This is a genomic window from Streptomyces sp. A3M-1-3, assembly GCF_024213665.1.
Classification (GTDB): Bacteria; Actinomycetota; Actinomycetes; order Streptomycetales; family Streptomycetaceae; genus Streptomyces.
The window spans coordinates 1-57,671 of the sequence record NZ_JANAVP010000019.1; the positions used below are offsets into that span (position 1 = coordinate 1).

Consider the following 57,671-nt stretch of genomic DNA (forward strand, 5'->3'; position numbering starts at 1 on the left):
TCACGGCCTCCTCCGCCTTGCGATCCACGGCACCAGGCCCCGCTCCCTGATCCGGCCTGATCGACCGGACAGGACCTGGGCCGCAGTGCACAGTGAAAGAGTGGAACACGTGGAACTGGTGGAACAACGAACGACCGACCGGCTGCTCAGGGCGCGCGCCCAGGCCATCGGGAGCGGCGTCCGGGAGCCGACGGTCGCCGCCGTCCTCGACCGGGTTCTCGCCGTACAGGCACAGGACCTCACCGCGTCGGCGCTGGGGCTTCGCGTACGCGCCGACGGCCTGACCGCCGACGCTGTGCGCCGGGCCACCGACGTCGAACGGACCGCCGTCCGCGGCTGGTTCATGCGCGGCACCCTCCAGCTCGTGCCGGCGGCCGACGCGCGCTGGCTCCTCGCCGTATTCGGGCCGGTCTTTCTCGCGCTCGCCGCCCGCCGGCTGCGCGAACTCGGCCTGGACGAAGCCCTGTGCGAGCGCGCCGAACGGCTCATCGCCCATGCCATCGACGGTGAGGGGCCGCTGACCCGCGCCGAGATCACCGACCGGCTCACCACCCTCGGGGTGGAGCCCAAGGGCCAGTCCGCCTTCCATCTGATCCGCCGCACCGCGCTGGCGGGCCGGATCTGCCACGGACCGCAGCGCGACGGCGAGGCCACCTTCGTCCTGCTCGACGAATGGCTGCCCGCGGGCGGCCCGCTTCCCTCTACGGGAGCGGCCGCCGAAGTCGAACTCGCGCGCCGCTACCGCACGGCCCACGGGCCTGCCACCGTGCACGACTTCGCCCACTGGTCCGGGCTGAAGCTCGGGGCCTGCAAAAGCGCCTGGGCCGCCACGCGGGAAATCGCACACCCTGCCGTGTCCGCCGGCGAGGAACCCGACGTACGACTGCTGCCGGCCTATGACAACTATCTGGTCGGCTATCGCAGCCGTGAACTGTCGGTGCCCGCGGAGCACGAGCGCCGGGTATGGCCCGGCGGTGGGCTGATCCGGCCCACCGTGATGGTCGACGGCTGGGCGGTCGGCACCTGGTCGGGCGGCCGGCGCGGGGGAGCCGTGACGGTCGAACCGTTCCCCGGCAACGCGCCCCTCGCCCCGGCGGTATCCGCCGCGGTCGCCCGCGAGCGAGCGGACATCGCACGCTTCTACGCCGGTTCTCCTACGGTGTCTACCACCGGCCTATAATCCCGCGGATTCATAACCGGGCGATAACCCGCGCCGCATAGTTTCAGTGCCGTCCGACAATTCCGTCCCCTACCAGAAAAGGGCGTCGACATGGCACTCGGTCGGCATTCCGATTTCAATCGCCTTTGGTTCGGGCAGACCGTCAGCAACTTCGGCGACAAGATCTCCCTGCTCGCGCTGCCCACACTCGCGGTCGTGGTTCTCGACGGGGGAGCATTCGAGGTCGGCGTGCTCGGCGCGCTGCGCTTCCTCCCCTTCCTGCTGCTGGCCCCGATCGCCGGGCTGGTGGCGGACCGGGTCTCGCGCCGCACGGTCATGATCGTGGCGGACCTGGGCCGCTTCCTCGCGCTGGGCACGATCCCGCTGGCGTTCGCCCTCGACTCCGTCAGCATGACGCACGTCTACATCGTGGCCGGCGTCACCGGCTGCCTCACCACCTTCTTCGAGGTCTCCTACCAGTCCTGGCTGCCGCAGCTCATCGGCACCGAGAACCTCATCGAGGGCAACACCAAACTCCAGATCAGCCGCAGCGTCGCCGAAGCCGTCGGCGCCGGTGCCGGTGGTGCGCTGATCCAGGTGCTCGGTGCCGCGCGCGCCATCACGATGGACGCCTTCACCTTCCTGGTCTCGCTGGTCGCCCTGCTGGTCATCCGGCACCGTGACATCCGGGAGCGCACCGAGGAGAAGAAGGCCTCGGCCAAGGCCGAGCTGAAGGAGGGCCTGCGGACCCTCTTCGGAACCCCGGTCCTGCGTGGCCTGTTCACCGCCAACGTCGTGGTCAACCTCGGTGCCGCGATGGGCGACGCGCTCCTGATCGTGTACGCGTACAAGACACTGCACCTGAGCCCCGGCCAGGTCGGCGCGGCCTTCGCCGTCATGTCGGTCTTCGTGATCGTCGGCGCGGTGCTGTCCGAGCAGGTCACCAAGGTGCTCACGCTCGGCCGCACGCTGGTCCTGACCGCCGTCGTGCTCGGCGCCGGCTACATCCTGGTGCCGACGGGCGGCGCGGTCGCCGGATTCGTCGGGCTGATCGTGGTCCAGGCCGTCATCGGTTTCGTCTCCCCGATGTTCGACATCCACGTCCTGAGCCTGGTGCAGGGTGTCACTCCGAACGAGCAGATGGGCCGCGTCAGCGGCAGCGCGCTCTCCGCCGTGTACGGCGCCCTGTCCCTCGGCTACTTCGCCGGCGGCGCGCTGGGCGAGGCGGCCGGTCTCACGGCGGGCCTCGCGGTGGCCGGTGGGGTCACCATCATCGGCGGCCTGACGCTGCTGGCGAGCCCGGTCGCCGGAATCAAGGAGATGCCGGGCGGCGCCCCGCCCGAGGAGGGTGCCGCCGCGGCGGAAGACGCCGCGGACGACCGCCCGGACGACGCCAAGGCCATCGCCTAGGGCGGTTCCAGGTGTGGGGGAGTGGGTGCCGGCCGACCGGCGCCCACTTTGCCCCGTACCCCGTCCGCCCCGTACTCCCCTCCCCGTACCCCTCGCCGTATCCCTCTCCCGAAGACGCACGGAGGCTCAAGGTGAGCGAGTCCCTCGCCGAACGCATAGCCGCACTGCCGAAGTCCCGCCGGGCACTGTTCCAGGCCCTCGCGGGCCGCAACGGCGGGCGTGCCGCCGTACGGGAGGACCCGGATCCGGCCCCCCGGGACCCCGGCGAGCCGCCGGTGCTCTCCTTCGCCCAGCGGCGGCTGTGGTTCATCGACCAGCTCCAGCCCGGCAGTCCCGCCTACAACGTGCCGGTCGCCACCCGCATCCGAGGCTCCCTGGACATCCCCGCTCTGCACGCGGCGCTCCAGGAGGTCGTGGACCGGCACGAGGTGCTGCGCACGGTGTACACCGACCAGGAGGGCGCCGCCGAGGCCGTGCCGCGGGTGCTGGACGGCTTCCGGCTGCCGCTGCCCGTCACCGAACTGCCCGACGAGGCCGCCATCAGGCCGTTCTACGACGCAGACGCCGCCGCCCCCTTCGATCTGGCGGGCGCCGTGCCGCTGCGGGCATCCCTGGGGCGGCTCGGGACGCAAGACCATGTCCTGGTCCTCAACCTCCACCACATCGTGACCGACGGCTGGTCGATGCGGCTGCTGTACACCGAACTCGAGCGCGCCTACGCCGCCCGGGTCGGGGCATCCGCCGAAACGCTTCCGCAACTGACCCTCCAGTACGAGGACTTCGCCACCTGGCAGCGAGGGCGCATCAGCGGCGAACGGCTGGAGAAGCTCACCTCCTTCTGGCGGGAGGAACTGGGCGGCACCGGTCCGGTCGACCTGCCCACCGACCGTCCCCGGCCGCCCGTCTTCGGCCACGCCGGAGCGTCCCGCTACATCGAGCTGCCGCCGGAACTCATTGCGAAACTGAGGGAGTTCGGCAAGTCGGAGGGCGCCACCCTCTATATGACGATGCTGGCCGGCTTCGCCGCCACCCTGCGCCGCTGGACCGGGCAGGAGGACATCGTCGTCGGCACGTCCGTCTCCGGACGGGACCACCCGGCGTTCAGCGAACTCATCGGCTTCTTCGTCAACACTCTGCCGCTGCGCATCAGGACCGCCGGCGACCCCGGCTTCGCCGAGCTGGTCCGCGCCACCCGCCGGACCACACTCCAGGCGTACGCCCACCAGGAACTGCCCTTCGACCTGATCGTCGACGCGCTCGGGCTGCCCCGCGACCCGAGCCGACCGCCGCTGACCTCGGTGATGTTCCTGCTCGACGAGACCCCGGACACAGCGCCGGGCCTCGCCGGACTCGGCACGGAGCCCATCGACTTCTCCTCCCGGGCCACCAAGTACGACCTGATGATCAGCGTGCACGACACAGGCACCACCGTCCGCGCCCTGGTGGAGTACCCCACCGACCTCTTCGACGCCTCGACCGTAGACCGGCTGCTCGGTCACTTCCTCACCACCCTCGAAGGCGCCGTCGCCCGGCCGGACGCGCCGCTGTCCGCCCTGCCGCTGCTCACCGACGGCGAGCGCCGGGCCGCGCTGCACGACTGGAACGCCACCCGCGCCCCGTTCCCCGAGGACGCCTGCCTCCACCACCTCTTCGAGCAGCACGCCGACCGGCGCCCCGACGCCCCGGCCGTCGTCTGCGGCGGACTGGGCGGCTGGGCCGTCACCTACCGGGAGCTGGAGGAGCGCGCCAACCGGCTCGCCCACCGCCTCATCGAGGCGGGCGCCGGCCCCGACCGCACTGTCGCGCTGTGCCTGCGCCGGGGCCCGGGCCTGGTCACCGCGATCCTCGCGGTGCTGAAGGCCGGCGGGGCGTACGTCCCGCTCGACCCGGACTACCCGGCCGAGCGCCTCGCCCTGCTGCTGCGCGACGCCGCGCCGCCGATCGTCGTCTCCGACTCGGAGCTGATCGACCGGCTGCCCGTCGCCTCCGGCACCAGCCGTGTGCTGCTGGACACCGACCGCCCGGCTCTCGGTGAACTGCCCGCGACCCGGCCCGCCGTCCCGGTCACCTCGCGCGATCTGGCGTACGTCATCTTCACCTCGGGCTCCACCGGCACCCCCAAGGGCATCGCCCTGGAACACCGGGGAGTGGTCAACAACCTGCTGGACCTCAACCGTTCGTACGGCATCCGGCCCGGCGACGCGGTGCTGGCGCTGTCCTCGCCGAGCTTCGACATGAGCGTGTACGAGACGCTGGGCATGCTCGCGGCGGGCGGCACCCTGGTGCTCCCCGACCCGGCCGCCGCCAAGGATCCGGCGCACTGGGCCGATCTGATCCAGCGGCACGGCGTCACCGTGTGGAACTCCGCGCCCGCCCTGCTCGACCTCCTCGTGGACCAGCTCGAGTACGCGGGCGGGCCCGAACTCCCGTGCCTGCGCACCGCGTTCCTCGGCGGCGACTGGATCCCGGTCGCCCAGCCGGACCGAATCCGGGCCTTCGCGCCGGAGCTGGCGTTCGTGGCGCTCGGCGGGGCGACCGAGGCGTCCATCCACTCGGTGGAGTACCAGGTGGGCCGGGTGGACCCCGGCTGGACCAAGCTGCCGTACGGGCGGCCGATGGCCAACCAGCTCACCTACATCCTCGACCCGAATGACCGGCTCGTCCCCGTCGGCGTCCCCGGCGAACTGCACCTCGGCGGTGTGGGCCTGGCCCGTGGCTACCTGGGCCGGCCCGAGCTGACCGAGGAGAAGTTCGTCCACGTCGAACTGGAGCCCGGCCGCACCGAACGGCTGTACCGCACCGGCGACTTGGCCCGCTACCGGCCGGACGGAACCATCGAGCTCCTCGGCCGGACCGACTTCCGCATCAAGCTGAACGGGCTGCGCATCGAACCGGGCGAGGTGGAGAGCGCGCTGCGCGACCGGCCCGGGGTGCGGGAAGCAGTGGTCGTCGCCCGGCAGTCGGCCGGTTCGGCGCGGCTCATCGGGTACGTCGTCCCGGAGGACGGCGCGGTGCTGAACCTGGCGGCCCTGCGGACCGCGCTCGGCGCCGTACTGCCGCCGCACTGTGTGCCGACCGAACTGGTCGTGCTGGAGCGGCTCCCACTCAGCCCCAACGGCAAGGTGGACCGCAGGGCCCTGCCCGAGTCCCGGGCCGCCGCGTCCGCCGGGCTCGCGGCGTCGGCCGGGTCGGCGGCGTTCGCCGGGCTCGCCGGGTCCCCGGCATCCGCCGGCTCTGCCGGGCTCGCCGGGTCCCCGGCATCCGCCGGCTCTGCCGGGCTCGCCGCGTCCCCGGCGTCCGCCGGGCTCGCCGGGTCTCCGGGACCCGCGGGGTCCTCGGGCTCCGCCGGGTTCGGAGGGTCCCCGGCATCAGCCGCATCCGCCGGGTCCACCGGGCCTGCCGCGGCCGGCGGGTTTGTGGGGTCCGCCGGGCTCGCTGGGTCCCCGGCATACGCGGGATCTGCGGGGTCCCCGGCAGCCGCTGGGTCCGCCGGGGCTGCGGGGTCCGTGGGGCCCCACGGAGCCGCGGGGTCGCCGGGATCAGCCGGGTCCCCGGCGTTCGCCGGGCTCGGAGCGCCGCGCGACTCCACCGCCCACCGTATCGCCGCCGTCTGGGCCGAGGTGCTCGGCGTTCCGGCCGTCGGGCCCGACGACGATTTCTTCGCGCTCGGCGGGGACTCCTTCGCCGCCGTCCGTGCCGTACGGGCCGTCGCCGCCGCGCTCGGCGCGGCCGAGCTGCGGGTCGTCGACCTGTTCAGCAACCCGACCCCCGCCGGGCTCGCGGCCCGTACCACCGAACTCGCCGGCCCCGTGCCGGCCCCGTATCGGCTGCTGCACCGGCTCACCCCCGAACGGCCCGCCGGCACCACCACCCTCACCCTGGTGTGCTTCCCGCACGGCGGCGGCGACGCCATCGCCTACCAGCCGCTGGCCGCCCAACTCCCCCCGCACATCGAGCTGCTGGCCGTCTCGCCGCCCGGGCACGATCCGCTGCGGCCCGGCCCGATGCTGCCGGTCGCCGAGTTCGCGGGGCTGGCGGCCGAGGAGATCGCCCGGACCGTACGCGGACCGTACGCGGTGTACGGGCACTGCGCCGGCGTCGTCACCGCGCTGGAGACCACGCACGTCCTGGAACGGCGCGGACAGCGGCCCGTCGCCCTCCATCTCGCGGCGGCCCTCCCCGAGGAGGACCCCGAGTACGCCCTGGAGATGGAACGCGTCTCCAGCGACGACGACCTCGTCGCCTACCTCACCACCATGGACGGCTTCGACGGCGTCCTGGACGACAGCGACCTCACCGCCGTCCTCCGGATGGTCCGGCACGACATGACCGAGGCCGCCCGCTTCTTCGCCCGCACCCCCGACGGCTACGACCAGCCGCTGGTCACCCCGCTCACCTGCGTCATCGGCGACGCCGACGACGCGACCGAAGGCTACGAGCAGGGGCACCGCGCCTGGGGCCGGTACGCCGCCGATCTGCGGCTCGCCGTGATCCCCGGCGGCCGGCACTACTTCGCCAAACATCTGCCCGACCGGCTCGCCGCGCTGCTGGCCGACCTGCACCGCAACGGAGGAACCCATGTCTGATCTCGCCGAACGGCTCGGCCGGCTGCCCCAGGGGCAGCGCTCCCGGCTGCTGGGCCGGATGCGCAACCAGATGACCGCCGGCGTCGGCCGCCGCATCGAGCTGGGGCGCACCGACCACGGCCCGCGTTCCCGCTCCTCGTTCCAGCAGGAGCAGATGTGGTTCGTGGACCGGCTGGGCGCGGGCAAGGCACGCAACAACATAGCCCTGGCGATACGGCTGGGCGGCCCGCTCGACCGGGCCGCGCTGCACGAGGCGCTCAACGCCGTCGTCTCCCGCCACCAGGTGCTGCACAGCAAGCTCGTCGAGGTCGACGGCGTGCCCTGGCAGGAGCCCGTCCCCTCCTTCGTCCTCGGCATCCAGTCCACCGACCTGTCCGGCAGCGACGACGCCGACCGCGAGCTGAACGAACTCACCGCCTCCTTCGCCGCCGCCCCCTTCGACCTGGCCGCCGCCCCGCCCGTACGCGCCCATCTGGTACGCCTGGGGCCCGACCGGCACGTCCTGCTGTGGGTGGTCCACCACGTCGTCTGGGACCCGGGCTCCACCCGGATCTTCACCGAGGAGCTGACCTCGTGCTACGCCGAGGCGGCCGCCGGCCGTCGCCCCGAGTGCCCCGAACTCGCGGTCGAGTACGCCGACTTCGCCGCCTGGCAGCGCGCCAAGCTGGAGAACGAGGAGCACGGCCGGGCACTCGCCGACAAGTGGCGGCAGATCCTGGCCGGCGCCCAGGCCACCGAGGTCATGCCCGACCACCCGCGAAGCCCCGAGACCCGCGGCGACGGCCGCGGTCTCACCCTCAAACTGGACCAGGAGCTGCTGGACCGGCTGAACGAGGTCGCCGAGAGCAACAGCACTACTGTCTTCACCACCCTGCTGGCCGCCTTCAACGCAACTCTGCGGCACTGGACGCGCACCGAGGACATCGTCGTCGGCACGGCCAGCGCCTCCCGCCCGCACCCCGATCTGGAACGGGTCATCGGCTGCTTCGTCCAGATGATCACCCTGCGCACCGAGGTCACGGACGGCCTCACCTTCCGTGAGCTGGTCGCCCGTACCGCCGGCACGGTCATGGACGCCTTCACCAACAGCGAGCTGCCCTTCGAGCAGGTCGTGGAGGCTGTCCGCCCGGTCCGCGACCCGCTGCGGCACCCGCTCTTCCAGATCGAGTTCACCTCGCTCGGCCGCTGGGGCACCCACCGCGCGGAGGCAGCCGGAGTCGAGTTCGCCATGGACCAGCTCCACGACGGAGCCGCCAAGTTCGACATGAGCTTCCTGGTCGGCGAGAACGACGGCCTGGAACTGTCCCTGGAGTACAACACCTCCCTCTACCGGTACGGCACGGCCGCCGCCCTCCTCGCCGCCTTCCAGCGGGTCCTGGAGCAGGTCGCCGAGAACCCGGACCTCCCGGTCGGCGAGCTGAGCCTCGTCGAGGAGCCCGCCGCCTCCCGGCACGCCCGTGAACTGTCCCGCGGCGGCCCGGTCGACGAGACCGCCTGGACCACCACCCTGGACCGCGCGTTCCGCGAGCGCGCCACCATCTACCCGGACGCCGTCGCCGTCCGGCACGGCAGCACCCGGCTCGACTACGCCGCCCTCGACCGCTGGTCCGAGGCCATCGCCCACCGGCTGCGCGACCGTGGGGTACGGCACGGCGACCCGGTGGCGGTCTGCCTCGGGCGCGGCCCGGCGGCCGTCGCCGGCCTCCTCGGCATCCTGAAGGCGGGGGCGCACTACGTTCCGGTCGACCCGGCCGCGCCCGCCGAGCGTACGAAGACCGTACTGGCCGACGCGAAAGTCCGGCACGCCCTCGTCGACGACGCCACGGAACTCCCCGTACCGCTGGAGCTGGTGCAGGCCGGCTCGACCGCGCCGGTCCGCGAAGTGCCGTCCCTCGCGCCTACGTCGACCCCCGGCGACCTGGCGTATGTGCTGTACACCTCAGGCAGCAGCGGCACCCCGAAGGGGGTGATGATCGAGCACCGGTCGGTCACCCACTTCTCCCGGACCATCGCCAAGGCATACGAGATCGGCGCCGCCGACCGCGTGCTGCAGTTCGCCCCGCTCACCTTCGACGTCTCCGTCTTCGAGGTGTTCACCACCCTGCTGGCCGGCGGCGAACTCGTCATCGCCACCGACGACGAGCGGCGCGACCCGGCCCTGCTCCAGACCCGGCTGCGCGAGGACACGGTGACGGTCGCGGAACTCCCGCCCGCGCTGCTGCCACTGCTGAACCAGGCCCAACTGCCGGCGCTGAGGCTCGTATCGGTCGGCGGTGAGGCCTTCCCCGGAAAGCTGGTCGCCGAATGGACCGCGGGGGAGCGGCGGTTCGTCAACGGCTACGGCCCGACCGAGGCCACCGTCGCCGTCACCCTGATGGACTGCACCGGCAGCTACGACCGCAACCCGCCGATCGGCCGCCCCATGCCGGGCCACCAGGCGTTCGTCCTCGACGAGCGGCTGCGCCCGGTACCGCCCGGTGTGCCCGGTGAACTCTGTGTCGCCGGGCCCGGTGTGGCGCGCGGCTATCTCGGCCGGCCCGAACTCACCGCCGAACGCTTCACCGACAACCCCTACGCCGACGGCCCGGAGACCGAACGCCTCTACCGCACCGGCGACCTGGTCCGCTGGCTGCCCGGCGGCAACCTGGACTTCCTCGGCCGCACCGACCGCCAGCTGAAGCTGCGCGGCCACCGTATCGAGCCGGGCGAGGTCGAGGCCGTCCTCATCGGCCACCCCTCCGTGCAGCAGGCCGTCGCCGTCGCCCAGCCCGCAGCGGGCGGCGACAAGATGCTCGCCGCATACGTCACGGTCGAGCAGGTCGGTGCGTACGCCTCCGAGGTCGCCGACGCCGAAGGGCTGCGCGCCTACGCGGCGGCCCGGCTCCCCGGCTACATGGTGCCGGTGGTCGTCGTCCTGCCCGAACTGCCCCTCACCCCGCACGGCAAGGTCGATGTCGCGGCGCTGCCGCTGCCGGTCGACCAGGCTGCCGAAGCGGGCACCGCGCCGCGCGACGCGATCGAGGAGCAGATCTGCCGGGACATCCTCACCCCCCTGCTGGAGTGGTCCACCCCGGACGTCGAGGGCGACTTCTTCGCCCTGGGCGGCAGCTCGCTCCAGGCCACGATCGTGGTGTCCCGGGTCCGCGCCCTGTTCGGCATCGACATCGCCCTCGCCGACTTCTTCAGCAGGCCGACGGTCTCGGGTCTCGCCGAACTGGTCCGCAACGCGAAGGCGGAGGCCGCGGGCGAGCAGGACCGGCTGCTGGCGGTCTTCGAGCAGATCGAGAACATGACCGACGAGGAGGCCGCCGAACTCCTCGGCTCCATGCAGACCCCGGACGGCCCCTGATGACGGCCCGGACGACGCCGGCGGTACCGTCCCGGGCGGTGGGACCGGTGGGACCGGTGGCGCCGATCGCAGGGCCGGCGCGCGCCGCGTCGCCCATGGCGCCCGCACCGATCCCCTCGGCGACGCCTGCCCCGTCGGCCGAACGGCCGGAACCGACCGCATCGTCCGGACCGGCGGCACCGGCTGCACTGGCGGCACCGGCTGGACCGGCGGCACCGGCTGGACCGGCGGCACCGGCTGCACCGGCTGCACCGGCCGGGCCGGTGGTAGAGGCGGCGCCCGCTTCTTCGGCCGGCCAGGCCGCATCGGCCGCGCCGGTGGTACCGGCCGGGCCGGGGGTAGGAGCGGCATCGGCGGTAGAGGTGGAGCCGGCCGCCCCGGCGGGACAGGCGGCAGCGGCCGCGTCGGCGGCACAGCTCGGCACCGCGCCGATTGAGGGCGCGCTCGCCGCTCTGCCCGCGGCGAAGCGCGAGCTGGCCCGGCTGTTGCTTGCCGCACGGCAAAGCGTGCCCGGCCGGCCGGGCACGCGCTCCGGCGGCGGGCCGGTCCTGGCCACCGCCCTGCAGACCCGGTTGTGGCGACGCGAGTACGCCCACACCGGCATGGGCACCGGCTCCCACGCGGTACGGCTGAAGGGCCCCCTCGACCCGGCCCGGCTGCGGGACGCGCTCACCGGCGTACTGCGCCGGCACGAGGCGCTGCGCACCCGGCTGGTGCCCGGCACCGGGACAGTGGAGGGCCCCCAGCTGGTCGTGGACGACGAGCCCTGCCTGCGGCTGACGCAGACCGACCTCTCCGGGTACGAGCCGCAGACCCGGGCCGACCGGGTCGCGCGGCAGATCACCGAGAGCGCCGGCACCGTGCTCAACCTGGAGTCCGGCCGCACCAGCTGGTTCCGGCTGCTGCTGCTCGCCCCCGACGAGCACGTCCTGATCCTCACCTCGCACCTGGCGGTCTTCGACGGCTGGTCCTCCGGGGTGTTCCTCACCGACCTCGCGGCCGGCTACCGGGACGGCGGGGACAGCCTCGCCCCGCCCGAGCTGCAGTTCCCCGACTACGCGGACTGGCAGCGCCGCTGGCTGGCCGGACCGGACGGCGTCGCCGAACTGACCCGCCGCCGGGCCGTGTTCGCCGCTGACCCGCCGGCCCCGCGGGCGCCCGGCGGGTTCGAGCGGGGCCATCTGCCGGTCCGGCTGGCCCGCGGGCCCGTCGACGCCGGACTGGCGCTCGGCGCCGCCGAGGGCGCGACACCGTTCATGACCCTGCTCACCGCGCTGGCCGTGGTGCTGGCGCGCCGGGAAGGGCGTACCGACGCCGTGATCGGCACTCCGGCCGCCGGCCGGTTCTCCGGTCAACTGGAAGGAGCCGTCGGGCAGTTCACCACCGTCGTACCGATCCGGATCGACCTCGCGGGCGAGCCGTCCTTCCGGGAGCTGCTGCACCGCACCCGCACCGCGGTGGCCGACGCGCTCAGCCATCAACGGCTGCCGGTGGACGCGCTGTTCGGCGATGGCGACCCGCCTCCGTACAACGTCCTGTTCGCCCTGCACAACTACCCGGCCGTCCCCTTCGACCTGCCCGGAATCGAGGTGAGCCAGCTGCCCGGCCCGCCCGCGCGCCATCTGGAGCTCTACAGTCCCGACCCCGCCGCCACGCTCGCCTGCGTCGGCCTGGTCGAACGCGACGGCGAGATCGGCGGCACCGCCGAGTACAACCGCCGGGCGGCCACGCCCGAGGACGTGCGCGGACTGCTCACCGGAATCGAAGAAGTGCTGGACCGGGCCGTCGCCGCGCCCGCATCCCCGACCATCACCCAGCACTGAGAGGGGTATCCGTGCTCACTACCGAGTTCTACCGCGCACCCGCGGACTGCGGGCTCGTCCGGACCGGCGCCGACGTCGCCCGTACGCCCATGCGCGCGCTGCGCGAGGAGGTTCACGACGTCCTCGTGTCCGCGCCGGTCGCCGAGGCGCGGCGCACCCGCGACCCCAGGCCGATCCACCGTTCGCTGGGCCAGGCGGGCCTGCTCGCGCCGCAGTGGCCCGAGGAGTACGGAGGACGGGGCATCAGCCAGGTCGCGGCCGCCGTGCTGGTCGAGGAACTGGCCATGCACGACGTGCCCGATCTGCTGCACACCCTCACGGTGCAGATCGTCGGCTCGACCCTGCTCAATGTCGCGAGCCCCGAGATGAAGGCCCGGCACCTGCCGGGCTTCGCGGCCGGGACGGCGTTCGGCTGTGTGCTCTTCAGCGAGCCGCAGGCCGGGTCCGACCTGAACATCCTCTCCACCCGCGCGGTCTCCGACGGCAACGGCGGCTACAAGCTGTACGGCACCAAGGTCCATTCCCTCTTCGCCCGGCTCGCCGACTACGGACTGTGCCTGGCCCGCGGCGAGAACGACGCGTTCAGCCTCTTCCTGGTTCCGCTCGCCCAGAAGGGCGTCACCATCCGGCCCATCCCCGGCATCGGCGACGACGCCTTCCACGAAGTCACCCTGGACGGCGTGGCCGTGACGGCGGACGACGTGGTCGGCGAACTCGGCCAGGGCTGGGCCATCGTGGTCAAGACCCTCGCCTTCGAACGCACCGGACTCGACTACTACGTCAAGGCCCTGCGCTGGTACCGGGCCGCCGTGGAGCGGCTCGAGGGCCACACCGACCGGCTGGAGGCCGGCCAGCACGACCAGATCGGACTGGCCAAGCTCAACGCCCGGCTGCTCGCCGCCGGCACGCTGGTCCGCCGCGTCCTCACCCGGCTGGACCGGGGCGAACTCAACGAGGACGAGGCCGCAGCCGCCAAGTGGTACACCACCGAACTCGCCGCCGAGGTGGCCTGGTGGGCCGCCGAACTCGACGGCGACCGGAGCATGACCCTCGACGACCCCGAGGTCGACGGGGTGGCACACCCACTCGATTCGGCGATGCGCGAAGCCCCCGGGATGCGGATATCCGGCGGCACCGCCGAAATGATGCTGGAGACGCTGGCCCGGCTGCGTCTCGACTCAGGGGCGGAGGTACGGCCGTGACACAGGACGCTGGGACACCGGCACAGGCGGGCGGCAGGACGGCCGAGCGGTGGCGGGAGCGGGAGGACGAGGACTCCCTCTTCCGGCAGCTGCGGCTCACCGTACGACAGGGCCTGGAGGTCGACGGGGACACGCCGGCCGGTTCCTGGGAGGCGCTGACGCAGGTCGGCGCCTGGGAGTTCGCGCTGCCCATCGACAAGGACGGGCTCGACCTCGGCCAGGCGGTCCTCGCCATGGTGTGCGAAGAGGCGGGCAACGCGATGCAGCCCGTACCGCTGCCCGACACCCTGCTCGCCCTCGACCTGCTCTCCGGTCTCGGCCCCGCCGCGCCGGGGGCGGTCGACGAGCTGCTCGACCGGGTACGGGCCGGCGAGCATCCGATTGCGGTGCCGGGCCGGCTGCCGGACCCCAGGGGCGTCGTACCGCCGGGCGTCACCTGGAAACCGGACCCGGCCACCGGAGACATCCTGCTGACCGGCACCGGCGGCCCGTTCGCCGCCGGCGTCGGCCCGGGCACGCTGCTGGTACTGGCGAGCGGGCCCGACGGCCCGTGCGTCGCGCTGGTCGCACTGCCCGCCGCGGGCGTCGAGGTGCGGCCGCTGCGCGACTACGGCGGGGGAGCGGTGGCCGGCGCCGTGTTCGACGAGGCGCGGGTGCCGGCCGAGGCCGTCGTACTGCGCGGGATCGCCGCCGAACAGGCCCTCGCCCGGGCGGGTCTGCGGGCCGCGGTCCACCAGGCCTCGCTGCTGGCCGGGATGACGGCGGCCGCGCTGACAGCGGTGGTGTCCCGGATCCGCGGCCGGCAGCAGTTCGGTCAGGCGCTGGTCAAGCACCAGGGGCCACGGCTGCGCGTGGCCGGCCTGCTGGCCCGGCTGGACGCGGTGCGCTGGGCGGTGGGCGACGCCGCCCGGGACCTCGACGAGGGCCGCCTCACGCCGGGCGAGGCAGCGGGGCTGATCGCCCTGACGGCGGAAACCACCCTCGATGTCACGCGCGACGCCGTCCATCTGCACGGCGCATCGGGCCTGGTACGGGACGGCCTGGTCGCCGCCTGCTACCGCCGCGCGGCCTGGGAGGCCCTGCGCTGCGGCCGCCCCGCCCACCTGTGGGACACGGCGGCCCACACGCCGTGACATACGGGAAGGGGCTCCCGCGTGGCGGAAGCCCCTTCCCCGGCTGAACCGCGCCGCGGTCAGGCCAAGTCGCGCCGCATCACCCAGCGGTGGCGTTTGTCGCTCTTCGCCTCCGTCTTCTTCACCCGGCGGAAGCCGGCCCGTTCGAACATCTCCATCGTCCCGACATACGCGAGCGTCGCGTTCACCCGGCCGCCCTCCGGATCGACGGGATACCCCTCGACCGCCGGCGCGCCGTGCGCGCGGGCGTGCTCGACGGCACCCTCCAGCAGGCCCGACGCGACGCCCTGGCCGCGGAAGTCCTTGCGTACGACAAAACAGGTCACCGACCACACCGGGAGTTCGTCCACCGGCGTGATCGTCTTCGAGGCGGCGAGCCGGTCGAGCTGCTTGCGCGGCGCCACATTGCACCAGCCGGCCACCTCCCCGTCCACATAGCCCAGCACTCCGGGCGGCGGATCCGCCGACTCGACGAGGGAGCGCATGTGCTTGCCGCGCTCGTCGGCGGTCATCCGCCCGTAGTCACCGGTGGACAGCCGCCAGGCCATGCACCAGCACGTGTGGGCACTCTTCTTCGGCTGAAGAACGGCCTGGAGATCGTCCCAGCGCTCCGCCGTGGCGGGTCGCACTTCTAAACTCATGCTGCCTCTTCGCTCTCTTCCGCTTTCTCCATGTGCCCCGTGCGTGCGGTGTGCTGTGTCCCGGGGCCGGCTTCACTCATAGCCGCCAGCAGGACCTCCACGGCACGTTGACACGTATTTCGTCCTACATCCAGATGGGTGACCAGCCGGACCACTCCCGGACCTGGCGCGGTCACCAGCACCTCCTGCCGGGCCGCCCTGGCCACGACGTCCTCGGCGCGGGGCGTCTCGACGAGCACGATGTTGGTCTCGGCCGGACGTACCGAGTACCCCGCGTCCCGCAGCCCCGCCGCCAGCAGGGCGGCGTTGTCGTGATCCTCGGTGATCCGTTCCCTGTGGTGGTCCAGGGCGTACAGGCCGGCGGCCGCCAGGATCCCGGACTGCCGCATACCGCCGCCCAGTCCGTGCCTCAACTTCCTGGCGTACGGCAGGCGTTCGGCGGCCAGCAGCAGCACCGAGCCGACCGGCGCCCCCAGGCCCTTCGAGAGGCATACGGAGAGCGAGTCGGCGACCGGCGCTCCGTACTGCTCCGCCGGCGTCCCGGTCGCGGCCAGCGCGTTCCAGATCCTGGCGCCGTCCATATGGACCGTGACACCCATCTCCGCGGTCAGCCTGCGCACCGCGCGCAGCGTTTCCAGCGGGTGGACCGTACCGCCGGCACGGGTGTGGGTCTGCTCGACCTCCACCGCACGGGTGCCGACGGTGTAGGCGTTCCCGGGCCGCAGAACCTCGGCGAGCGCCTCCGCGGTGACCAGGCCGCGCCCGGCCGACACGGTACGCGTCTGAATCCCCCCGTACCGCGCGGGCGACGCCTCCTCGTGCGCCAGGATGTGTGCCTCGGCGTCGCAGACCAACTCCTCGCCCGGCCCGGCCAGCAGCCGCAGGCCGATCTGGTTGGCCATCACCCCGGACGGTACGAACAGCGCGCCGGAGAAGCCGAACATACCGGCCAGCCGCTCCTCCAGCGCCCGCACCGTCGGGTCCTCGCCGAACAGGTCGTCGCCGACCTCCGCCGACGCCATCGCCGCGCGCATTCCCGGAGTCGGCCGGGTCACCGTGTCGCTGCGCAGATCGACGGTTTCGAGGCTCATGACGGTTCGTCAACTCCCTGATTACGAGGCTCGCGTGGCTCCGGAGTGAGCTTTCGGGCGGCCACCCAGTCCAGCAGTGGCAGGACCAGCCGCCAGGTCTCCCGGACCAGCTCGCCCGCGCGGGCCGTATGGACGTCGGGTCCCGGCCCGTAGCGCCGTCCGGCGTCAATCTTGCGGTGTCGCAGCAGGTCCAGCCGCGGATGGTCCGCCGGGACGCCACGTGGCCGGGACTTGAGCCGGTCTCCGCCGATCGTGAAGCCCTGGCCCGCCAACCGCTCGGTGATCGCAACCAGTTCCGCGCCGCCGTCCTCGTCCTCGACGGCGGCGCGGTAGCGGGCGACCTGGTCGCCGGCGTACGGGTAGTAGCGCCCGGAGATGTACAGCCCCTGCTGGTCCAGATGCAGCCAGAAGCCAAGACAGGGCTGCAGATCCAGATAGGCGCCCTGGTAGGTCTTGTACGGGGATTTGTCGTGGGACATCCGGGTGTCCCGGACGGGGCCGAGCACCCGCACCCCGTCCGGACCGGCGAACTCGCGGAAGACGTCGCTCAGTTCGGCGGCCAGCTCGTCCATCGGCCCGCGTACGTCGCGCTCGTACACCTCGCGGTGGCGCAGCCGCCATGCCTCCTTGGTGTTGTCGGCCGCGAGGTCCGCGTACAGGAGCAGCGCCGAGGGCGGGAAGCCGCTGAAGGTCATGACAGATAGCCTGGCAGGGGATGGCGGGCGCACAACTGCGAAACCCGGGTGCGGACCCGGTCCCGTACCGCGTCGGGCAGCGCACCGCCGGCGGCGCGCAGCGCGTCGAGGACGTCCCCGACCAGGTCGGCGCACTCGGCGGTGGCGGCCCGGTCCATGCCGCGAGCGGCCAGCGTGTTGCTGCCCAGCCGCAGCCCGCCCGTCACTCGGACGGGCGTGGTGTCGCCGGGTACGCGGTTGCGGTTGACCACGATCCCGCAGGATTCCAGGGCCTGTTCGGCGATGTCCCCGGTCAGTCCGGTCCCGCGCAGGTCGAGCAGCACCATGTGGGTGTCGGTGCCACCGGTGACCAGGCGCATCCCCCGTTCGGACATGCGCTCGGCGATGGTCTGCGCGCCGTCCGCCAGTCGCTTGGCGAGCTCGGCGAAGTCGGGGCTGGCCACGAAGGCCAGCGCCCGAGCCTTGGCCGCGACCGACGCCAGGTCGGGGGTGCCCTGGGTGAAGGGGAACACGGCGCGGCGCAGGGTCGCGGCCAGGGTGCCTCGCTCGGGGCCGGCCTTACGGGCGTCGCGGCCCAGCAGGATCAGTCCGCCGCGCGGACCGTACAGCTGCTTGTACGTGCTGGTGGTGGTGACATGGGCGTGGTCGATCGGACTGGGGTGCAGCCCGGCCGCGACGAGCCCGGCGATGTGCGAGATGTCCGCGAGCAGATAGGCGTTGGCCTCGTCCGCGATCTCCCGGAAGCGGGCGAAATCGATGCTCCGCGGATAGGCGCTCGCGCCGCACACGATCAGCTTGGGCCGGTGGGCGAGGGCCATCGTACGGATCTGGTCGTAGTCGAGGAGCCCTTCCGGCGTGACCCGGTAGCCCTTGGCCCGGTAGTAGCGGCCGGTCACCGAGGCGGGCGAGCCGTGGGTGAGATGGCCGCCGCAGTCGAGGTCCAGACCGAGCAGGGTGTCGCCCGGGCTGAGCAGCGCGGTGATGACGGCGAGGTTCGCCGAGGACCCGGAGTGCGGCTGCACGATCGCGTCCTGGGCGCCGAAGGCCGCACGGGCCCGGTCGATCGCGAGCTGCTCGATCTCGTCGGCCACCCCGCAGCCGGCGTGGTAGCGGCCGCCGGGGTAGCCCTCGGCGGTGAGGTTTCCGAGCGCGCTGCCCCCGCAGGCGAGTACGGAGGGGTCGGCGACGCTGGAGGCCGCGACCATCATCAGGGTGTCGTTCTGGCGCGCGGACTCCCGCGTCAGCAGGGCGTACAGCGACGCGTCGGCGTCCCGGAGCCGGGCCGCGGCGTGACCGGCGAACGTGACCAGATCGGGTCCGGCCGCCGCAGGCCCTGCGACGAGCAGATCGCCGTCGTCGGACGGATCGCTGACGGGCGCGGGCAGGGTGAGACTCATGACTGTCCCCTCTCGGACGTGTCCGTGGTGTCCGTGGCGTGCGTGAGGTGCTCGCCGCCGTCGTCCGTCTCCATCTCGCTGAGCGCCTCGGCCGCCGCGACGGCGCCGTCGCCGTGCTGCTCGTCCGCGGCGATCTTCCCGGCCAGTTCGCCGACCAGGGGGTTCTGGAACACGGTCTTGACAGGTACGGGCACACCCAGCAGCTCCTGCAGGAGACCGGCCAGCCGGGTGCCGCTGAGCGAATCGCCGCCCAGCTTGAAGAAGTTGTCGCCGGGAGCCACCCGGTCCAGGCCCAGGACGTCGGCCACAGCAGCGCACAGCACGAGCTCCAGGGCACTGCCCGGCTCCTCGCCGCCGTCCCGGGGAGCGGCGTCCTCGGCGGAGTGCTGACGCCCGGCGGTGGCGGCCAGCAGCAACCGGTCGACCTTGCCGTTACGGGTGAGCGGCAGCTCCGCCAGCACGGTGACTGCGGACGGGACCATGGAGGAGGGGAGCTGCTCGGCGAGGCGGGCCAGGATCGGATCGGCCGCCCCTTCCTCCCCGGTCACCACGAAGGCGTGCAGCCGGCGGACGCCGTGCGCGCTGGCCGGGGCCACCACCACGGCCGCCGCCACTCGCTCGTCCTGGCGCAGGGCCGCCTCGATCTCGCCCAGCTCGATGCGGTGGCCCTGGACCTTCACCTGGAAGTCGTCCCGGCCCAGGATCTCGATGCTGCCGTCCGGCAGATAGCGGCCCAGGTCGCCGGTCAGGTAGGCCCGTTCACCGGTCTCGGGGAGGTTGACGAACCGGCTACGGGTGCGCTCCTCGTCGTTCCAGTAGCCGAGCGCCAGCCCCACATCGCTGGCCACGGCCATCTCGCCCACGACGCCGAGCGGGCGCTCGTACGCCCTACCGTCGACGATGTAGTAGTGCTGGTTGGTGATCGGCTTGCCGTACGGGATGCTCATCCAGGACGGGTCCACCTCCCCGATCGGCTGGAACAGCGACCAGCAGATCGTCTCCGTCGGCCCGCCCGAGCCCACCACCTGGATGCGGGGGCTCTGCGCGCGCAGCCGGTCGGGCAGCGTCAGCGGAATCCAGTCACCGGAGAGGACGGACAGCCGCAGCGACTGAAGCGGCCGGCCACCGCCGCGCCGCTCCCGTACCTCGGCCTCGCCGACCAGCAGTTCCATCAGCACCGGTACGGAGTTCCACAGGGTGACCTGCTCGGCGGCCACCAGATCCGCCCAGACGTCCGGCTCCGCATGCTCGAACGGCGGCGGGACCACCACGGTGCCGCCCTGCGTCAGCACGCCGAAGACGTCGTAGACCGAGGCGTCGAAGTGCAGCCCGGAGATGGCCAGCAGCCGGTCCGCCCCGTCGACCCCGAACCGCTCGGCGACATCGCGGACCAGGTTGACCACACCGATGTGGTCGACCATCACCCCCTTCGGCTCGCCGGTCGAGCCGGAGGTGAAGATGGTGTAGGCGAGGTCCGCGGGGGTCTGGGCGGTGTCGGGTCGGGTGGCGTTGCCGACCTCGAAGTCCCGGTCCACCCGGTAGCGGCGGGCGGCCGGCGGCCAGCTGATCCGGGCGTCCAGTCCCGACTGGGTGAGGATCTTGTCGACACCGGCCTCGGCGAGCAGCCGGCGCAGCCGCTCGGGCGGTACGGACGGGTCCAGCGGCAGATAGGCGGCGCCGGAGGCGAGGATGCCGTACACCGCGGCGTACTGCTCCCAGCCCTTCTCCATGACGACGGCGACAAGCTCGCCGGGGGCCGCGCCGTGCGCGCGCAGGATACGACCGATCCGCCAGGAGTACGCGGCCAGTTCGGCGTACGTCAGCCGGCGCTTCGTGTCGACCACGGCCTCGGCGTCGGGGGTCCGCGCGGCCTGCTCGGCGAGGAGTTCGTGCAGGGTGGTGTACGGGATCTGGCCGGCCGTGTCGTTGACCTGGCGGCGCAGCGCGCGCTCGGCCGGCGGGATCAGGTCGAAGCGCTTGGTGCGCAGGCTGTCCGGGTCGTCGGTGAGCCGCTGCAGGAGGCTCACGTACACCCCGAAGGCGGCGTCGATGAAACCGGGCGCGAACGCGCCGTCGACAAAGTCCCAGATGACCCGCAACTCGCCGTCCAGCTCGCGGAGCTGGACGTCGAGGGAGACCTGCGGCGTCTGCGAGATCGAGTAGACCTCCCGGCCGAGGTCGGTCACCGGGCGGCGGGCCGGATAGTCGAGCAGGCTGGTGACGACCACGGGCATGCCGGCCTGAGCGCCCACGCCGTTCAGCCGGGTCAGCTCGCGCAGCACCCGTACGCCGTTGAACGCGCCGTGCTCCATGTCACGGCCGAGCTGGTCTCGCAGAGCGTGTGCCCGGTCCAGGAAGGTCTCGCCGGAGCTGTCGGCGACGAGCAGGACGGCATTGGTGAAGTCTCCGAGCACCCCGCCGATGCCTTCGTGCACCGAAGGGCGCTGGAACACCGGGTAGTTGAGGGTGAAGTCGGTCTCCTCGGCCCAGCACCGGATGACCTCGGCGAATGCGGCGGTGAGCAGCACCGAGGGCCTCAGGCCCGCCTCGTGCGCCCGCAAGGCGAACCGCTGCCAGTCGGCGGCGGACAGCCGGTGCTCACGCCGGTCGAAGCGGACCTCACCGTCGCGCGGTCCGCCGGCCGTCGGCAGGGACGGGGCGGGCGGCAGGGTGGGCACGCGCTCCAGCCAGTAGTCGCGGGCGGCACGGAAGGCCTCGGTGTACGGCAGGGCGTCGGCGCGCCAGTGCGCGTACTCCGCGAAGGTGATGCCGGGCTCCGGGAGTTCGGCGTCCGGGTTCTCGTACAGATCGAGCAGATCGGGGAAGAGCACCTGGAAGGCGCTGGAGGCGTCCAGCACCTGGAGGTCGATACCGAGATGGACCCGGACGGGGTTCCCCTCGCCGGGCAGCCGGATGATCCGCAGGTCGAACAGCGGCCAGCTGCCCACCGGGAAGACCACATGGCTCATCTCGGCGCGCAGCTCGGTGAGTTGCTTCTCCGCGTCCTCCTCGGGTAGACCGCGCAGGTCCAGGACCGGTATGTCGTACGGGGGCGGATCGGCCGGCACATGCTGGGTGCCGTCCGGGCTGCCGACCGCGCGGAGCATGTCGTGGCGGTCGACCACCCGGCGCCAGGCCGCCTTGAACCGCTCCGGATCGAGGTCGGCGCGCTCCCACTCGAAGTAGCCGTAGCAGCCGATACTGCCCAGCTCGACGGCTTCGCCACGCCCGATCATCAGTGCCTGCTGCGTCTCGGTCATCGGGAAGGACGCGGCTTGGCTTGCGCGGGTGTGCAAGAGGTCGGTCATGGATCCAACTCCACTCGCGGTCAAGGAAACAGGGCCGGACTACGGGCCGGGACTACGGGCCGGGACATCGCGCTGCCGGGCAGGGCGAGGCTAGGGGCGGCTGGTTAGCCGGCGGTTACGTTCCGGGGGGCCGGCGTCCGCGCCGGGGCTCTCGTGCCCTGCGGGCAGGGAGCCGGGCAGGGAGCCGGGCAGGGAGAGGGCGAACAGCCGCACCAGCGGATGGAACAGGTAGCAGGGCCGGCCCCACTCGTCGGCGCCGCTGACCTCCAGCAGTGCCGCGTCGGCGAGCGCTTCCAGCAGCCGCTCGGCGTCCGCCTCGGCGACGCTCAGCAGTACGGCCGCCTTCACCGCCGGGAACGGTGCGGGCCCGAGCCCCGCCAGCGCGGGAAACGCCTCCCGCGTCTGGTGTTCCAGGGCTCGCCAGGACGGCAGCAGTGCGGAGTGCACATCGAGGTCGCCCGAGTGCAGCTCGCTCAGCCGGGTGGCAGGATCCGCCAGCCGCCGGGCGAGCCGGTCCGGCGCGTAGTGCGGCCGGGCGGCGATCCGGGTGCCGACGATCCGCAGGGCCAGTGGCAGCCCGGCGCAGTGCTCCACGATCGCGGACGCCGCGCCGGGGGCCGCCGTCACCCGGTCGGGTCCGGCGGCCGCGGCGAGCAGTTCCAGCGAGGCCCGGGAGCCGAGCGGTTCCAGGGCGACCGTGTGCGCGCCGGCCACCGTGGGCAGTGCGGTACGACCGGTGATCAGGACCGCCGGTTCAGGGGTGTTGGGCAGCAGCGGGCCGAGCTGAGCGGCGCCGGCCGCGTTGTCCAGCAGGATCAACAGCCGCCTGCCGCCGGTCCGTTCGCGGTAGAGGCGGACCAACTCGTCCAGGTCCTCGGCGGTGGTCCCACGGGCGGGCCGGCCGAGTGCGCGCAGCAGATGACGCAGCACCCGGCGGGGGTGCTGCGGCGCGCCGTCGGGGTCCCGCAGATCGGCGTACAGCTGCCCGTCGGGGAAGTGCCGCTGGCAGCGGTGCGCCGCGTGTACGGCCAGGGCGGTCTTGCCGAGCCCCGCCATACCGGTGACCAGGACACGGCGGGGCCGGTCGGAGGCACCGGCGACCGGGGTGAGAGCCCGGCACAGCAGGTCCAGCTCGCGCTCCCGGCCGGTGAAGTCGACGGTGTCCGGGGGCAGCATCGCGGGCACGGCCGCGTGCCGGCCGGACTCCGCTGCCGGCCGTCCGGCGGGCCGTACGACGGTCCTGGTCTCCGGCTGCCGGTTGAGGCTGCCGTCGAGCAGCGCCTGATAGGTGGCCTGCAGTTCCTCGCCGGGATCCACGCCCAGTTCGTCGGCGAGCACCTCGCGGCCGTAATGGTAGAGATGAATGGCGTCGGCCTGCCGCCCGGAGCGGCACAGGGCGGTCATCAGCTGGCACCTGATGCGCTCGCGCAGCGGAAACTCGGCGACCAGGCCGGTGAGCTCGACGGTGATCTGCTCATGCCGGCCGAGCGCGAGATCCGCGGCGATCCGGTGCTCCAGGGTCACCGCCCGGGCCTCGTTGAGGCGGGGCGCCTCGGCATCGGTGAGGTACTCCGTCGTGTTGGCGAACGGGAACCCGTTCCACCGCCCCAGGGCGTCGCGCAGAAGATCTCCCGCCCTTTCGAAGTCGCCTTCGAGCAGGGCTTCGTGGCCGTCGCGGTCGAGCTGCTCGAATTCGATCAGGTCCAGCGTGGAATCGCCTATGGCCATGGCATATCCGGGTGGCCTGCGGTCGATGAGGACTTCTTCGCCGAGGAATTTCCGTAGCCTGGAAACATAGGTGTAGAGCTGGGCGCTGACGGTGGCCGGCGGTGTCCAGCCCCACAGCAGGCGGCTGAGCCGTTCGTCGGAGACGACCTCTTCGCGGGCCAGCAGGAGGGCCGCGAGCACGGTGTGCAGCTTCGCCCCGGAGAGCGGGGCCCTGCGCCCGTCCTGGCGTACCTCGACTGGACCGAGCACTCGGAATTCCATGTGCAGCCCCGTTCGTGATTCATAGGAAGAATCTCCGAACGACGCTAGAGGAGGCCGTTGTTCTCTCGATATCGTGACGATTTCACGGGGCTCCCGGCGCATGAAATCGGAGGGACAAGGAATCAAAAGGAGGCATCCCTACTGTTCCGTTCGTACCGCACCAGCGGCAATGACGGTCCACCGAAGAGGGGATTCCAGATGCGCAGCACTCGTACGGCGAAGAGAGCGACTGCCTGCCTGTTCGTGCTGGCAGGTCTGTTCGTGGGAGCGGCCGGCGGACTGGGAACCTCCGGATACTCGACGACGGTCACGAGCGCGGACGACATGCCGTGGGGCATCGTCAAGCCGGCGGGCCCGCCGTCGGGCGGCCAGCAGGGAGACATGCCGTGGGGCTGACCCGGCACCACCCGTACGACAAGAAGTCAGCTGGGCTGGTCCGCCAGCAGTAGTGTCAGCTCCTCCGCGGTGAAGGAACGTTGCGGCATCTCGCCCGCGTCACTCCCGCACTCGCTGCCGTCGCCCCGCACCGCGGCGAGCAGCCGCGCCGCCCGCGTCCGCCAGGGCTGAGCCCCCACCTCGCCGAACGCGGCATGGGCACGCCCGAATCGCTCCGCCGCCGCCGCGCTGCGGCCGCCGATCGCCTCCACGCAACCGAGGTCGGTCTCCACGCGGGCCTTCAGGAAGCGGTCGGCCAGTTCCTCCGTGATCTCCAGGGCCTGCTGCAGCGTGCCCCCCGCCGCTGACAGCAGGCCCTGGCTCCACTGTGTCTGGCCCAGCCCGCGCAGCGCGTGGGCCTCGCCGACCCGGTCGCCCTCCTTGCGGGTGAGCTGGAGCACCTCCCGGAACGATTCCGCCGCCTCATCCAGCTCGCCGGCCCGCAGCCGGGCCTCGGCCAGCCGGTAGATGCCCTGTGCCTCGGCGCGTACGGATCCGGTACGGCGGCTCAGTGCCACCGCCTCGACGGCGAGGGGCAGAGCCCTTTCCACCTGGCCCCGGTCCAGCTCGATCTGGGCGAGGAAACCGAGCAGATGGGCCTCGTTCCCGGTGTCACCGCACTCGTGGAAGCCGTCCAGTGCGGCCCGGCAGCACTCCAGCGCCCGGTGCCAGTCCCCCTGAAACCGGGCGCACATGGCCAGATTGCGCTGCGCCAGCGCCGCGCCGGGTACGTCCCCCGTCTCCCGGAACAGCCGCAGCGCGGCGATGTTCCAGCCCTCGGCCTGCTCGTACCGCCTCTGGTAGATGGCGAGCGACCCCAGCAGCCGCAGCATGATCGCCTCGCCCGGCCGGTCGCCGGTGCGCCGCGCCGACGACAGGGCCGCTTCGGCGCAGCGCTGCCAGTCCTCCAGATAGTTCTTGGTCTCGAAGTGCGGTACGGCGCTCTCGGTCAGCGCCCACGCGTACCGGGCCCTGCCCGTCTCCGCCGCATGCGCGACGACATCCGTGATGGTCGCGCGCTCGGACTCGAACCAGTCCAGCGGCGCGGTCAGCAGTTCGTCGGCCTGGTCCGGCAGGAAGTGCGGAGCGGGCGCGGGTGCGCGGCCGACGGGAAAGTCGCGCCCGTCCATCCGCCGGTGCGCCTCCTCGGCGAGCCACAGCCAGGCGGCGAAGGTGCGCTCGAGCGCCGCGTCGCACTCCTCCTCGGGTTCGTCGGCCTCCGCACGCTCCCGCGCGAACAGCCGCAGCAGATCCTGGAAGCGATAGCGGGCCGCCCGGCCCGGCTCGGTGTCGGCGACCTCGAGCAGCTGCGCGTCGACGAGCTGATCGATCAGCTCCTCCGCGTGCCACACGTCGGTGTCGAGGACCGCCGCCCCGGCCCAGGCCGCGAAGTCGGCGGTGCGCAGCAGCCCGAGCCGGCGGTACATCCGGGCCGTCTCCGGGGGAAGGTCACGGTACGTGAGCCGGAAGCCCGCGCGTACTCCGCCTTCGCTCGGACTCAGTTCGTCCAGCCGCCGTCGCTGGTCCCGCAGGCGCTCCACCAGACTCCGTACGCTCAGATTGGGCTTGGCGGCCAGCCGGGCGCCGGCGATCCGAAGGGCGAGCGGAAGGCAGTCGCAGAGCGCGCTCAGCTGTTCCACGGCCACCGGATCGCTGCCGAACCGGTCGGCTCCGGCGATCTTCGTCAGCAGGGTGGTCGCCTCGGTCGGTCCGAGGACCCGCAGCCTGATCCGCAGCGTCGTGTAGTCACCGGTCAGATCGTCGAGCGCCTCCCGGCTGGTGGCCAGCACCACGCTGCGGCCGCCGCCCGGAAGGAGCGGTCTCAGCTGGGTGAAGGAACGCACGTTGTCCAAGACGATCAGGGTCCTGCGAGTGCTGAGGAGGCTGCGGAACAGAGCCGCCCGCTCGTCCGGCTCCGCCGGGATCTGCGGAGCGGGCATCCCGAGGGCGCGCAGAAAGCGGTCGAGTACCGCGGCCGGGGAGACCGGCGCGTGCTCCTCGTCGTATCCGCGGAGGTCGGCGAAGAGCTGACCGTCCGGGAACCGGTCCGCGGCCTGACTCGCCCAGTGCACGGCCAGGGCGGTCTTCCCCACACCGCCCACTCCGACGATGGTCGCCACGGCCGGTGCGTGGAGGCTGTAGGGCTCTCTCAGCATCCGGTCCAGCGAGGCCAGTTCCCGCTGACGGCCGGTGAATCCCATGACATCGGCGGGCAGTTGTGCCGGAACGGTCTGCGGCGCGACGGGTCGGATCGGTCCGGCGGCGGGGGGACGGGTCAGCTCGGGCGAGTCCTGGAGGATGAGGTCGTGCAGCTGCTGGAGGGCGGGGCCCGGCTCGATGCCGAGCTCCTCGATGAGCAAGCGCCGGCCCTGCCGGAAGACGTCCAGGGCCTCGGCCCGCTGCCCCGAGCGGTACAGCGCCAGCATCAGATGTTCACGCGACTGCTCGCGCAGCGGATGCTGCTGGACCAGCTCGGTGAGCTCCCCGGTCAGCGCGCGGTGCCGGCCCAGCTCCAGCATCAGCCCGGCCCGTTCCTCGATCAGGTCGAGCCGCATCTGCTCCAGGCGGGTGGCCTCCGCCTCGATCCGCTCACCGGCCAGTTCGTCGAGCGCCGACCCCCGCCATTGGTTCAGCGCCTCCTCCAGCAGGGCGCAGGCATCCTCGGCCCGGCCGTGCCGCGCGGCGTCCCGGCCCCGCTCGGCCTCTTCCATGAACTCCAGTACGTCGATGCGGTGTTCACCCCTGGCGAGCGCATAGCCCGGGGGAGAGGTGAGCAGCAGGTCGGTCACCCCGGCCTGCTTGAAGGTCTTGCGCAGCGTGGCGACACAGATCGCGATCTGGTTGCGGGCGGTCGCGGGAGGGGATTCCGGCCAAACAGCGTCCACGAGGGTGTCGACGGACACAGTCCGGTCCGCGGAGAGCAACAGCATCGCGAGAACCGTGGACTGGCGCCGGCCGTGGATGCGCAGCGGTCCCTCGCAGGTCTGGACCAGCAATGGACCCAGCATTCTGAAGACGAACTGATTCAAAAGACCCCCCGGCCCAAGGACCACCTGCGTGAGGGCGGTAACGGTACCGCAAAGAAGTTAACTTGATGAGGGCATAACACCCCAGTGCGGAGGGGCTAATTCAAGCCGGTCCGGACGATGAACGCGCGGGGGGAACGTCCGCCTCGGAGGCGATGGAGCGCAGTGCGAGGGACAGCTCCCGCAGCAACTCGACGGCCCTGCGGAACTCCGGTTCTCCGCCGAGTTCCTCGCACAGATGCTGGGCCAGACCGGCGTGGCCGGCGTCGATCCCGCGCATCGCGGCCACTCCGTCGCCGGTGGCCGTCAGCAGCTTGGCCCGCCGGTGGGCCGGATTCTCCCGGTAGACCGCGAGGCCCTGCTCCACCAGCAGATCCGCGATGCGCTGCACACTCTGCCGGGTGACCCCCAGGCTTCGGCCGATGCCCGAGACGGACATCGGCTCGGCCACCACCACGCCGAGTATCTGCCACCGTGCGGCGCTCAGTCCGGAAGGAAGCGTCAACTGGTCGAGTACGGCGGTGAACCTGCCGTTCAGCCGGAAGACGGCCACGGCGGCGCGGCTGAACGCCTCGACATCACGCAGGCCGGCACGGCCGTCTTCGTCGGACTTCGCGTTACGCACCGCAGCCCCCTCCGTCAGGACTTGGCAGCCAGACCGGCGTTCGAGGCCAAGCGGTTGATCGTAGGATTCTGCATGCTCCCGATCAACCGGACTTACCCGACAGGGAGTTCGGCGCGCCTCGCAACAAAGACAGTCCGCGGACAGGAAAGCGCAGTTGAACACCTCACCCGGCACGCCGCACCGCATGGACCCGGCCGGCGGCTGCCCGCACGCGGCCAACGCCGGGCTGCTCGCCCAAGGCGCGGGCACCTCGAGAAAGCCCTGGCCGTCTGGCGGGGTCCCGTCCTGGACGGCATTCCCGGCTCGCTGGAGATCAACTCGTTCGCGGCCGTCGAGGAAGAGAAACGGCTCAACTGCGTCGAGCTGCACATCGATTCCGCCCTGGCGCTCGGCCGCCACCACGCGGTGATCGAGGAACTCAACGGCCTCGTGGTCCAGCACCCCCTGCGAGAGCCCTTCTACCGGCAGCTGATGGTCGCCCTGTACCGGGTGGGCCGCCAGGGTGACGCGCTGGGCGTCCACCGCGGGGCGCGCCGGGTCATCAGGGAAGAACTCGGCATCGAACCCGGCCGCCCGCTGCGCCTCGCGCAGGAGGCCGTTCTCCGGGCCGACCCGGCCCACCTCGAGGCCGTCGGCGTCACGCCTTCCCTTCGCTGAGGGGCGGCGGCGGCCCTGCCGGCGGACACCCGGTCAGGACTCCTCGGACTCCGGGATCAGGTGCATCGCCGCCTCCTCGGCCGAGGCGGCGCCGTCGATGCCGATGTCATGAGCGATCAAGGACTTCTCGAGGATCGAGTGGGCACCCTCGTCCGGGGCCACCAGACGGCCGGCTCGCTCCTCGCCCACCTCGTTGTCGATCAGCTCGCCGTCGGTGTCCCACGTGTCGCCGAGCCCGTCCCCCTCGGGGACGGAGACCTCCTGCGCCTCCCGGGCCAGCCGCTCGTCGAGCGTCTCGCCCCGATGCTGCTCGGACGCCGTGGTCCCCACCTCCTCCACGGCCCAGGGCCGCTCGGGCGGGGAGTACCCGTCACCGGTGATCTCCCTCGCGGGATCCTCGAGGGTGTCCTCGGCGTCCAGCAGCCCGGCGTCGTCCTGCACCTCGGACCCGTCCGGCTGGTAGACGTCGTCGCCCATCGCGCTCTCGGTCATGGCTCCTCCTCTCGCCCCTGCCCTTCCAGTCTCCGTCCGCCTGCCGCCCCCGGCACCTGACGGTGTCGTCGGGGCCTCCCGCCGGGCCGTACACTCCGAGCATGGGTTGCATACATGCCGTGAGGGAGTGCCTGGGACAGGCCCTTCGCGTGCTGCGCCCGATCGCGCCCCTGGCCTGCTGCCGGGCGCTGCACGGCCACGGCTAGCGGTCCCCGCCAGCCGTTTTCCGGGGGCCTTTGGCTGTCCTCCACCCAGCCCGGGGATGTCCTTCCTCGCGGCCTGATCCGCCGCACCTTCGAGAGGACCCCTGTGAAGTTGAGCGAACTGCTGGCCGGGTACGACCATGAGGTACTCCACGGCGATCCGGAGACGAGGATCACCGCCGGCACGTGCTTCGACGCCCATCGCGTCTCGCCGGGTTCGCTGTTCATCGCCGTGCCAGGCCACCGGGAGGGTGGGCCGGAGGCTGTCGGACCGGCCCTCGCCCGTGGCGCGGTGGCGGTGCTCATGGAAGGCGTCGCCGGCGCGGCACCGGACCTCCCAGCCTCGGTGCCGGCGTCCGCCACCGGGCTGTGCGTCGTCCGCGTGCAGGACGCCCGGAAGGCGGCCGCGGTCGTCACCTCCCGGTACTACGGCGAGCCCGGTCGGGAGATGGACATGGTGGCCGTCACCGGCACCAACGGGAAGACGTCGGTGTCGTACATGGTCGAGTCGCTGCTGCGGATCGCCGAGGGCGCGAACGTGGGAGTCATCGGGACGGCCGGCAGCCGGATCGGGGACGAGGTGATCCCCATGCCGAGATCGGTGCTGACCACGCCGGAGTCGCCGGACTTCCAGTATCTGCTGGGGCGCATGCGCGACCGCGAGGTCGCCACGGTGGTCCTGGAGGCCACCTCGATGGGTCTGCTGACCCACCGGGTGGACCAGGCGTTCATCGACATCGGCATCTTCACCAACCTCACGCAGGACCACCTGGACGACCACGGCACCATGGAGAATTACCGGGACGCCAAACTCCGCCTGTTCCAGGGACTCTGCCGGCGTGCGGTGGTCAACGCGGACGACCCGGTCGGCGCCTCGATCCTGGCGATGATGCCGGGTGAGGTGACCACGTACGCCCTGGACGCCGAGGCCGACTACCGGGCGACCGACCTCCTCATGACGGCCGTCGGCACCCGGTTCCTCCTCCACCACGGCGGCCGGACCTATCCGGCGGCCATGCCGGTACCCGGGCGGTTCTCGGTGGCCAACGCGCTGGCCACCCTGGCGGCCTGCCATCTCCTGGGCCATGATCTCGAAGGGCTGGTCGCGGCGCTCGACCGGATGCCGCCGGTCCCGGGACGGTTCGAACGCTTCGAGACGCCGCGCGGAACGTCGGTGATCGTGGACTACGCGCACTCACCGGACTCCCTGGACAAGGTGCTGACCGCCATCCGCGACTTCGCCCCCGGCCGGGTCATCACCGTCTTCGGCTGCGGCGGCGACCGGGACGTCACCAAGCGCGCCCGGATGGGCGAGATCGCCGGAACCTACTCGGATCTGTGCGTCCTCACCTCGGACAACCCCCGCAACGAGGACCCCGAGAAGATCCTGGACCAGATCGCCCCGGGTCTCGCCGGGACCGGCACCCGCTTCGAGCGGATCGCCGACCGCCGTTCCGCGATCGCCTTCGCGCTGTCCGCCGCAGAGCGGTACGACATCGTCCTCATCGCGGGGAAGGGCAGCGAGCCGTACCAGATCGTCGGCGAACAGCTGCTCCCGTTCAGCGACATGGCGACGGTACGGGAACTCGCCGCCACGCCGTAGCCGGTGCGCCGGGGCCCGGCCCACGGTCGGCGCAATCCCTCCGGGCGCGGCCGGGCTGTACCGACACTGGCGCGACGCCGCCGCACCTGAGGAGCCCGCCGTGCAGTCGAAGCCAGGAGGCGCCCTGACAGCCGTCATGGTGGCGCTGACGATGACGACCGGCATGGTCGAGGCAGTCAGCTTCCTCGCCCTCGGGCCCGTGTTCACCGCGATGCAGACCGGCAACGTGCTGTTCCTCGGGTTCGCCCTCGTGCGCGAGGGCGGGCTGTCCGCCGTGGCGTCCTCGGTCTCGCTCGGGGCGTTCGCCGTCGGCGCGGTAGCCGGCGCCAGGCTGGCGTCGAGGGTGGACGCCCGGCAGCGCCGGTGGTTCGTCGTGGCCCTGTTCGTGGAGGGGGCGCTGCTGGTCGCCGCGGCGCTCGCGGCCTGGGGGCTCGAGCGGGCGGGCGGCTCGCCCTCCGGCCGGCATGTGGTGGTGATCGCCATGGTGGCGCTCGCCATGGGCGTACGCAACGTGACCACGCTGCGCGCCCATGTGCCGGATCTGCCGACCACGCTGGTCACCCGGGCCATGACCGCCATGATCAGCGGATCGCCTCTCGGACACGACACCGCGCTCGGCTACGGCACCGGTGCCACGGCCCGCAGGGCCGCCTCGGTTCTGGCGATGTTCGCGGGCGGCCTGCTGGGTGCGTGGCTGATCCGCACGGACTGGCCCCCGGCCGGTGTGCTGCTCCTGGTGGCGGGGAGCGTCGTCGCCATCGCCGTCGCGTACGCCACCGCGCCCCGGTTCGGCAGGCCTGGAGCGCGGTGACGCCGTCGGATCAGAAGCTGAACACCGTGCCGCTGCCGCTGTCCTTGGCGCACGGGTTGCCGAAGGTGTGGACGTAGGAGAGGCGCTTGCCCTCCCACACCCCGTCCGCCGTCACGGTCACCGGGTCCCACTCCTTGGTACAGGTGGCGTGCGAGCCCGGCCTGGTGATGGCGTCGAACCGGGCTTCGTTGGCGCTGAGTTCGGCGCAGGCGCCGTCCGGGTCGGGGTGCGTCCCGCTCGGGGTGGGCGCACAGCTGAGGGTCACCGCGCGCTGCACCGTTCCGCTCTCGGGGTCGGCGCCCTCGGTGATGGTGAGCACCAGGGCGGACGGCGCGTACAGGCTGTCCGCCCCGGACTGCGTGGCACCGGCGATGCCGGTGCCGGGCAGCGCGGTGAGCGCCATGGTGGCGGCTACAAGCGTCAGACTCCTTGCGGTGTACCGCATTTCGAACACTCCTCGGGGTCGAAGTTTCGGAAATCGGACGCGAGTCTTGCTCACGCAGGCGAAGGTCACTTCACCCTACGACCAGATCCGGTCGCTCCACGTGAGGGCTCGAGTGCAGGTTGTGGCCACCGGGGTGGCTCTGACCTGTGGGGCAGCCAACTCGGCAATCGGCCGAAGAAAGCCGTACCCGGTGGTTGATCAATCGAATGTAAGGTCAGGAAATACTTGAACCGTTGATTGCCAGGCAGGGGCCGGTTTCAGCCGTGCCACACGGTCGTGGTGTTGCAGAACTCCCGGATGCCGTGGCCCGACAGCTCACGCCCGTAGCCGGACCGCTTGACGCCGCCGAACGGGAACGCGGGGTGCGAGGCCGTCATGCCGTTGAAGAACACGCCGCCCGCCTCCAGGTCCCGTACGAACCGCCGCACCTCGCCCTCGTCGCGGGTCCACACGTTCGAACTCAGCCCGAAGGGTGAGTCGTTGGCGACGTCCACGGCCTCGTCGAGACCCGAAACCCGGTAGAGGGTGGCCACCGGCCCGAACGCCTCCTCATGATGGATGCGCATGCCGGGAGTGATGCCGGCCAGCACGGTGGGGGAGTAGAACCAGCCACGGTCCTGGTCCGCGGGGCGCCCGCCCCCGCACAGGGCCGTCGCGCCCTTGCGCACGGCGTCCTCCACCAGCTCCTCGACATCGGCGCGGCCCTGCTCGCTGGCCAGCGGGCCGACATCGGTGGCCTCCACCATCGGGTCGCCCACGGTCAAGGCCGCCATCCGGGCCGTGAAGCGCTCGGCGAACGCGTCGTAGACGTCCGTGTGGACGATGAAACGCTTGGCGGCGATGCAGGACTGCCCGTTGTTCTGCACCCGCGCCGTCACGGCGGTCCCGGCGGCCCGCTCGATGTCGGCCGACGGCATCACCACGAACGGGTCGCTGCCGCCCAGTTCCAGGACCGTCTTCTTGACCTCGTCACCGGCGATCGACGCCACCGAACGGCCGGCCGGCTCACTGCCGGTGAGCGTCGCCGCCGCCACCCGGTCGTCGCGCAGAATCGCCTCGATCGCGCCGGAACCCACCAACAGCGTCTGGAAGCACCCCTCGGGGAAGCCCGCCCGCCGGAAGAGCTCGCCCAGGTACAAGGCGGTCTGCGGCACATTCGAAGCGTGCTTGAGCAGCCCGACATTGCCGGCCATGAGCGCGGGAGCCGCGAACCGTACGACCTGCCACAGCGGGAAGTTCCACGGCATCACGGCCAGTACGACGCCGAGCGGCCGGTAGTGCACCCGGGCCCCGGACGCGCCCGAGTCCCGTACATCGGCGTCCGAGGGGTGCTCGTCGGCCAGCAGCGACTCGGCGTGTTCGGCGTACCAGCGCATCGCCTTCGCGCACTTCGCCGCCTCCGCGCGCGCGGCGGCGATCGGCTTGCCCATCTCGGTCGTCATCGTGCGGGCGATGTCCTCCTGGTCCCCCTCCAGAAGACCGGCCGCCGCATTGAGCATCCGTGCTCGTTCGGCGAAATCGGTCGTACGGTACTGGCGGAACGCGCTCGCGGCAGCGGCCAGCCGGCGCTCGATCTCGTCGGCGCTCAGCTCGTCGAACGTGCGGAGCGTTTCACCGGTCGCGGGATTCACCGTCGCGATGGGCATGGGTGTGTCCTCCTTGAGCTCGCTCCACCGACCTTGCCGCGCCCCGGTCGCTCCCGCAACGCGGGATGCGGTGGCCCGGTACGTCGCCGAGACTGGGCGGGAAGGTGCCCGGAGGTGAAGGAGTCGCGCATGGAGCCGGAGGAGGCGCTGGACCGGATCGCCTTTCTCCTGGAGCGTTCCCTGGCGGAGACCTACCGGGTACGGGCCTTCCGCAATGCCGCAACGGCCCTGGCCGGCCTGACCGTGGACGAGGTACGGCGCCGGGCCGCGGCCGGAACGCTGGAGAAGGTCAAGGGCATCGGGCCCAAGACCGCCCGGGTCGTGGAGGAGGCGCTGACCGGCGAGGTGCCCGGATACCTCCGGCGGCTGGAGGAAGAAGCGGCGGAGCCGCTGGCCGACGGCGGGGAACGGCTGCGCGCCGCGCTGCGCGGTGACTGCCACCTGCACTCGGACTGGTCGGACGGCGGAAGCCCCATCGAGGAGATGGGCCGGGCAGCCGCCGCGCTGGGGCACGACTGGGCCGTACTCACCGACCACTCGCCCAGCCTCACGGTGGCGCGCGGGCTGACGGCCGAGCGGCTGCGCGAACAGCTGGAGATCGTGGCGCGGCTCAACCGGGAGTGGGCGCCCTTCCGCCTGCTCACCGGCATCGAATGCGACATCCTGCTGGACGGCTCGCTCGATCAGGACCCGGAGCTGCTGGAACAGCTCGACGTCGTCGTCGCCTCCGTCCACTCCAAGCTGCGTATGGACTCCGCCGCGATGACCCGGCGGATGATCAAGGCGATCGAGAATCCGCTGACCGATGTGCTCGGCCACTGCACCGGCCGACTGCTCGCGGGCCGGAAGCGGCCCGAATCGGAGTTCGACGCGGAGCGGGTGTTCGCCGCCTGCGCCGAACACGGCACGGCGGTGGAGATCAACAGCCGCCCCGAGCGGCAGGACCCGCCCCGGCGTCTGATCCGCCAGGCGCTGGCCGCGGGAGCGTTCTTCACGGTCGACACGGACGCGCACGCGCCGGGCCAGCTCGACTGGCAGATCATCGGCTGTGCCCGCGCCGAGGACTGCGAGGTGCCGGCGGAACGGGTGGTGAACACCTGGACCGCGGACCAGGTACGGGACTGGACCCGCACGCGCCGCCCGCCGGCCTGATCCGCCCGCCGGCCTGATCCGGAAGCCAACGGCCAGGCCCTGTCCGGCCGGTCATGCCGGGCTCGCGTGCCCGCAGTGACATCAGCCGCTCCGCGGCGGGCCGCGCCTGGCCGCGTTGTCGTCGGTCGCCGACGTCCCCCAGCTACCTCCCCCAGCACCCCCTGGGGGTGCCCCCAGGGGGTGCCCCCAGAGGTGCCCCCACCGCGTCGCCCGTCGCGGCAGCGACTGATGTCACGGCCTCCTCCGCCTTGCGATCCACGGCACCAGGCCCCGCTCCCTGATCCGGCCTGATCGACCGGACAGGACCTAGTCGTTGGCCGCCACGGTGAACAGTCCGCCGTCCGGATCGCGCAGGGTCACCCGGCCCACCGCGGCGTCGGCCTCCGGCGTGGTGGTGACGCTTCCGCCGAGGCGCTTCGCCGCACCCACCGCCGCCTCGACATCGGCCACCAGGAAGTACACGTGCCAGCGCGGGCGCACATGGGGGTCGGGGGCCGCCTCCACGCCGCCGCTGCTGAGCCGCGCCACGACGCTGTCGGCCTGTCGCAGCACCACATGGTCGTCCTCGTAGTCGACCTGGCAGCAGCCCGGCCGCTCACCGGCCCAGCCGAGGACCTCGCCGTAGAAGATGGCGGCGTCGAACGCGTCACGGGTACGCAGTTCGATCCAGGCCGGGGAGCTGCCCCGGGCTACGGTCCAGTCGGGCAGCACGTCGCCCTCCCAGAACCCGAACACCGCGCCGTCGCGGTCCGCCGCGAGCGCTGCGCGCCCGGTGCCGAAGGCCAGGGGGCCCACCGCGACCGTCCCCATGCGCTCCCGGATACGCGCGGCGGTCTCGTCCGCGTTGTCCACGGCGAAGTACGGCGTCCAGGACACCGCGATCCGCAGGGTGTGCGCCAGCGCTCCGATGCCGGCGATCGGTACCCCGTCGCGCAGGGCGACCGAGAACTCCTTGCCCAGCCGGGACGCGGGACGGAACGACCAGCCGAGGACCGCGCCGTAGAAATCCTGCGCCTCTACGAGGTCTCGGGCCATGAGGCTGACCCAGCACGGCGCTCCATAGACTGCATGACTTGAGGTCATGCCAGACTCGCCTCACTCTTGTGCTCCGGGGCTCACAAGCATTTCGGATTCCACCCTGCACCGCGCCACAGGACCCCGCAACGTAGGGGCCGCCCACCGCCCCGGCGGCCCGGAGTGGACGGTGGGTCCCGGGGGACGGGATACTGGGGGGGATCTGCGGCGGGGGCAGCGGGGGACCCGAGCGGCCGCTGATTCCTTCAGGGGGCCTCCCAGGAGGGAGCCGACCCATGGGTATGGGCTCTTCGTCCGGCAAGCGGATCGTCGTCACCGGTGCCACCGGGAACTGCGGCACCAGTGTGGTGAAGGCGCTCGGTGAGGATCCGTCGATCGCGTCCGTACTGGGCATCGCGCGCAGGATCCCCGCCTGGTCGCCGGAGAAGACGGAGTGGGCCGCCGCGGATCTGTCACTCGATCCCGGCCTGGAGGGGTACTTCGAAGGCGCGGACGCCGTCATCCATCTCGCCTGGAAGTTCCAGCCGACGCACGAACCGGCGGTGACCTGGCGTACGAACGTCCTCGGCAGCGTCCGCGTGTTCCAGGCCGCGGCGGCCGCCGGCGTCCCCGTCCTCGTACACGCCTCGTCGGTCGGGGCGTACTCACCGGGGCCCAAGGACCACACGGTGGACGAGACGTGGCCCACCCACGGCTGGCCGGAGGCGGGGTACTGCGTCGAGAAGGCGTATCTGGAAAGGGTCCTCGACGCCTTCGAACCGCAGCATCCCGGTATCCGGGTGGTGCGCATGCGGCCCGGCTTCATGTTCAAGAAGGAGTCGGCGAGCGAACAGCGCCGCATCTTCGCCGGGCGCTTCATCCCAGGGGCGCTCCTGCGGCCGGGCCTGCTGCCCGCCGTGCCCGGCATCGCGGGCCTGCGGTTCCAGGCCCTGCACACGGACGACGCGGCGCAGGCCTACCGGCTCGTCCTGGAACGGGAGGTCCGCGGCCCCTTCAACGTGGCCGCCGAGCCTCCTGTCGACGCGAAGGTACTGGCCCGGCTGCTCGACGCGCGCGTGCTGCGGGTGCCGCGTACGATGGCGCGCTCGATCCTGTCCGCCGCCTGGGGGATGCACCTCGTACCGGCATCGCCGCAGCTCTTCGACGCGGTGCTGCAACTGCCGCTGATGGACTGCACACGGGCCCACGACGAACTCGGCTGGTCCGCCCGGCACACGGCCGTCGAGGCGATCGAGGAGTTCCTCCTCGGGCTGCGGGAGGGCAGCGGGATGGACACCGAGCCACTCGCCGGGCACAAGGTGGGCTGACGGGCCCGGGTGAGCGGCGTCAGGCTGCCGCGCGGCCCCCGGCCGGGACCGCCTCGGCGGCCGGCGGCGGGCCGGGCGCGGTGCCGTCCCCGAACGGGCTCCCGCCCAGCTGCTCGCGGTGGTGCCGGGTGAGCCAGCCGGACCATGCTGTCCACGACGAGCGTTCCCTTCCTGCCCGTGCCCGTGCCCGGTGTGCGTTCGCGTCCAGGGGCTCCTGCCCGCGCGCCGCGCGCCCATGTGCCGCCGCGAACGCACACCCTGCCCCGCGGGTCAGGCTTCGAGCAGCTCCTTCAGGGCGGCGAGGCGCTCGCGCCAGTACGCCTTCATCCGGGCGGCCGCGTCCGCGTCGGTCAGCCTCTCGTGCGCGACGCCGACCACGGCCTTCGCCTCATCCTTGGCGGTGAAGCCGACCACGAGGCGGGTCGAGCCGTCCTCCCAGTCGGCCCGGAAGGACTTCGGAGCGGAGGCCGTACGTACCTTGATCCGCGCGCCGGGCAGCCAGCGCTCACGCAGGCTCGTGTCCGCGAACGCCTCGAAGAGGCGGTCGACGGGGACCGCGACGGTCTTGCTGGCACCGGCCGAGAAGTACCCGTCGGACTTCTGGCCGGGCGCGCGCATCCCCCGGGCCTGCTCGTACGCCACCGTGATGCTCTGCGCCCACCAGCCGTCGACTCCGTGCTCCTCGACGAGCCGGCGGGCGATCTCGGTGTGGGTGTGCCCGGTGCCACCCCAGGCGTCGAGGAGGGCGAACCATTCCTCGCCGCCGCGACCGGTGCGCTCGCGCACAGCCGCCTCGGGCAGCTGCAGGGCCCTGACTCCGGCGGCCGCAGCGGCCGTCTGCTCGGGCTCGGTGCCGGCCTTGTCGAGCAGTTGGCGACGCGCGGTCGTGTAGCTCTCGCCCGTCTTGTCCATACGGGTCCGTACGCGCGTCTTGAAGGACTTCTGCCTGGTCATCACATGCTCCCTGTCAACGGCGCGACCGCAGGACTCACGCTCCCGTCGGCCCCGCCGGATAGGGCATGCAGCCGGCATCCCGAGAACACGAGTTCCCTTTGCCCCCACGACGCCGGTGGCGTGAGCACCGGAACGGGGGTGAGGCGCGGGATGGCGCCGTCACCAGGGTACGTACCGCCCGTGGGCCGCGCAATCGTCGTGACATCCGCGGGAGGTCAGCGGCTGCCGGTGCTCCCCGCCGCCTCGTCCGGTGCCTGCACACGGCCCGCCTGGGCCGGTAGCGAGACGTCGGCCACCTGGTATGCGCGGGACTGGGTCAGGTACATCTCACGGAAGATCCCGGCCGCGCCGGGCGGGCCCGCCGCGTCGGGCCGCATCAGCTGCTCGAACGTGCCGTGCTCGGCGACCCGGCCGTGGTCGAGTACGTAGATCTCGTCCGCGTGCCGCACACTGTGCAGCCGGTGCGTGATCAGGATGACTGTCTGGCCGTCGGCGGCGAGGTTGCGGATCTGGTCGAAGACCCGCTGCTCGGCCTGGGCGTCCAAGGCGCTGGTGGGCTCGTCGACGACAAGGATCTCCGCGTCCCGCAGCCGGGCCCGGGCAATGCCCAGGCGCTGCCACTGCCCGCCGGAGATCTGATGGCCGCCCTTGTAGCCGCGGGCCAGCAGCGTCTCCCAGCCGTGCGGGAGGTCGGCGATCACCTCGTCCGCGCCGGAGTACCGAGCCGCGGCTTCGAGCAGTTCCTCGGCCGACGGGGTGTCCGTACGGCCGATGCCGACATTGACGCGCGCCGTGAAGGGCCACCGGAAGAAGTCCTGCGCCACCACCGCGATACGGGAGAAGATCTGCGCCCGGTCGGCCTCGGCGGCGTCCACCCCGTCCCAGTGGACGGTTCCGCTGTCCGGGGCGTACAGGCCGCACAGCAGCCGGACGAGTGTGCTCTTGCCGCTGCCGTTGCTGCCGACCAGGGCGACCGTCCGGCCGGTGGGGATGGTGACGTCCACGCCCTTGAGCGCGGGCTCGTTGTCCGTTCCCGGATAGGTGAACGTGACGTCCGAGAAGCGGATCTCCCTCACCTCGTCGGGCAGGTCGCGGCCGCCGGCCGGGATCGAGCGCCGGTCCGCCTCCGTGCACAGCCGGTCCAGGTCGGCGACGAACAGGCTCTCCTCGTGCAGGAAGTTGAGCTGTACGACGAGGTTCTCGAGGCTGGACGATCCGGACCGGATGGCGATGACCGCGGTGCCGGCCACGGACAGGGCCATCGCCCCGCTCCACAGCAGCAGCCCCAGCACGCCGTAGGTGGTGGCGGCCGCGATCCCCGTGCCGCCGGCGGCGATCAGCCCGGTACGGGCGGCGAGCCGCGCGAGCCGCGTCTGCTCCCGTTCGCCGGTCTGCGCCATCGCGCGGAAGTGCCGCAGCAGGAACGGCGCCACCCCGTGCACCCGGACCTCGGGCGCCGCCTGGGTGTCGATCAGCAGCCGGCCCAGCAACTGGCCGGCGCGGGCGTGCTGAATCCAGGTGTGGAACGACACGTACCGGCGGCGGGCGATCGTCAGCGAACTCCACGCGCTCGGCAGCGTCATGACGGACAGCAGGGGGAGCAGTACGGGATGCAGGACCGCCAGCACACCGGCCGCCGCGATCAGCGAGATCAGGGCGTTCACCACTTCCGTGCAGAACTTGATCATCCGGCGGGCGGACTCCGCGCCCCACTGCGCCGAGTCGAGCAGCTTGTGGAACTCGTCGTCCTCCACCGCCGCCAGCTCCACCTTCGCGACGCGTTCCAGGTATGTCTCGGTGGCGACCCGCGCGACCTTCGGCTCCAGCCGTCCCGTACCGGCCGTGGTCGCCGAGCGCAGCAGCGCTCCGATCAGTGCGGCGAGCGCCATGACGGTCATGGCGGGCGCCGCGCCGCGCAGGCGCTCGACGGTGTCCCCGCTGCTGAGCAGATGGCTCAGCACCCGGTTGACCGCGATGAGACCGATCGCCTGGACGACACCCCGGCCGATCTCGGCCGCCGCCACCACACGCAGCGCCCGTGGATCGGCCCGGTGGGCGAGCCGCACACTCATGGCGACGAGTCCCGGCAGACGCGCCACCATGGCGCGCAGGCCGAGTTCGAGGAAGGAGCCGTCGTGGGTGTTCCAGCCCATGTCGTACCGGAGCGGGCCGCCGAACAGCAGCTGTTCGGACGGTGATACCCCTTCCTGCTCCGTGGGCTCGTCGGTCGTGGCGCGCTCGCGCTTGCTCATGAGAAAACCCCCCGTGTCCCCCTGTGCTGCCTCTGGTGCTCGGACAACGCACCTGATCAGCACCCCGTAACGGGGCGGGGCGGGCGAACTCTCGACCGCAATGTGTCGCTTCGGCGATCCGGCATCTGTGGGACCTGTCCAGGTCAGGGACAGCTGTACGTGAATCCGGTGGCGGCGGTGTGCGGGGTGGGGGAGGTGATCCGCAGCTCCGCGCGGGCCCGGTAGTCGCCCCGGCCGTGGAACGTCCACAGCAGGTGGAGGCGGGCCTCGTGCTGCCCACGTGACACGCGTTCGCGCAGTTCCCCGGACGTGGTGCCGTCGCTGCGCAGCCAGCGGTACGTCAGGGTGCCCGGGCGTCCGTCCGTCCTCACCACAGCCGTGATGTCCGCGGTTCCGTCGCATTCCGGGCCCTGGGGAGCGGACTGTACGCTCACGCCGCGCACCGCCACCGTCGGCCCGTACCGCTGCCAGGCCAGGAAGGCGAGGGCACCCAGCAGCACCACGGCGGCCAGAGCGTAGCGGCGCAGTCCCGCGAACCGCCGCGTACGGCGCTGCGGGGGCAGCGGAGTCCGCCCCGGCAGGGTTCCGTGCCAGACCGTGGCGGTGCTGTCCCGCCCGTCGCGGTGGTGCGCGGCGGCCGTCACGCCCGGGCCGAAACGGAGGATCGAGCCCTCCACGCGGTCGGGGGCCGCCTCGGGGGCGGCGTTGTGGGGCCGCTGGATCCAGTGGCTGGCCAGCGCGGTCGCGCTGTACTCGGCGTCGTGGTCCGGTGGCGGCGGTGGCGGTGGCGGTTCCGGCGCCTGGGTGAAGGGGATCCGTGGGTCGTTCATTGCACCGTGCACCGCCTGGTGAGGATCTGCTGCTCCGAACTGCCGTTCGCGGCGGCCGGATCACTGGCCGCGCGGACGCTCCAGTAGCAGCCACGGCCCTTGAACGTGTGGTCGAGCGTGAGCGTGTACTGCGTGGCGCCGCTCCGTTCGAAGGTCTGCGCGGCGCCGTCCGGGCTGCCCGGCTCACCCTTGGTGTCGCCGGTCGCCCAGACCACGGTGATCGTCACCGGACCAGTTCCGTCCGTGGCGACCTCGACCGCGGCGGTCGCGGTCGCGGTGCCCGTCTGACGCAGCGCGGTGACGGCAACGGACTTGACCCGCACCGCCGGTGGGGCGGACGTGACCGGCGGTTCGGTGGTGGGGGGCGGCGCGGTGGTGGGCGGGTCGACCGGCGGCGTGCCTCCCGTGGTCGTACCCTCCGAAGGCGAGACGGAATCCGTGGGTCCGGTGGGTTCGGAGGGCTCGGCGGACGAGGCGGACTCGGCGGGTGACGGGCTCACGGTCGCCGACGGGCCCGCCGTCGGCGAGCCCGCCTCTGCCCCGGCATCTCCCGGCAGAGCGCTGGTGGTGGCGACGGCCTGGGCCGTCGACTGCCCGGCCCCGTCGTCGGTCGCCTGCGCGGAGATGGCCAGCACCATGCCCAGGATCAGGGCGAGGGCCCCGGCCAGCGCCCCCTGCCTGCCCGGCCACGGACCTCCGCCGAGGCGGTGCCCGCGGCCCAGGGACGTGGTGGCCACGGCGGTCGTGCCGGCCGGCGGCGTGCCGGCCGAGGGGAACAGCGACGGCAACAGCGCGGCGAGCGCCGCGAGTTTGCGTTGCCCCCGCTCCTCCCAGTCCGGGCCGTACGCCGCCGAGGCCAGCTCCTCCAACTCCGCCACGAAGGCCGCAGCGTTCGCGGGCCGTTCCTCGGGAGTCTTGGCCAGTCCGCGCCGGATCAGCGGACGTACCGGTTCTGGAGCCTCCTCCTCCGGCACCGGTGCGCTGATGTGTTGGAGCGCCAGCTCGGCGAAGTTCTCACCGGAGAACGGCTTGCGGCCGGTCAGGCACTCGAAGAAGGTCGCGGTGGCGGCGTAGACGTCGGCGGCCGGCGAAGCGGGCTCACCGCTCCACTGCTCGGGGGCCATGTACGCGGGAGTTCCCGCCACCCCCGGAGTGGTGCCGCGGCCGGCGGCGATACCGAAGTCGACCAGTTTGGACGAACCGTCCGCCGCCACCAGGACGTTCTCGGGTTTGTAGTCCCGGTGCACCACTCCGGCGCGGTGCGCCGCGGCCAGCCCCAGCAGCGACCCCTTCAGGACGACGAGTGCCGGCTCGGGATCCGTACGGCCCTCCCGCGACAGCAGCGTGCGCAGGGCGATGCCGTCCACCAGTTCCATGACGATGGCCGCGCCGTCCGGCGCCTCGACATACTCGTAGAGGCGCACCACATGGGGCGTGTCCAGCCCGCCGAGGAGTTGCGCCTCGGCCCGGAACTCCCGTACGAAGGCCGTGTCGCGCCGCATCCGCTCGCTGAGGTATTTGACCGCGACGGGGATGCCCGTCGCGTCGTGGACGGCGAGGACGACGCGTCCGCTGCCGCCGGATCCGAGTTCCCTGGTCTCCGTGTACCCGGGGACCGACCATGTGTCCATCCCGCCCCCTCAGCTGTGCGCACCTGCTGTCCCCACGACAGACACAGTTCCGGCCACGACCGGTTCCCGTCAACGGCCGCGTGTTCCGCGTATTCAGCGCCCCGTGATCATCCGGTGCAGGCGCTCTGCCGCGGCCCGTCCGAAGGCCGGGTCGTTGAGGTGCGTGTCGATGTCGACGACTTCCGCCGCGCTGTCCCGCAGTCCGTCCCGCAGGGCCGTGAACAGGGCCTCGTCGGCCACCGGATCGTGGTACGGGCCTCCTGGCGCGCCGAGAGTGGACAGCCCGCGCAGCGGCACGCACACCGTCACCGGCCCCGTGGCCTCGCGCAGCTTCGCGGCGACGCCCCGGCCCAGCTCGGCGCACTCGCCCACCGTCGTGCGGATGACCGTGATGGACGGGTTGTGCACCCGGACATCGCGGTCGCGAAAGCGCTCCGGAAGGGTGTCGAGCGGCCCGAACTTGACCATGTCCAGGGCGCCGAGGCTGACCACCTGCGGAACTCCCTTCCGCCCGGCGGCGCCCAGCCGGCCGGGTCCGGCGGAGAGGATGCCGCCCACCAGTTCGTCGGCCAGTTCGCACAACGTCAGATCCAGCACCCCCGCGAACAGCCCCTGTTCGGCCAGCGACTCCAGCGTCCTGCCCCCGGCCCCGCTGGCATGGAACACCAGTACCTCGTAACCGAGTTCGCCCAGCCTCTCCCGGGCCGCGTCGACACCGGGAGTCGTCACCCCCGCCATGCTCGCCGCCACCAGCGGCCTGCCGCCCGAGCCGAGATCGGCCGGCCGCAGCGCCCGCGAGGACGTGGCGAAACCCTTCGCCATCCCGGCGATCGCGTCCGCCGCGTTCGCGAGCACCGGCGCCAGCACGCTGTTGATCCCGGCGATGTCGACCACGCTGTACATCATGGTGATGTCCGCGGAGCCGACGTACGCCGAGACATCGCCCGCGGCCATCGAGGACACCATGAGCTTCGGAACGCCGAGCGGCAGCGCCCGCATCGCCCGGGTCGCGATGGACGTGCCACCGCTGCCGCCCAGGGCCAGCACACCGTGCAACCGGTCCTCGGCGTGCAGCCGCAGGACGGTCTCCGCCGCCCCGCGGGCCATCGCCGTCACGGCCGCGCCCCGGTCACCGTCCCCCCGTAAGCGGGTCAGGTCGGCCCCCGCCGCGCGCGCCACCTCGGCGCGGGGGATGTCGGCGCGTATCCGCGGCTCCCCGATGACACCGGCATCGACCACCACCACCTCCACGCCGCTCCGCAGCAGCCGCTCGCGCAGCCAGCCGTACTCCACACCCTTGGTGTCCAGCGTCCCCACCAGCGCCACGATCGCCATGACTCGTAATGTCGGGCGGATTCGAGAAAGTCACAAGAGTGCGTATCCGGAGCGAAACATGACCGAAACGCTCTGTGCGCCGACGGTTCCAGGCTCGGATACGGAGCTGCGTACGACGAGACGTCCCGGGAGGCGGGTTCATGGTCACGGTGACCGGGCGGGGACCAGCGCGCGCGAGTCCGCTACGCTCGGTGAGCGAGGACGATGTGCTGCTGCACCACCGCGTCGTACACGGATACCGGACGACGCGCACAACCGGGCCGTCGCACGCGACCTGCGCGAGGCGAGCGAGCGCAGCGCTACCTGACACCCTCCAGGTGCGCCGTCAGCCGGTCGAGGAAGACCGTCTGCGCGGCCACGAGCTTCGCCCTGGCCCGCTCGACGCCGAACCACGCAACCCGGTCGACCTCCGGGAACACGCGCATCACACCGGAGCCCCTCGGCCACTCCATGGTGAACGTCCCCGGCTCGACCAGGCCCGGATCGAGGTCCCCCTCGGCGGCCCATACGGTGACGACCTTGCCGCCCGTCTGGCGGACGTCACCGAGCGGTACGTACTCGCCCTCGGGCGGCGGCAGCCCGAGCTCCTCCGCGAACTCACGCCGGGCAGCGTCCCGCGGCTCCTCCTGCGGCCCGTACTCGCCCTTGGGAACCGACCACGCTCCGGCGTCGCGCCGTTCCCAGAACGGTCCGCCCATATGCGCGATGAGCACTTCGGTATCCCCGGCTGCCCTGCGGAAGAGCAGAAGTCCCGCGCTGCGTTTGTCCGCCATGGTTCCCAGCCTCCACCCATCAGGCGCGTTTCAGGGGCAAAAGCTACGATATTGCCATGGGAGATCGGCCCGTGGCGCCGACCGCGCCCGAGCTCATCCTCGAGACCGACGTGGGCTCGACGGTGATGAGTCCGAGCCGGGTCTATCACGTCGGGCGCGACCCTCTCAGCGAGATCGTCATCAACGACGCCCGCGTGTCGTGGCATCACGCGGTACTGCGGCCCGACGCCGACCACTGGACGCTGCAGGACGAGGACAGCACCAACGGCACGTACACCGACGGCCGGCGGATCCACGAGTGGGGTGTCGGGCCCGGCAGCGTCATCCGGTTCGGCAGCCCGGCCGACGGGCCGCGGGCCGTGCTCGTCGGACTCGCCCCACCGGAAACGGAAACGGAACCGGAAACGGAACCGGAACCGGTACGGGTACCGGAACCCGAGCCGCGCCCCTCGGCCGTCTCCATGCCGTCCGCCACCGGCACGTTCCGCCGGCCGACGACCGTACGGCCGCTGCCCGTCCGCACCATCCGTATCGGCCGCGGCGCGGACAACGACCTGGTGATCGACGACCTGGTAGTCTCGCGCCGGCATGCCGAGCTGCGGGCGGACCCCGACGGTACGTACGAGATCGTCGACCTCGGCAGTCACAACGGCACGTTCCTCAACGGCCGGCCCGTCACCGGCGACGCCCGCGTCGGCGCCGGCGACATCGTCGGCATCGGCCACTCCGCGTTCTGCCTGGTCGGCGACCAGCTCCAGGAGTACGTCGACACCGGCGAGGTGTCACTCGACGTCCAGGATCTCGCCGTCTCCGTCGACCACGGCCGCAAGGTTCTCCTGGACCACGTCTCCTTCCCCGTCGGCGAGAAGTGCCTGCTCGCCGTCGTGGGACCCAGCGGCGCCGGGAAGTCCACCCTGCTGAACGCGCTGACCGGGCTGCGGCCCGCCGACCACGGCACCGTCCTCTACGACGGCCGCGACCTGTACCGCGATTACGCCGAGCTGCGCCAGCGCATCGGACTGGTACCGCAGGACGACATCCTGCACTCCCAGCTGACGGTCCGACGGGCCCTCGGATACGCCGCCGAACTGCGCTTCCCCCAGGACACCGCCAAGTCCGAACGCCGCGCCCGAGCCGAGGAGGTCATCCGCGAACTCGGCCTGGAACAACGGGCGCAGCAGCCGATCCACAGCCTCTCCGGCGGCCAGCGCAAACGGGTCAGCGTGGCTCTGGAGCTGCTTACCAAGCCGTCCCTCCTCTTCCTGGACGAGCCGACCTCCGGTCTCGACCCCGGGATGGACCGCTCGGTGATGCACATGCTGCGCGGGCTCGCGGACGACGGCCGTACGGTCATCGTCGTCACGCACAGCGTGCTCAGCCTCGACGTGTGCGACCGGCTGCTGGTGCTCGCGCCGGGCGGCCGGATCGCCTACTACGGGCCGCCCGAGGACGCCCTCGCCTTCTTCGGCTTCGAGCAGTGGCCGGAGGCGTTCGAGGCATTCGAGAACGACCGCGACCGCGACTGGGCCGGTGAGTACCGCGCCTCCCCCTTCCAGCAGCGGTACATCGCCAACTCCACCGTCCAGCCGCCGCTGTCCCACGAGGGTCCCGCGGAGCATGTGGCGCCGCCCCACAAGGCGCAGTCCTGGGGAGCGCAACTGGGCACCCTCGTCCGGCGGTACACGGCCGCGCTGAGCGCCGACCGGACCTTCCTGGCCATCATGATCGCGCTGCCGTTCGTCATGGGTGCGATGACCCGGGCGCTGGCCGGCCCGGAGCTGGACCGGGAGACCGCGATCAACGCGCTGCTCATCCTCTGCGTGGGCGGGGTGCTGACCGGCGCCGCCAACGCCGTGCGCGAGCTGGTCAAGGAGCGGGTCATCTACCAGCGGGAGCGCGCCGTCGGGCTGTCCAGATCGGCGTACCTGATGTCGAAGGTGGTCGTGCTGGGCAGCGTCACCGTCGTCCAGGCCGTCGTACTGACCCTGGTCGGCCTCGCCGGTGTCGACCTGCGCGCCCCCGGCGGCAAAGGCGTACTCATGCCGCCGCTCGTCGAAATCACCCTGGCGGTGGCGCTGTTGTCGTTCACCGCGATGATGCTCGGCCTGCTCGTCTCCGCCCTGGTGCGGAAGGAGGAGGTCACCATGCCGCTGCTGGTCCTCCTCGCCATCGTCCAGGTCGTGTTCTGCGGTGCGCTGCTGAAGCTGCACGGGGTCCCCGGCATCGAGCAGCTGTCCTGGCTGATCCCCTCCCGGTGGGCGCTCGGGGCGATGGCGGGCACCATCGACCTCGGCCGGACCGTCCCGGCCAAGGCGGATCCGCTGTTCGAGCACTCCGCCGGGGTGTGGCTGCTCGACATGGGAATGCTGGTCGTGCTCTGCCTGCTCTTCGGATACTGCGTCGCGAAGCTGCTGCGCCGCCACGAGCCCGCGATCATGCGGAAGTAGGGCGAGGACCCATGGCCACCGAGGAGTTCGCCCCCACCCATGTGGTCCCCCGGGCCGGGCTGCCCGCCTGGGAGGCACCGGACGTGACCCGGCCGACCGAACCGCTCGACCCGTTCCTGCCCGTACGGCTGGTCGACCGGCGCGGCGACTGGGGGCAGATCCTGTGCGCCAACGGCTGGACGGCGTGGGTCGACGGCCGGCTGCTGATCGCCGTACCGCAGCCGCCGCCCGCGGCGGGAGCGCCGCTCGCCCGCACGGCGGACCCGCGCCCGCTGCTGGCCAGGGTGGAGGAGTCGCTGGCCGTTTACCGGCGCGCGGCGGGCGACCTGGCGGACGGCCGGGCGGACGGTGAGACGTTCCGGCGGCGTACGCAGGGACTGCGCGCCGGGATGGTCGTCGACGGCGAGGCGGTCTGGCTGTACGACGCGGAGCACGAGCGCTGGGTGTACTGCGACGGCACACGCCTCAGTACGTACGCGGCTTCGACGGCGCCGCGTCCGCCGGCCGGGGCCGGGCAGGCGGACGCCGGGCACGCACCCACCCAGGTCGTCGGCGAAGTCCGTGGCGGCCGCACGGGTGAACCGTGATGGTCCGCGAGCGGCACGACACCGGGCTGCCCGTGGGGAGGCCGTCCGACCTGATCGGGAAGCAGATCGCGAGCTATCTGGTCCAGGGCGAGATCGGCCGGGGCGGCATGGCCGTCGTCTACCGGGCCAAGGACCTGCGGCTGGACCGGACGGTCGCGCTCAAGCTGCTCGCCCCTGAACTGGCCCGCAACGACACCTTCCGCAAGCGGTTCGCGCATGAGTCGCGGGTGGCCGCGGCGATCGACCACCCGCACATCGTGCCGGTTTTCGAGGCCGGCGAGACGGAGGGCCTCCTGTACATCGCCATGCGGTACGTGGCCGGCCAGGATCTGCGCGCCCTGCTCGACCGGACGGGGCCGCTGCCGGTGGCCGTCGCGGGCCGGATCGCCGCGCAGGTGGCGTCCGCCCTCGACGCGGCGCACGCCCACGACCTGGTCCACCGGGACGTCAAGCCCGGCAACATCCTGGTCGCCGAGGGCACCGACAGCGACCACCCGGAACACGTCTACCTCACGGACTTCGGGCTGACGAAGAAGTCGCTGTCGCTGACCGGGTTCACCACCGTCGGCCAGTTCGTGGGAACGCTGGACTATGTGGCGCCCGAGCAGATCTCCGGGCGGCCGGTGGACGGCCGCTGCGACGTCTACAGCCTCGGCTGCGTCGTCTTCGAAACCCTGGCCGGGAGCCCGCCGTTCCGCCGCGACGACGACATCGCGCTGTTGTGGGCCCACCAGTACGATCCGCCGCCGCCCCTGACCCGCTGGTGCCCCGGTCTGCCGCCCGCCGTCGACGACGTCATGGCGAAGGCGCTCGCCAAGGCGCCCGAGGACCGGTACGACAGCTGCCTGGAGTTCATCGCCGCGCTGCGGGTCGCGGCGTCCGGGGCGGCGGGCCACGCGCCGACCCAGGTGGTCCCGGCCCCGGCCACGGAGGGCACGGAGCCGGGGCCGCCGCCTCTGCCACCGCGCTGGGCGCTGCCGGTGTTCCCGGAGCTGGACGGGTGAGTCCGGAGTTCAGCCTTCCGGTTTCGGCTCGGGGGGCTTCGGCTCGGGGGGCTTCGGCTCGGGAGGTTCCTCGACCGCGCCCCTGCGGCGGACCCGGGAGGCCATCAGGCTGCCGAGGAAGCCGGTGATCAGTCCCCAGAGCACCGCCATGCCGAGCGTCCGCCACAGGTGCGGCCGGAGCGAGACCTCGCCGGCCAGGCCGCCGTCGAGGTCGCCGATGCCCAGCAGCGAAAGCCCGTAGTGGGCGGAGACCCGCACGGTCAGGCAGATCATCAGCACGGTGAGGGCCAGGGCCACCGCCATGTGCACGGCGTGCTGCCAGGACCGGGTGCGGGCGGGTGACCGTACCGCCATGACGAAGGCCGCCGCCAGCAGCAGTACGGCGGCGACCACCACCAGCCAACGGGCCCGGCTGTCGTAGTCGGCGAGCGTGCCCACGCTGAGGGTGGAGTTCTCCGGGGTACGCAGGACCTGGTCCAGCACCTTCGGCATCGGCAGCCCGAAGGGGCCCTCCAGCTTTCCCTCCCACGACCCGCCGATGCCGAGGGTGAGGGCGAGCCAGGCGAGGTTCGGCAGGCCGAGGAGGATCACGGCGAACGTCTCGGCGGGACGGCCGCGGGTCGCCGCGACGACGAGGCCGATGACCAGGGCGACGACGACGTACGTGAGCAGCAGCAGCACCATCGCGTACGCGGCCGGGCGCACCGACTCCTGGAAGCGGACCAGCCGTGCGGGGAGCGGGGCCCGGCGGGACACCAGCAGGGCCAGGGCGAGGACGCCCAGCAGCCACAGCAGTCCGAAGATGAGGGTGAGCGGGACATCGGTGCGGAATCCGACGGTGGGTGAGGCGTCCAGCAGGTCGGTGATGTCACTGGCCGGGGAGTCCCCCAGCTCGATCTCGAAGGTGTGCCGGGCGACGAGTGCGAGTGCGAGGACTCCGGCGACCCAGAGCACGGCCATCCGGGCGGTCCGGGCGGCCAGTTCGCGCGGCCGGGCGATGGCCCGGTGGCGCAGCGGGCGCAGGAAGCCGAAGGCGGTCACCAGCGCACCGGCGAGACTCACCGACAGGGGCAGCACGCTGAGGTCCGCGTTGGTCTCCGCGAGGAATCCGGCGCCGCCCGTGATGTCCACGGAACCGCCCACGGCCATCACGACGACGGCGGCCACGACCCGAGGCAACGCATTGCCGGGCAGGTCCGCCGCACCGGCCGCCCAGAGGCCGAGGGCGGCCACGATCACCATGGCGGCCAGGCCTTCGAGCACGGCCACGAGGGCGTCGAGCCAGTTGTGTGCGGCGCCTGCCATGGTGCCGCGCGGGGAGGTCGGTCCCTTCTGGATCACCTTGTCACGTTAAGCAAGGGGGAGATGCGGCGCCCGCTGGGAGGGCCGACCGCGTCCGCTTGCGGGCCGTACGGGTGCGGAGCACACAATTAACCGCAAGTGCGAAGAAAGCGGAGAGAACAGAACCCATCCGGCAGGAAGGAAGGGCGCGTGAGCACCGAACCGTCGTCCGGCCGCCCCACAGGCCCCCCTTCGGGCCCCCTCTCGGGCGGCCCTTCGGGGTCCGGTCCGTCGCCGCCCGGACCACCGCCGGTTCCGCCGCCCGGACCACCCGCCGGCCCCCCCTCGGGGCCGCCGTCCGGAGTCGGGGGTACGGGGCAGGACGGGGGCCGGGGTGCGGGCCGCCCCTGGTGGCGGTCGGTGCCCAGAATCGCGACCGTCGCCGTCGCGCTGGTCGCCGCGGTGGTGCTCGCCATCGTGCTGACCCGCCCCGACAACGGCGGACCGGGCACGAACGGGGAGGTCTTCCTCCAGGCCGCCTCCACGGCCGGACCCGATCCGTACACCGAGTCCTCCGCGCGCGAGGCGGCCCCCTCTGTGCCGCCGCCCACCACCGCCACCACGACGCCGTCCGAAACCAACGTCATGCGCAGCGTGGCGGGTTCGGAGCCCGGCCTGTACGGCGGGACCCGCGACGCGGCCAGTTGCGACGTCGAGAAGCAGATCACCCTCCTCACGGCCGACCCGGCCAAGAACAGCGCCTTCGCCTCGGTCCTGAACATCCGGCCGTCCGACGTCCCCGCGCATCTGCGCTCGCTGACGCCCGTTCAGCTGCGCATGGACACCCGTGTCACCAACCACGGCTACAAGGACGGTGCGCCCACCAGTTATCAGGCCGTCCTGCAGGCGGGCACGGCCGTCCTCGTCGACGACCGCGGTGTGCCGCGGGTGCGCTGCGCCTGCGGCAATCCCCTGCTCCCGCCGGTCGCCCTGAAGGGGACGCCCCGGCGGACGGGCCGGCCGTGGCCCGCGTTCCAGCCGTCGAACGTCGTGGTCGTGGCACCGTCCGCCCAGGTCGTCAACGTCTTTATCGTCTTCGACCCGGAGAACGAGGACTGGTTCGCCCGCGAGAAGGGTGCCGACGGTCGCGAGGACAAGAAGGTCCCGCCCCCGGTACGGCCGTCGCCCGAGACCTCGGTGCCGGGCACCGCGTCGCCGTCCGGCCCGACGTCCCTGCCGCCCGAGCCGCCCCCCGGTGAGTCCTCCGAGCACCCGCCCGCCTCGGAGCCCCCGCCCCCGGACTCGCCGCCGGACTCGCCGGACTCGCCGGACTCGCCCCCGGACTCGCCGGACTCGCCGGACTCACCCCCGGACTCGCCGGACTCACCCCCGGACTCGCCGGACTCGCCGCCGGACTCGCCGTCGCCCGGGTCCCCGCTCGACTCGCCGGTCTCCCCGGCGACGTAGGGGGCGATCCGGCTTGTCCGACCGGTTCCTGTCCGGGCCCGCTCCGCCGGAGGGAGAGGGCGAAACCAGCCGCTCCTGTCGCCGACGCTGTGCGGGAGCGCCGGCTGGTCCGGGTGGGCAGCGAGGAGGAGATGGCCCGGTGTTACGCGCGGGTCGCAGTGGTCCTGCCGGCCGAGCTGTCCGACTGGGAGCGCGAACACCTCGCTGCGGCCTGCGAGCGACTGGGCCTGCTGCTGGAGCGGGCGGCCGAGCGGGCCATCCGGTGCGGGCGGAGACGGACCTGCTCGGCGGCGGCAGGACGCCACCCGGCGCGAGCTGGTCGGTTCGTCAGGCGCTGCCCGACGGCATGGCGGCCTGGGCCTATCTGCCGCTGATCGCCTCCGGCCGCCCCGTGGGCACCTGTGTCCTCGGCTACGCCGAGCCGCACCGCTTCTCGTCGGACGGACGGGCGGGCCTGACCAGTCTGGGCGGGCGGTTTCATTGCCCAGGCGCTCGAACGGGCCCGCCGGTACGACGCCGAGCACCGGCCGGCCCACGGGCTTCAGGAGGCCCTGCTGCCCCACACCCTGCCGGTCCTGCCGGGCCTGGAGGTCGCCGTCCGCTATCTGCCCGGAACGCACGGTATGGAGATCGGCGGTGACTCCTACGACCTCATCCGCACCGGTGGCACGGCATCCGCACCGGTGGCACAGCCGCCGCCGTCATCGGGGACGTCCAGGGCCACAACGTGACCGCGGCCGGCCTGATGGGGCAGGTCCGTACCACCGTCCGCGCGTACACGGCCGTCGGGCAGTCGCCCGGCGATCATCTGAACCTGGCGCGCGGCTGTGCACTGGTCGCCCGGGCCTGATCGAGGCACCCGGGGTCGATCTCGACGAATCGCCGGCCGACAGCTCGCCCCGATGCTGCTGCGTTCTCCCTTCGAGAAGTCCGGCGATCGGTGAGAAGGTGGCTGCATGGCTGAGCGGGGTGCGACTCCGGCCGCCGTGTCGGTGCCGGACGACTGGCCGGCCCATGCGGATCTGAGTCTCGCGCTCAACCGCATGGGCAGCTTCGACTGGGACCTCGACAGCGGGCTGATGTATCTGGACACGCCCGCGCTCGAGGTCTTCGACCTGCACGACGGCGAGTACGACGGCCACCCGGCCACCCTGGTGAACCGGGTGCCGCCGGTCGAGGCGGTGCGCCTGGACAGCCTGGTGTCGAAGGCTCTCAAGGACGGCAGGACGGCGTACGGCGCGTACTTCAGGATCCGCTGCCGCGACGGGACACTGCGCTGGACGCACACCCAGGGGCACATCGAGCGCGACCGGGACGGCCACCCCCACCGGATCATCGGCATCGTGCGGGACGCCGCCCAGGAACTCACCGACGCGACCGCCCGGTTCGAGCTGGACGAGGGCCGGCGCCGGATGACCGGCGTGGTGGAGCGGACGACCGCCATCCTGGCGCACGCCAGGACCGTCAGCGAGGTCACCGACGTACTGAAGGACCCCGAGGCGCTCGGGCATCTCGGCGCGGTGAGCGTGATGCTGGGCGTGGTCGACGGCGGGCGCATCCATCTGGTTGCCGAGGGCCAGCTCGGCGCGAACGTGCCGGAGTTCGAGTACACGCGGATCGACGCGGACTTCCCCATGAGTGAGGTGGTACGCACCCTCCAGCCCCGCTTCATCGCCTCCCGCGAGGAGTTCGAGTCGTGCTATCCCGTCCTGTGGCCGCACATCGAACCGCTGGCCGTCGGGTCGGGCGTCTACCTGCCGCTGATCGCGCAGGCCCGGCCGATCGGCGTGCTCGGCCTGCTCTACGCCCGCCACGGCGACTTCGCCCGCGAGGAGCGCAACCTCCTGGTCGCGCTGGCGAGCAGTATCGCGCAGAGCCTCCAGCGGGCGATCCTGTTCGAACAGGAGCACGATCTCGCCGAAGGGCTCCAGCAGGCGATGCTGCCACGCCGTATCCCGCGCATCCCCGGCGCGGAGGTCGCCGTCCGCTACCGCTCGCCACGCATGGGCCAGGACATAGGCGGCGACTGGTACGACGTGATCCCGCTGCCCGGCGGGCGGGTGGGCGTGATGATCGGCGACGTCCAGGGCCATGACACGGACGCGGCGGCCATCATGGGCCAGCTGCGGATCGTGCTGCGCGCGTACGTGGCAGAGGGCCACCCTCCCGCGACCGCGATGGCGCGGGCCTCCGCGTTCCTGCACGAGCTGGACACCGACCGCTTCGCGACCGGCACGTATGCCGAGGCCGACCTGGCCACCGGCGTGCTCCAGATCGTGCGGGCCGGACACCTCGACCCGTTCCTCCGGCGCGGCGACGGGACCTGCCGGCGGATCCCGGTGGCCGGCGGACTGCCGCTCGGGCTGTCGGTCGACTTCGGTACCGGCGGCGGCCTCGGCTACCCGGTGACCACGATGGAACTCGACCCGGGCGAAACGCTCCTGATGTGCACCGACGGCCTGGTGGAACGGCCGGGAGCCGATCTGGACGACGGACTCCAGCGGTTCATGCAGACCGTGCGCTCGGGGCCGGCCGACATCGAGGAACTGGCGGACCAGCTGTGCGACATGCTCGGCGAGCAGGGCGGCGGCGACGACATGGCGCTGCTGCTCCTGCGCCGCCGGGGCACGGACGCGCCGAAGGCCGGTGGCCGGCTCCAGCAGCACGTCGCCCAGTCCGACCCCGAAGCCCTGGCGTCGGCCCGGCACATGATCCGCGCCGCAGCGTCGGCCTGGGGCGCGGGTGAGGTCTCGCGCGAGATCGAACTGGTCGCCGACGAACTGATGACCAACTCCCTCGTCCACACCGAGGGCGGGGCGCTGGTGACGATCCGCGTGGTGGCGCGCGGCAGGGGGCGCTGGCTGAGGGTGGAGGTCCAGGACACGTCCAGCGCGCTGCCCCGGCCCCGAGAGGCCGGCGAGTCGGGTGTCTCGGGGCGTGGGCTGTTCCTCGTCGGCCATTTGGCGGACGTGTGGGGCGTGGAGTCGCGCGGCAGCGGGAAGTGCGTGTGGTGCGAGTTCACCGTCCCCGAGCGCGACTGATCCCTCCCGCGGTGTCACCCCGGCGGCGCCGCGTGTTCTTCCCGGTGTTTCCCTGACCCCCTGGTGCGTTGACGTGTGCACGGCGATGCTGACCGCTGACAGCGCTTACCGCGTGCACAATCACCCGCATTCCAGGAGAAGTTGTGGGCTTCAGGATCGCCAGCCGGTCCGTCGTACTGTTCGCGACGGTGACCGCCCTGACGGTGGGGGCGATCTCCCCGGCCGTCGCCGACACCACCCCCGACCCACGTCCCCGTAACGCCGCGGAGGTACTGCGGCCCATCGCGCCACCACCCGCGAGCGTGCCCGGCGGAACCCCGAGATCCGTTGCCGACGGGGACGGCATCGAAACCGCGCGCAGCACCCGCCCGGTCGCCCCCGGCATCGAACTCACCTCGTACGACCGGCTCGAATCCGACAAGTGGCTGCGCGTCGACGCCCTCTCCGTCGACCTCGACGGCAGCGGAGTGCAGCCCGACTACCTCTCCTCGGGCAGGGTCGCAGACCGCCGTACGGTCTCCGAACTCGCCGCCCGCCACGCACCGGGGGCGGGCCGCCGCACGGTCGCCGCGCTCAACGCGGACTTCTTCGACATCAGCCAGACCGGCGCGCCCCTGGGGCCGGGCATCAAGGACGGCAGACCCGTCCACTCCGCGGCCGCCGGTGCCAACCGGGCCGTCGGCTTCGGTCCCGAGAGCGCCGGGCGGGTGCTCCAGCTGTACTTCGACGGGACCCTGACCGCCCCCTCCGGTGCGCACCCCCTTGCCGCGTACAACGCGGCGAACGTACCGCCCGGCGGGATCGGCGCGTACACCGCCGGCTGGGGTGAGGCCGACCGGGCGCTGACCGTGGACGCCGCAACTCCCGTCGCCGAAGCGCTGGTCCGGGACGGCCGCGTCGTCTCCGTGACCGGCCGGCCCGGCAGCGGGACCATCGCGGCGGACTGCACCGTCCTGGTCGGCCGCGAGGCAGGCGCCGGCGTGCTCGCCGCGCTGCGGCCCGGCGACCCGGTGGTCCTGGAGTACCGGCCGCGCACCGACAGCGGCCCCGTGCCGCGCACCGCGGCCGGCGGCCGCGAACTGCTCGTCGTCGACGGCGTACCGCAGAACCACGAGGGAGCGGGCAACAACACCGCCGCGCCGCGCACCGCCGTCGGCTTCTCCCGCGACGGCCGGCAGATGCAGGTGATCACGGTCGACGGCCGGCAGGCCGACAGCGGTGGTGTCACCCTCACCGAACTCGGCCTGATGATGGAACGGGCCGGTTCGCACAGCGCCCTCAACCTCGACGGCGGAGGCTCCTCCACCCTGATCGCCCGCGAACCCGGCAGCGACGCCCTCCAGGTGGAGAACAGCCCCTCCGACGGCAGCGAACGCACGGTCCCCAACGGCCTCGCCCTGACCGCGCCGGACGGCAGCGGCCGACTGCGCGGATTCTGGGTCGAGACCCGCACCCCCGCCTCGGCGGCCCCGACCACCGGCCCGGTGAGGGGCGGCCACCCCGAGCGGGTCTTCCCCGGCCTGACCCGGCGGCTCACCGCCGCGGGCTACGACGAGACGTACGGACCGGCGGCGGGAGACCCGCGCTGGCATGCCGTACGGGCATCCGTGGGCCGGGTCGACGACGCCGGGCTCTTCACCGCACACCGGCCCGGCAGTACGGAAGTCCGCGCGGAACGCGCAGGCGCCCGGGGGAGCACGGAGCTGACCGTGCTGGACGAACTCGCCCGCATCGAGCCGACCACCCGTCGGGTCGGCCTCGCGGACGCGTCGGCGACCGGGACCTTCGGCCTGGTCGGATTCGACCGACACGGCGCCGCCGCACCCGTGGAACCGGCCGATGTGACTCTGGACTACGACCGCTCGCTGTTCGACGTCGATGACGACGGCCGGGGCTCCTTCACCGTCACCTCCCGCACCGGCAGCGGCGCCGGAGCGATCACGGCCACCGTCGCGGGCACCAGCACCGTCCTCGCCGTCAGTGTCGGCCTCGCCGACAGCCAGGTCTCCGGCCTCGACGACGCCGCGTCCTGGACCTTCAGCCAGGCACGCGCGACCGGCAGCACCGAGGCCACACCCTACGGCCGGAGCGGCACCGGGCTGAAACTGACCTACGACTTCAGCCGGTCGACCGCGACCCGCGCCGCATACGCCAACCCGCAGCGGCAGATCGCCGTTCCCGGTCAGCCGCAGTCCTTCAGACTCTGGATCAACGGCGACAGCAAGGGCGCCCGGCCGACCCTGCACCTCAAGGACGCAGCCGGATCGGACCAGTTGCTGCGCGGGCCCTTCGTCACCTGGACCGGCTGGCGGCAGGTGACCTTCGCGGTGCCGCCCGGCGCCGCGATGCCGCTGAAGGTGCACCGCTTCTACCTCGCCGAGACGGCGGCCGCGAAGCAGTACACCGGCGAGATCGTGATCGACGAACTCACCGCACAGGTGCCGCCCACCGTCGTCCTGCCCGAACAGCCGCGTACAGCCGACCCACTGATCTCCACCACCGCCGAAACGGAAGGTCGGGACTGGCAGTTCGCGGTGATGTCCGACGCCCGGTTCGTCGCCCGCGACCCGGAAAGTCCGATCGTGGCCCAGGCCCGCCGCACCCTGCGGGAGATCCGAGCCGCGAAGCCCGACTTCCTGGTCGTCAACGGCGATCTGGTCGACGAGGGATCGCCCGCGGATCTCGCCTTCGCCCGACGGGTCCTGACCGAGGAACTGGGCGACGCCCTGCCGTGGTACTACGTGCCCGGCAACCACGAGGTCATGGGCGGGAAGATCGAGAACTTCACCGCCGAATTCGGGCCCGCCCACCGCGTCTTCGACCACGCGGAGACGCGCTTCATCACGCTC

Annotated in this window: 38 protein-coding genes and 2 pseudogenes (1 of these 40 running past the window's edge); 20 read left to right on the top strand and 20 right to left on the bottom strand. The window is 72.4% G+C overall.

Translation table 11 applies throughout. The annotated features are described in order from the left end of the window. Positions 1-100 precede the first annotated feature (100 nt). The 7 genes from NLX86_RS21560 to NLX86_RS21590 all read left to right on the top strand — a co-directional run bounded on the left by NLX86_RS21560 (position 101) and on the right by NLX86_RS21590 (position 14,662). The gene (locus NLX86_RS21560; RefSeq protein ID WP_254373393.1) at positions 101-1,180 is read left to right on the top strand and encodes a winged helix DNA-binding domain-containing protein; all 1,080 of its coding nucleotides are present in this window, start codon (positions 101-103) and stop codon (positions 1,178-1,180) included. A gap of 90 nt (positions 1,181-1,270) precedes the next feature. Then, positions 1,271-2,569 carry an MFS transporter gene (locus tag NLX86_RS21565; RefSeq protein ID WP_254373394.1) on the top strand — a complete coding sequence of 433 codons (1,299 nt, stop codon included), beginning with the start codon at positions 1,271-1,273 and terminating at the stop codon, positions 2,567-2,569. A gap of 131 nt (positions 2,570-2,700) precedes the next feature. Further along, complete coding sequence (locus NLX86_RS21570; protein WP_254373395.1) at positions 2,701-7,155, top strand: amino acid adenylation domain-containing protein; 4,455 nt, start codon at positions 2,701-2,703, stop codon at positions 7,153-7,155. Then, positions 7,148-10,504: an amino acid adenylation domain-containing protein gene (locus tag NLX86_RS21575; protein WP_254373396.1), complete on the top strand. Its 3,357-nt coding sequence runs from the start codon at positions 7,148-7,150 to the stop codon at positions 10,502-10,504. The genes NLX86_RS21570 and NLX86_RS21575 overlap by 8 nt, the downstream gene beginning before the upstream one ends. A gap of 362 nt (positions 10,505-10,866) precedes the next feature. Then, complete coding sequence (locus NLX86_RS21580) at positions 10,867-12,327, top strand: condensation domain-containing protein (RefSeq protein ID WP_254373397.1); 1,461 nt, start codon at positions 10,867-10,869, stop codon at positions 12,325-12,327. 11 nt (positions 12,328-12,338) lie between these two features. Then, positions 12,339-13,529 carry an acyl-CoA dehydrogenase family protein gene (locus NLX86_RS21585; protein WP_254373398.1) on the top strand — a complete coding sequence of 397 codons (1,191 nt, stop codon included), beginning with the start codon at positions 12,339-12,341 and terminating at the stop codon, positions 13,527-13,529. Beyond that, on the top strand, positions 13,526-14,662 hold the full coding sequence (locus NLX86_RS21590; protein WP_254373399.1) for an acyl-CoA dehydrogenase family protein: 1,137 nt from the start codon (positions 13,526-13,528) through the stop codon (positions 14,660-14,662). Before NLX86_RS21585 ends, NLX86_RS21590 begins: the two co-directional genes overlap by 4 nt. Before the next feature lie 59 nt (positions 14,663-14,721). Here NLX86_RS21590 and NLX86_RS21595 read toward each other — a convergent pair whose 3' ends face one another. The 6 genes from NLX86_RS21595 to NLX86_RS21620 form a co-directional block, all read right to left on the bottom strand. Then, on the bottom strand, positions 14,722-15,303 hold the full coding sequence (locus NLX86_RS21595) for a GNAT family N-acetyltransferase (protein WP_254373400.1): 582 nt from the start codon (positions 15,301-15,303) through the stop codon (positions 14,722-14,724). Beyond that, positions 15,300-16,394 (bottom strand): low specificity L-threonine aldolase, encoded by a 1,095-nt coding sequence (locus tag NLX86_RS21600; protein ID WP_254373401.1) that lies wholly within the window; start codon positions 16,392-16,394, stop codon positions 15,300-15,302. Before NLX86_RS21600 ends, NLX86_RS21595 begins: the two co-directional genes overlap by 4 nt. After that, positions 16,391-17,089, bottom strand: a complete 699-nt coding sequence (locus NLX86_RS21605) for a DUF2461 domain-containing protein (protein ID WP_254373402.1) — start codon at positions 17,087-17,089, stop codon at positions 16,391-16,393. Before NLX86_RS21605 ends, NLX86_RS21600 begins: the two co-directional genes overlap by 4 nt. Beyond that, on the bottom strand, positions 17,086-18,486 hold the full coding sequence (glyA, locus tag NLX86_RS21610) for a serine hydroxymethyltransferase (protein WP_254373403.1): 1,401 nt from the start codon (positions 18,484-18,486) through the stop codon (positions 17,086-17,088). Before glyA ends, NLX86_RS21605 begins: the two co-directional genes overlap by 4 nt. Next, positions 18,483-21,794 carry an amino acid adenylation domain-containing protein gene (locus NLX86_RS21615; protein ID WP_254373404.1) on the bottom strand — a complete coding sequence of 1,104 codons (3,312 nt, stop codon included), beginning with the start codon at positions 21,792-21,794 and terminating at the stop codon, positions 18,483-18,485. Before NLX86_RS21615 ends, glyA begins: the two co-directional genes overlap by 4 nt. A 90-nt stretch (positions 21,795-21,884) precedes the next feature. After that, positions 21,885-23,783, bottom strand: coding sequence for a BTAD domain-containing putative transcriptional regulator (locus NLX86_RS21620; protein WP_254373405.1), 1,899 nt, complete (start codon positions 23,781-23,783; stop codon positions 21,885-21,887). Positions 23,784-23,981: 198 nt separating this feature from the next. Between NLX86_RS21620 and NLX86_RS21625 the strand changes: the two genes are divergently transcribed. After that, complete coding sequence (locus NLX86_RS21625) at positions 23,982-24,179, top strand: hypothetical protein (RefSeq protein ID WP_254373406.1); 198 nt, start codon at positions 23,982-23,984, stop codon at positions 24,177-24,179. Positions 24,180-24,205: 26 nt separating this feature from the next. Here the strand turns inward: NLX86_RS21625 and NLX86_RS21630 are convergent, their stop codons facing one another. Further along, positions 24,206-27,226: a BTAD domain-containing putative transcriptional regulator gene (locus tag NLX86_RS21630; RefSeq protein WP_254373407.1), complete on the bottom strand. Its 3,021-nt coding sequence runs from the start codon at positions 27,224-27,226 to the stop codon at positions 24,206-24,208. A gap of 121 nt (positions 27,227-27,347) precedes the next feature. Further along, positions 27,348-27,869, bottom strand: a complete 522-nt coding sequence (locus NLX86_RS21635) for a helix-turn-helix domain-containing protein (protein WP_254373408.1) — start codon at positions 27,867-27,869, stop codon at positions 27,348-27,350. Positions 27,870-28,130: 261 nt separating this feature from the next. Here NLX86_RS21635 and NLX86_RS21640 point away from each other — a divergent pair, with 261 nt between their 5' ends. Then, positions 28,131-28,526: an AfsR/SARP family transcriptional regulator gene (locus NLX86_RS21640; RefSeq protein ID WP_374213928.1), complete on the top strand. Its 396-nt coding sequence runs from the start codon at positions 28,131-28,133 to the stop codon at positions 28,524-28,526. Positions 28,527-28,559: 33 nt separating this feature from the next. Here NLX86_RS21640 and NLX86_RS21645 read toward each other — a convergent pair whose 3' ends face one another. Continuing rightward, positions 28,560-29,018 (bottom strand): DUF5709 domain-containing protein, encoded by a 459-nt coding sequence (locus tag NLX86_RS21645; RefSeq protein ID WP_254373410.1) that lies wholly within the window; start codon positions 29,016-29,018, stop codon positions 28,560-28,562. Positions 29,019-29,327: 309 nt separating this feature from the next. Between NLX86_RS21645 and NLX86_RS21650 the strand changes: the two genes are divergently transcribed. Then, complete coding sequence (locus NLX86_RS21650; RefSeq protein ID WP_254373411.1) at positions 29,328-30,824, top strand: UDP-N-acetylmuramoyl-L-alanyl-D-glutamate--2,6-diaminopimelate ligase; 1,497 nt, start codon at positions 29,328-29,330, stop codon at positions 30,822-30,824. Positions 30,825-30,924: 100 nt separating this feature from the next. Further along, the gene (locus tag NLX86_RS21655; RefSeq protein WP_254373412.1) at positions 30,925-31,635 is read left to right on the top strand and encodes a YoaK family protein; all 711 of its coding nucleotides are present in this window, start codon (positions 30,925-30,927) and stop codon (positions 31,633-31,635) included. A 10-nt stretch (positions 31,636-31,645) separates the two neighbouring features. On the opposite strand, the gene NLX86_RS21660 is transcribed toward NLX86_RS21655, so the two are convergent. Both NLX86_RS21660 and NLX86_RS21665 read right to left on the bottom strand, forming a co-directional pair. Further along, positions 31,646-32,080 (bottom strand): subtilase-type protease inhibitor, encoded by a 435-nt coding sequence (locus NLX86_RS21660; protein WP_254373413.1) that lies wholly within the window; start codon positions 32,078-32,080, stop codon positions 31,646-31,648. A gap of 257 nt (positions 32,081-32,337) precedes the next feature. Further along, positions 32,338-33,726, bottom strand: a complete 1,389-nt coding sequence (locus NLX86_RS21665) for an NADP-dependent succinic semialdehyde dehydrogenase (RefSeq protein WP_254373414.1) — start codon at positions 33,724-33,726, stop codon at positions 32,338-32,340. Positions 33,727-33,855: 129 nt separating this feature from the next. Here NLX86_RS21665 and NLX86_RS21670 point away from each other — a divergent pair, with 129 nt between their 5' ends. After that, positions 33,856-34,878, top strand: coding sequence for a PHP domain-containing protein (locus tag NLX86_RS21670; protein WP_254373489.1), 1,023 nt, complete (start codon positions 33,856-33,858; stop codon positions 34,876-34,878). Positions 34,879-35,184: 306 nt separating this feature from the next. On the opposite strand, the gene NLX86_RS21675 is transcribed toward NLX86_RS21670, so the two are convergent. Next, a complete protein-coding gene (locus NLX86_RS21675) occupies positions 35,185-35,913 on the bottom strand; it encodes a VOC family protein (protein ID WP_254373415.1) in 729 nt (242 codons plus the stop codon). A 281-nt stretch (positions 35,914-36,194) separates the two neighbouring features. On the opposite strand from NLX86_RS21675, the gene NLX86_RS21680 reads away from it, so the two are divergent. Then, positions 36,195-37,220: an SDR family oxidoreductase gene (locus NLX86_RS21680; protein WP_254373490.1), complete on the top strand. Its 1,026-nt coding sequence runs from the start codon at positions 36,195-36,197 to the stop codon at positions 37,218-37,220. Between the two features lie 19 nt (positions 37,221-37,239). Here the strand turns inward: NLX86_RS21680 and NLX86_RS21685 are convergent. From NLX86_RS21685 to NLX86_RS21715, 7 genes and pseudogenes are all read right to left on the bottom strand, one after another. Then, positions 37,240-37,362: pseudogene (locus NLX86_RS21685) on the bottom strand (glutathione S-transferase family protein); the annotation flags it as partial. 128 nt (positions 37,363-37,490) lie between these two features. After that, positions 37,491-38,174: a DUF4287 domain-containing protein gene (locus NLX86_RS21690; protein ID WP_254373416.1), complete on the bottom strand. Its 684-nt coding sequence runs from the start codon at positions 38,172-38,174 to the stop codon at positions 37,491-37,493. Positions 38,175-38,389: 215 nt separating this feature from the next. Further along, a complete protein-coding gene (locus NLX86_RS21695; protein WP_254373417.1) occupies positions 38,390-40,426 on the bottom strand; it encodes an ABC transporter ATP-binding protein in 2,037 nt (678 codons plus the stop codon). 143 nt (positions 40,427-40,569) lie between these two features. After that, positions 40,570-41,256, bottom strand: coding sequence for a hypothetical protein (locus tag NLX86_RS21700; protein ID WP_254373418.1), 687 nt, complete (start codon positions 41,254-41,256; stop codon positions 40,570-40,572). Then, the gene (locus NLX86_RS21705; protein ID WP_254373419.1) at positions 41,253-42,887 is read right to left on the bottom strand and encodes a serine/threonine-protein kinase; all 1,635 of its coding nucleotides are present in this window, start codon (positions 42,885-42,887) and stop codon (positions 41,253-41,255) included. The genes NLX86_RS21700 and NLX86_RS21705 overlap by 4 nt, the downstream gene beginning before the upstream one ends. A gap of 93 nt (positions 42,888-42,980) precedes the next feature. Then, positions 42,981-44,222 carry a Tm-1-like ATP-binding domain-containing protein gene (locus tag NLX86_RS21710; RefSeq protein WP_254373420.1) on the bottom strand — a complete coding sequence of 414 codons (1,242 nt, stop codon included), beginning with the start codon at positions 44,220-44,222 and terminating at the stop codon, positions 42,981-42,983. A 299-nt stretch (positions 44,223-44,521) separates the two neighbouring features. After that, positions 44,522-44,995: an NUDIX domain-containing protein gene (locus tag NLX86_RS21715; protein WP_254373421.1), complete on the bottom strand. Its 474-nt coding sequence runs from the start codon at positions 44,993-44,995 to the stop codon at positions 44,522-44,524. 56 nt (positions 44,996-45,051) lie between these two features. Between NLX86_RS21715 and NLX86_RS21720 the strand changes: the two genes are divergently transcribed. From NLX86_RS21720 to NLX86_RS21730, 3 genes are read left to right on the top strand one after another with little or no spacing between them, the layout of a single operon-like run. Next, positions 45,052-47,442 (top strand): FHA domain-containing protein, encoded by a 2,391-nt coding sequence (locus NLX86_RS21720; RefSeq protein WP_254373422.1) that lies wholly within the window; start codon positions 45,052-45,054, stop codon positions 47,440-47,442. A gap of 11 nt (positions 47,443-47,453) precedes the next feature. Further along, a complete protein-coding gene (locus NLX86_RS21725; protein ID WP_254373423.1) occupies positions 47,454-48,029 on the top strand; it encodes a hypothetical protein in 576 nt (191 codons plus the stop codon). Further along, positions 48,029-49,033, top strand: a complete 1,005-nt coding sequence (locus NLX86_RS21730) for a serine/threonine-protein kinase (protein ID WP_254373424.1) — start codon at positions 48,029-48,031, stop codon at positions 49,031-49,033. The genes NLX86_RS21725 and NLX86_RS21730 overlap by 1 nt, the downstream gene beginning before the upstream one ends. Before the next feature lie 9 nt (positions 49,034-49,042). Here the strand turns inward: NLX86_RS21730 and NLX86_RS21735 are convergent, their stop codons facing one another. Beyond that, positions 49,043-50,338 (bottom strand): streptophobe family protein, encoded by a 1,296-nt coding sequence (locus tag NLX86_RS21735; RefSeq protein WP_254373491.1) that lies wholly within the window; start codon positions 50,336-50,338, stop codon positions 49,043-49,045. A gap of 186 nt (positions 50,339-50,524) precedes the next feature. Here NLX86_RS21735 and NLX86_RS21740 point away from each other — a divergent pair, with 186 nt between their 5' ends. From NLX86_RS21740 to NLX86_RS21755, 4 genes and pseudogenes are all read left to right on the top strand, one after another. Continuing rightward, positions 50,525-51,781 (top strand): DUF6777 domain-containing protein, encoded by a 1,257-nt coding sequence (locus NLX86_RS21740; RefSeq protein ID WP_254373425.1) that lies wholly within the window; start codon positions 50,525-50,527, stop codon positions 51,779-51,781. A 331-nt stretch (positions 51,782-52,112) separates the two neighbouring features. Continuing rightward, positions 52,113-52,583, top strand: a pseudogene (locus NLX86_RS21745) (SpoIIE family protein phosphatase); the annotation flags it as partial. Between the two features lie 154 nt (positions 52,584-52,737). Continuing rightward, on the top strand, positions 52,738-54,822 hold the full coding sequence (locus NLX86_RS21750; protein ID WP_254373426.1) for a SpoIIE family protein phosphatase: 2,085 nt from the start codon (positions 52,738-52,740) through the stop codon (positions 54,820-54,822). A gap of 143 nt (positions 54,823-54,965) precedes the next feature. After that, a protein-coding gene (locus tag NLX86_RS21755) for a phosphodiester glycosidase family protein (protein WP_254373427.1) crosses the window boundary here: on the top strand, positions 54,966-57,671 show its 5' portion. The gene runs 795 nt beyond the window's last position; the window shows 2,706 of its 3,501 coding nt (coding positions 1-2,706); it begins with the start codon at positions 54,966-54,968; its stop codon lies off the right edge, out of view.

Bases quoted from the DNA above. Each gene is read 5' to 3' on its own strand.
- NLX86_RS21565 (WP_254373394.1), top strand. From the start codon at position 1,271: ATGGCACTCGGTCGGCATTCCGATTTCAATCGCCTTTGGTTCGGGCAG.
- NLX86_RS21575 (WP_254373396.1), top strand. From the start codon at position 7,148: ATGTCTGATCTCGCCGAACGGCTCGGCCGGCTGCCCCAGGGGCAGCGC.
- NLX86_RS21595 (WP_254373400.1), bottom strand. From the start codon at position 15,303: ATGAGTTTAGAAGTGCGACCCGCCACGGCGGAGCGCTGGGACGATCTC.
- NLX86_RS21600 (WP_254373401.1), bottom strand. From the start codon at position 16,394: ATGAGCCTCGAAACCGTCGATCTGCGCAGCGACACGGTGACCCGGCCG.
- NLX86_RS21605 (WP_254373402.1), bottom strand. From the start codon at position 17,089: ATGACCTTCAGCGGCTTCCCGCCCTCGGCGCTGCTCCTGTACGCGGAC.
- glyA (WP_254373403.1), bottom strand. From the start codon at position 18,486: ATGAGTCTCACCCTGCCCGCGCCCGTCAGCGATCCGTCCGACGACGGC.
- NLX86_RS21615 (WP_254373404.1), bottom strand. From the start codon at position 21,794: ATGACCGACCTCTTGCACACCCGCGCAAGCCAAGCCGCGTCCTTCCCG.
- NLX86_RS21620 (WP_254373405.1), bottom strand. From the start codon at position 23,783: ATGGAATTCCGAGTGCTCGGTCCAGTCGAGGTACGCCAGGACGGGCGC.
- NLX86_RS21625 (WP_254373406.1), top strand. From the start codon at position 23,982: ATGCGCAGCACTCGTACGGCGAAGAGAGCGACTGCCTGCCTGTTCGTG.
- NLX86_RS21630 (WP_254373407.1), bottom strand. From the start codon at position 27,226: ATGCTGGGTCCATTGCTGGTCCAGACCTGCGAGGGACCGCTGCGCATC.
- NLX86_RS21645 (WP_254373410.1), bottom strand. From the start codon at position 29,018: ATGACCGAGAGCGCGATGGGCGACGACGTCTACCAGCCGGACGGGTCC.
- NLX86_RS21660 (WP_254373413.1), bottom strand. From the start codon at position 32,080: ATGCGGTACACCGCAAGGAGTCTGACGCTTGTAGCCGCCACCATGGCG.
- NLX86_RS21665 (WP_254373414.1), bottom strand. From the start codon at position 33,726: ATGCCCATCGCGACGGTGAATCCCGCGACCGGTGAAACGCTCCGCACG.
- NLX86_RS21670 (WP_254373489.1), top strand. From the start codon at position 33,856: ATGGAGCCGGAGGAGGCGCTGGACCGGATCGCCTTTCTCCTGGAGCGT.
- NLX86_RS21675 (WP_254373415.1), bottom strand. From the start codon at position 35,913: ATGGCCCGAGACCTCGTAGAGGCGCAGGATTTCTACGGCGCGGTCCTC.
- NLX86_RS21680 (WP_254373490.1), top strand. From the start codon at position 36,195: ATGGGCTCTTCGTCCGGCAAGCGGATCGTCGTCACCGGTGCCACCGGG.
- NLX86_RS21690 (WP_254373416.1), bottom strand. From the start codon at position 38,174: ATGACCAGGCAGAAGTCCTTCAAGACGCGCGTACGGACCCGTATGGAC.
- NLX86_RS21695 (WP_254373417.1), bottom strand. From the start codon at position 40,426: ATGAGCAAGCGCGAGCGCGCCACGACCGACGAGCCCACGGAGCAGGAA.
- NLX86_RS21700 (WP_254373418.1), bottom strand. From the start codon at position 41,256: ATGAACGACCCACGGATCCCCTTCACCCAGGCGCCGGAACCGCCACCG.
- NLX86_RS21705 (WP_254373419.1), bottom strand. From the start codon at position 42,887: ATGGACACATGGTCGGTCCCCGGGTACACGGAGACCAGGGAACTCGGA.
- NLX86_RS21710 (WP_254373420.1), bottom strand. From the start codon at position 44,222: ATGGCGATCGTGGCGCTGGTGGGGACGCTGGACACCAAGGGTGTGGAG.
- NLX86_RS21715 (WP_254373421.1), bottom strand. From the start codon at position 44,995: ATGGCGGACAAACGCAGCGCGGGACTTCTGCTCTTCCGCAGGGCAGCC.
- NLX86_RS21720 (WP_254373422.1), top strand. From the start codon at position 45,052: ATGGGAGATCGGCCCGTGGCGCCGACCGCGCCCGAGCTCATCCTCGAG.
- NLX86_RS21725 (WP_254373423.1), top strand. From the start codon at position 47,454: ATGGCCACCGAGGAGTTCGCCCCCACCCATGTGGTCCCCCGGGCCGGG.
- NLX86_RS21730 (WP_254373424.1), top strand. From the start codon at position 48,029: ATGGTCCGCGAGCGGCACGACACCGGGCTGCCCGTGGGGAGGCCGTCC.
- NLX86_RS21735 (WP_254373491.1), bottom strand. From the start codon at position 50,338: ATGGCAGGCGCCGCACACAACTGGCTCGACGCCCTCGTGGCCGTGCTC.
- NLX86_RS21750 (WP_254373426.1), top strand. From the start codon at position 52,738: ATGGCTGAGCGGGGTGCGACTCCGGCCGCCGTGTCGGTGCCGGACGAC.